The following is a 57,671-nucleotide window of genomic DNA, read 5'->3' as shown; positions in this document are numbered from 1 at the left end:
GGGCAGGCTTGTGGCCGTATCTTGCAAGCACTTAAACACAATCGGGTATCGCTATGAGTTTTACTACCATCTCTGTCATTGGTCTTGGCTACATTGGCCTGCCTACTGCGGCGGCATTCGCCTCCCGTCAAAAGCAGGTTGTTGGTGTGGATATCAACGCACGTGCGGTAGAAACCATTAATCGTGGCGAAATTCATATTGTGGAGCCCGATCTTGACCGCGTGGTGAAAGAGGCGGTTGATGGCGGCTTCCTGCGCGCCAGCACGACGCCAGTGGAAGCGGATGCCTACCTGATTGCCGTTCCAACGCCCTTTAAAGGCGACCACGAGCCCGATATGGTCTACGTCGAGGCGGCGGCAAAATCTATTGCCCCCGTGCTGAAGAAAGGGGCGCTGGTAATTCTGGAGTCGACTTCTCCCGTCGGCGCTACCGAGCAGATGGCGCAGTGGCTGGCCGATGCGCGTCCTGATTTACGCTTCCCGCAGCAGGCCGGTGAGCAGGCGGATATCAACATCGCCTACTGCCCGGAGCGCGTGCTGCCGGGGCAGGTGATGGTCGAACTGATTAAAAACGACCGGGTGATAGGCGGCATGACGCCGGTCTGTTCTGAACGCGCCAGCGCGCTGTACAAGATTTTCCTTGAAGGCGAATGCGTGGTAACCAACTCCCGCACCGCCGAGATGTGCAAGCTGACGGAAAACAGCTTCCGTGACGTTAACATCGCCTTCGCAAACGAACTGTCGCTGATCTGTGCCGATCAGGGGATTAACGTCTGGGAGTTAATCCGCCTGGCGAATCGACATCCGCGCGTCAACATTCTCCAGCCTGGCCCAGGGGTAGGCGGTCACTGTATCGCCGTCGATCCGTGGTTTATTGTGGCGCAGAACCCGGCGCAGGCGCGTCTGATTCGCACCGCGCGTGAAGTGAACGATAGCAAACCTCACTGGGTGCTCAACCAGGTTAAAGCGACGGTAGCGGATTGTCTGGCAGAGAGCGGCAAGCGCGCCAGCGAGCTGAAAATTGCCTGCTTTGGTCTGGCATTTAAACCCAATATTGACGATCTGCGCGAAAGCCCGGCGATGGAAATTGCTGAGATGATTGCCGAATGGCATAAGGGCGAAACGCTGGTGGTCGAGCCAAATATTCATGAACTGCCGGCAAAACTGGCGGGGCACTGCACGCTGACGGCGCTGGATGACGCGCTGGCGACAGCGGATGTGCTGGTGCTGCTGGTGGACCATAAAGAATTTAAAGCGACGTCCGGTGACGCGGTGCGTCAACAGTATGTGGTTGATACCAAAGGCGTCTGGCGTTGAGTAAACTTCACGGCGTGCTGGAATCCCTTGAGTGGGAAAGCGCTTTTTTTGCTCGCCCCTCGGCGATCGTCCGCTGGCGCGAGAATGCGCCAGCTTTGCAGGACGCTGACTTCAGCGCCTGGCAGCGCGTACAGGCTAAGATCCCGGCGGACCGTGCCGACCTGCTTGACGCGCTCCAGCAACATGGTTTTCAACTGGTTGAAGGCGAGGTAGACCTTTCCATCACCCTTACCCGGCACGATGCGTCCGGCGCGGAAATTGCAACGGAACAGGACATTCCTGTGCTGCGCCAGATGGCGGCCCGAGCGTTTGCGCAGAGCCGCTTTCGCACGCCCTGGTATGCGCCTGACGATAGCGGACGTTTCTATGCCCAGTGGGTAGAGAATGCGGTCAAAGGTACCTTTGACCACGTCTGCCTGATTTTCCGTGCAGCGAACGGCCAGATCCAAGGATTTGTCTCGCTGCGCAAGCTTAACGAGCGCGAGGCGCGTATTGGCTTATTAGCCGGGCGCGGCATGGGGGAGAAACTCATGCAGGCGGCGCTGCACTGGGCGCAGCTGCAGCAGGTTGAGACGCTGCGGGTGGCGACCCAGGTGGGCAACACCGCCGCGCTTAAACGTTATATTGCGAGTGGTGCCAACATCGACGCCACCGCCTACTGGTTATACAGGTGACAAGATGATTCCATTTAACGCACCACCCGTCGTGGGAACCGAGCTCGACTATATGCAGTCTGCCATGGGCAGCGGCAAACTCTGCGGTGACGGCGGTTTTACCCGTCGCTGTCAGCAGTGGATGGAGCAGCGTTTTCGCAGTGCTAAAGTGCTGCTGACCCCGTCCTGCACGGCATCGCTGGAAATGGCGGCCCTGCTGCTGGATATCCAGCCCGGTGATGAAGTGATCATGCCGAGCTATACCTTCGTCTCTACCGCGAATGCATTTGTCCTGCGCGGAGCGAAAATCGTCTTTGTGGATATCCGCCCGGACACCATGAACATTGATGAGACGCTGATTGAAGCGGCGATCACCGACAAAACGCGTGCGATTGTGCCGGTTCACTACGCGGGCGTGGCCTGTGAAATGGACACCATCATGGCAATCGCCAAAAAGCACAACCTGTTTGTGGTAGAAGATGCCGCGCAGGGCGTGATGTCCACCTACAAGGGGCGCGCGCTGGGCACTATCGGCCACATCGGCTGCTTCAGCTTCCACGAAACGAAAAACTATACGGCGGGTGGCGAAGGCGGTGCGACGTTGATTAACGATCGTGCCCTGGTTGAGCGTGCGGAAGTGATCCGTGAAAAAGGCACCAACCGCAGCCAATTCTTCCGCGGTCAGGTTGATAAGTACACCTGGCGCGATATCGGCTCAAGCTATCTGATGGCCGACCTGCAGGCAGCGTACCTGTGGGCACAGCTGGAAGCGGCAGAGCGAATTAATCTCCAGCGCCTGTCCCTGTGGCAAACCTATTACGATGCGCTTGAGCCGCTGGCAAAAGCCGGACGTATTGAGCTGCCAACCATTCCGGCCGATTGCGTTCACAACGCCCACATGTTTTACATCAAGCTGCGCGATAACGACGATCGCAGCCAGCTCATCGCCTGGCTTAAAGAAGCCGAAATTATGGCGGTCTTTCACTATATTCCGCTGCACTCCAGCCCGGCGGGCGAAGCGTTTGGGATGTTCGCAGGTGAAGACCGTTACACCACGAAAGAAAGTGAGCGTTTGCTTCGCCTGCCACTGTTCTTCAACCTCGCGCCAGTTAACCAGCGTACGGTGATCAATACCCTTCTGAGCTATTTCGGCTGATATGTCTCTGGCAAAAGCATCGGTGTGGACCGCCGCGTCCACGCTTGTAAAAATTGGTGCCGGACTGCTGGTCGTCAAGCTGCTGGCCGTCTCATTCGGCCCCTCAGGCGTCGGGCTGGCGGGCAACTTCCGCCAGCTTGTTACCGTCCTTGGGGTGCTGGCCGGTGCCGGAATCTTCAACGGCGTGACCAAATACGTTGCCCAGTATCATGATGATGCGGCTCAGCTTCGCAGGGTAGTGGGCACCGCGTCGGCAATGGTCACGGGCTTTTCGACCCTGCTGGCGATTGTGTTTCTGCTGGCCGCGGCGTCCATTAGCCAGGGATTGTTCGGGCACACCCATTATCAGGGGCTCGTGCGTCTGGTCGCGCTGGTCCAGATGGGCATTGCCTGGGCCAACCTGCTGCTGGCGCTGATGAAAGGTTTTCGCGATGCTGCCGGAAACGCGCTTGCGCTCATCCTGGGTAGCGTCATCGGCGTGATTGCCTATTATTTCTGCTACCGCCTGGGTGGCTATGAAGGCGCACTGCTTGGGCTGGCGCTGGTTCCCGCACTGGTTGTTGTGCCTGCGGCGTTCATGCTGATGCGCCAGGGCGTTATCCCTCTGAGCTACCTGAAACCGCAATGGGATAAGGTGCTTGCCAGCCAGCTGGGTAAGTTTACCCTGATGGCGCTCATTACTTCCGTCACGCTGCCGGTGGCCTACGTGATGATGCGAAACCTGCTGGCGGCGCATTACAGCTGGGATGAGGTAGGGATCTGGCAGGGCGTAAGCAGTATTTCCGATGCTTACCTCCAGTTTATAACGGCTTCCTTTAGCGTTTATTTGCTGCCAACCTTATCGCGTCTGACGTCCAGGCAGGATATTACCCGCGAAATTTTCCGCTCCCTGCGTTTTGTATTACCCGCAGTGGCGGCGGCCAGTTTGACCGTCTGGTTATTGCGTGATGTCGCCATCTGGCTGCTGTTCTCGGCGAAGTTTACCGCCATGCGCGATCTTTTTGCCTGGCAACTGGTGGGTGATGTGCTGAAAGTGGGTGCTTACGTTTTCGGCTATCTGGTGATTGCGAAAGCCTCGCTGCGGCTGTATATCCTCGCGGAGGTTAGCCAGTTTGCATTGCTGACAGCATTTTCGCACTGGCTGATACCCGCGCACGGTGCGCTGGGGGCGGCTCAGGCCTACATGGCAACCTATATCGTTTATTTCGCTGCCTGCTGCGGCGTATTTTTATTGTGGCGTAAACGCGCATGACTGCACTGATTCACATCCTGGGATCGGATATCCCACACCATAACCAGACCGTTTTGCGGTTCTTCAACGACGAGCTGGCATCGGGCAATCCTGATGCGCGCGAGTTTATGGTTGCAGGTCAGGATAATGGCCTGAGCGCGGCGTTTCCGGCGCTGACAATCACCTTCTGGCCGGATAAAGCTACCCTGGCGAAGGCGGTTATTGCCAAAGCCAAAGCGGATCGTGAGCAACGTTTCTTTTTCCACGGGCAGTTCAATACCGGCCTGTGGCTGGCTCTGCTCAGCGGGGGAATTAAACCCTCCCAGTGCAGCTGGCATATCTGGGGAGCCGATCTCTACGAAGTCTCGCGCGGCTGGAAATTCCGTCTTTTCTATCCGCTGCGTCGCATGGCGCAGGGAAGGGTGGGCCGCGTTTTTGCCACCCGTGGCGATCTGAATTATTTTGCGAAGCAGCACCCTAACGTGCGCGGTGAGCTACTCTATTTCCCAACCCGTATGGATCCGGCGCTGAACACCATGGCGAATGACGCGGTTCGCGAAGGCAAGCTGACGGTGCTGGTGGGGAATTCCGGCGACCGCAGTAACGAACATGTCGCCGCGCTCCGGGCGGTACACCAGCAGTTTGGCGACACGGTGAACGTGGTGGTGCCGATGGGTTATCCGGCCAACAACGACGCCTACATTGATGAGGTTCGCCAGCAGGGGCGTGCGTTATTCAGCGAAGAAAATCTGCACATTCTCAGCGAAAAGCTGGAGTTTGATGACTATCTTGCGCTGCTGCGAAAATGCGATCTGGGCTATTTCATCTTTGCTCGCCAGCAGGGGATTGGTACGCTGTGTCTGCTGATTCAGGCGGGTGTACCGTGCGTGCTTAATCGTGAAAACCCGTTCTGGCAGGACATGGCCGAGCAGCATATTCCGGTGTTGTTCACCTCAGACGCGCTGAATGTCGAAGTGGTACGTGAAGCACAACGCCAGCTCACGCTGGTGGATAAAAATAGCATCGACTTTTTCAGCCCGAATTACCTCACGCCGTGGCACCGCGCGCTGCGTATCGCTTCAGGAGACAACGCATGAGTCAGTTGCAGTTTAGCGGCTTACTGGTTGTCTGGCTTCTGAGCACGCTATTTATCGCCACGCTCACCTGGTTTGAGTTCCGCCGGGTGCGCTTCAACTTTAACGTGTTCTTCTCGTTGCTGTTTCTGCTGACCTTCTTTTTCGGCTTCCCGCTGACCAGCATTCTGGTCTTCCGTTTTGACGTGAGCGTCGCGCCGCCGGAAATTCTTCTCCAGGCCCTGCTGGCGGCGACCTGCTTCTATGGTGTTTACTACGTCACCTATAAAACGCGTCTGCGACCAGCGCAGGCCGCTGCCCCGCGTCGGGCGTTCTTTACCATGAACCGGGTGGAGACCCATCTGACGTGGGTGATGCTCATGACCATCGCCCTGGTCAGCGTCGGCATCTTCTTCATGCATAACGGCTTCCTGCTGTTTAAGCTCCACTCCTACAGCCAGATTTTTTCGGCTGAAGTCTCAGGCGTGGCGCTTAAGCGATTCTTCTATTTCTTCATCCCGGCGATGCTGGTGATCTTCTTCCTTCGCCAGGACAGCAAGGCATGGCTGTTCTTCCTGGTCAGTACGGTTGCGTTCGGTATCCTGACCTACATGATCGTGGGCGGTACGCGTGCCAACATTATCATCGCTTTCGCTATCTTCCTCTTCATCGGCATCATCCGCGGCTGGATCTCGCTGTGGATGCTGGTTGCGGCAGGGGTATTTGGCATTGTGGGGATGTTCTGGCTGGCGCTGAAGCGCTACGGGATGAACGTGGCGGGCGACGAGGCGTTTTACACGTTCCTCTACCTGACGCGCGACACCTTCTCGCCGTGGGAAAACCTGGCATTGTTGCTGCAAAACTACGACAAGATTGATTTCCAGGGGCTGGCGCCGATTGTGCGCGATTTCTACGTCTTTATCCCGAGCTGGCTGTGGCCGGACCGCCCTGGCGTAGTACTCAATACCGCGAACTATTTTACCTGGGAAGTGCTGAACAACCATTCGGGCCTGGCGATCTCGCCAACCTTGATTGGTTCCCTGGTGGTGATGGGGGGAGGCTGGTTTATCCTGCCGGGCGCGTTTGTCGTAGGGTTGATTATTAAGTGGTTTGACTGGCTTTACGTGCGCGGTAACGAAGAGACCAACCGCTATAAAGCGGCCATTTTGCACAGTTTCTGCTTTGGTGCCATTTTCAATATGATCGTTCTGGCGCGCGAGGGGCTGGACTCGTTCGTTTCGCGCGTGGTGTTCTTCATGGTCGTTTTTGGCATCTGCCTGTTACTGGCCAAACTGTTGTACTGGCTGTTCGACAGCGCAGGGCTTGTGCACAAGCGTGAGCCACAGGGCAGCACAACGCTGTCGCAAGTCTGAGTAGGGAAAGTAATGACTGATAAAACTTCTGCACCGCGCTATGCGCTTCGTGGTTTGCAGCTGATTGGCTGGCGCGACATGCAGCACGCGCTGGATTTTCTATTCGCCGACGGGCAGATGAAATCCGGTACGCTGGTCGCTATCAATGCGGAAAAGATGCTGGCGGTGGAAGATAACGCCGAAGTCAAAAGCCTGATAGAAGCGGCTGAATTTAAATACGCGGACGGTATCAGCGTGGTCCGCTCTATCCGTAAAAAATATCCTGACGCTAATGTATCTCGCGTGGCGGGTGCCGATCTCTGGGAGCAGCTTATGGCCCGCGCTGGCGCGGAGGGTACGCCGGTGTTCCTGATTGGCGGTAAGCCTGAGGTGCTGGCCGAGACCGAAGAGAAACTGCGTCGTCAATGGAATGTTAATATCGTTGGCAGCCAGAATGGTTACTTCAAGCCTGAAGACCAGCAGGCTTTGTTTGCCCGCGTGCGCGACAGCGGGGCAAAAATCGTCACCGTGGCGATGGGGTCCCCGCGCCAGGAGATCCTGATGCGCGACTGCCGTCTGGTCTGCCCGGATGCGCTTTATATGGGCGTCGGCGGCACCTACGATGTCTTTACCGGCCACGTGAAGCGCGCGCCGAAGATTTGGCAAAATATGGGGCTGGAGTGGCTCTACCGCCTGCTCTCCCAACCCACCCGCATTAAACGACAGATTCGACTGCTTCGCTACCTCACCTGGCACTATACCGGTAAAATGTAATCAAAATGTAGCGCGATATGCTGTTCGCGCTGCAACTCACCTGCAAAGCTGCTGATAATTTGTGCAATGCATTCATTTTTTTAATGCATCGTTTGCCATTTGGCCGATTTTAAGAAACCATTCGCACCGTATTTTAGTACCCCTAAAAAACAATAACCGGTATTAAGCCGGGAAACAGCAAACACAATCGAGGATCTATGGCAGAGAAACAACCGGAGCTACAGCGTGGGCTGGAAGCTCGTCATATCGAACTGATAGCGCTGGGCGGCACTATCGGCGTTGGCCTGTTTATGGGCTCCGCAAGCACCCTCAAATGGGCAGGCCCTTCCGTATTACTGGCGTATATCATCGCCGGGCTGTTTGTTTTCTTCATCATGCGCTCAATGGGCGAAATGCTCTTTCTGGAGCCGGTGACCGGTTCCTTCGCCGTTTACGCACACCGTTATATGAGCCCGTTCTTCGGCTACCTGACGGCCTGGTCATACTGGTTTATGTGGATGGCGGTGGGCATCTCTGAAATCACCGCCATAGGGGTTTATGTCCAGTTCTGGTTCCCGGACATGGTCCAGTGGATACCGGCACTCATTGCCGTGGGGCTGGTGGCGCTGGCAAACCTGGCCGCCGTGCGCCTTTACGGTGAAATCGAGTTCTGGTTTGCGATGATCAAAGTAACCACCATCATCGTGATGATTGTTATTGGCCTGGGCGTGATTTTCTATGGCTTTGGCAACGGCGGACACGCCATCGGCTTTGGCAACCTGACTGAACACGGCGGCTTCTTCGCCGGCGGCTGGAAGGGCTTCCTGACGGCGCTGTGTATTGTTGTGGCCTCGTATCAGGGCGTGGAGCTGATCGGGATTACCGCCGGGGAAGCGAAAAACCCGCAGGTTACGCTGCGTAGCGCGGTGGGCAAAGTGCTGTGGCGCATCCTGATTTTCTACGTGGGCGCAATCTTCGTTATTGTGACCATCTTCCCGTGGAACGAAATCGGCACGACGGGGAGCCCGTTCGTATTAACCTTTGCGAAGATTGGGATTACAGCAGCAGCGGGTATCATCAACTTTGTGGTCCTGACGGCAGCGCTTTCAGGCTGTAACAGCGGGATGTACAGCTGTGGCCGTATGCTCTACGCGCTCTCGAAAAATAACCAGCTGCCTGCGGCAATGAGTAAAGTATCGCGTGCTGGCGTGCCGGTAGCGGGCGTCGCGGTCTCCATTGTCATCCTGCTGATTGGCTCCTGCCTGAATTACATCATCCCTAATCCGCAGCGCGTGTTTGTTTACGTCTACAGCGCCAGCGTGCTGCCGGGCATGGTGCCGTGGTTTGTTATCCTCATCAGCCAGCTGCGTTTTCGCCATGCGCATAAAAAAGCGATCGCCAGCCATCCGTTCCGCTCGATCCTTTTCCCGTATGCGAACTATTTGACGATGGCGTTCCTGATTTGCGTATTAATTGGAATGTACTTTAATGAAGATACCCGCATGTCGCTGTTTGTCGGGCTGATCTTCCTGGCGGCAGTGACGGCCGCGTATAAGCTTTTTGGCCTGGGTCGCCGTGCCACTACGCAGAAAGTGGAGGAATAAGCGGCAAAATGTGCAAACCATAACCAAACGCGCATTTTTTTCAAAAAAGCACTAGACAGCGGGGACGGAGGTACGTAATATCCAGCCCCGCAACGGCGCTAAGCGCCCGTAGCTCAGCTGGATAGAGCGCTGCCCTCCGGAGGCAGAGGTCTCAGGTTCGAATCCTGTCGGGCGCGCCATTTTAGTTCCCGGCGCTAGAGCTGCGGTGGTCTGAGAAGTAGTCAGTACCGCGTGAAAGAATACAGTGGTGGCTATAGCTCAGTTGGTAGAGCCCTGGATTGTGATTCCAGTTGTCGTGGGTTCGAATCCCATTAGCCACCCCATTATTGAAAGAGTTGTGAATTGCGAAGGTGGCGGAATTGGTAGACGCGCTAGCTTCAGGTGTTAGTGTCCTTACGGATGTGGGGGTTCGAGTCCCCCCCCTCGCACCACGACTTTTTAAATGAATTGAACTAAAAATTCAAAAAAGCAGTACATCGGCGAGTAGCGCAGCTTGGTAGCGCAACTGGTTTGGGACCAGTGGGTCGGAGGTTCGAATCCTCTCTCGCCGACCAATTTTGAACCCCGCTTCGGCGGGGTTTTTTGTTTTCTGTAAGTTTTCTCCCCTGTCGTTATCTCCAGAGAATACCCTTTATCATTGTCGCGATTCAGTGACATGCAAGTCATTGAAAATAAGTTAAATAATTATTTATGGGATTTACTGTCTCTTCCTGGCGACATATTTCTGCTTTTGTCGATACGCTATGAAGCTTCAGAGGCTACTTAACAGCAGAATTTCCTTTTATCTTAAAATGTTGCGCCATGTAAAAGTTCTGCGTGTAAATCTGGCACGTTACGTGCAATAATATACGCGTAGATGCTCATTCCATCTCTTATGTTCGCCTTAGTGCCTCATAAACTCAGGAATGACGCAGAGCCATTTACGGTGCTTATCGTCCACTGACAGATGTCGCTTCGGCCTCATCAGACACCATGGACATAACGTTGAGTGAAGCACCAAATATGTTGTCTTACAGACCTGTTTTAACGCCTGCTTTTATAGCAGGCGTTTTTTTATGTCTTATTCCCGATACCCACGCATGATCAGGGCGACCAATAGCAGGGCGGCTGACGAGACCGTATAGAGCGCCAGCACTGAGCCAAGCCCAACAGCCACTATCGCTGTAATGCCGGTGAAAAGCGAGGCGCTGAGCGTTTGCCAGCGCCAGGCTTTACCGCTGGCTGACGCGGTTTGCGTGATATGAAAACTGCTGAGTACGCTAAACGTGCCGGCTGCGAAGAGAACGTTTGAGGCCAGATGCGCGATAAAGATCATCCCCAGCGCACATGCCATCCACCCGGACAACAACGGCAGCATTCCATAAGCGGCAAGAAAAATACCGAGACAAACGATGATTCGCGGCGTGTGGACGGCAAAGCGCGTCAGGCTCTCTTTTTTTAGCAGCATGGGGCCGCAAAGTTGCCCCATGCTCCTTGCGAAAAGCAGAGGCAGAGCAAGGCCCGCCGCATCCTGAGGATGGAGCTGCTGCGCCAGGGCCGGAAGTAGCGCCATAGCCGGTGAGCCGACGGCCGCCAGCGCCGGCAAAATGAGCAGGCTGCGCTTTTGCCGAACGGTCAACGTCCGCCAGCGCAGTGGCGCGGGGGCTGCCTCTTCACCGGCGAGAGGTAGCAATGGCGCAGAAAACCGCCGCCCAGCCAGCCACAGCAGCAGCAGCGACCCGAGAAAACTGGCGGCATCAATAGCCAGTAAGGTAAACACGGAGGTCTGCTTGAATAGCACTACGCCGAGTCCAGTACCTAATAACACCTGAGAAGCAAAAATCACATTTTCCAGACAGGTTGCAGCAGGCAGCTCTGTTTCGCTAAGTCCGCGTTTAAAGAGCAATGTCAGCGCGGGCCAGCTCATCCCGCTGAGCAGCGCTTCGGTGGATTGCACGGCGAGTAGCGAGGCAATGCTGTGATAACCCGCACCGAGCAGGGGGAAGAGTAGGGCGAGCAATCCCAGCCCCTCGGTCAGTATCAGCAGGAATACTGGAGAATAGCGCGAGCACAGCTTTTCGCCGATCGCGCTGCCGATGAATCCCGGAACCGTTGCGAAAAGAAAAGCGAGGGTGAGCAGGGCGGGCGGGGCCGACCACGCTAACAGTAAACCAAAGACCACGACCTGGGTTAAACCATTTCCCAGCGAAGAAAAGATAAAAGCACAGGCAAGCAGGCGCAGCCAGCGGTGGCAGCGCAGCGCTTCAATAAGCGCATACAAAAGCGAGTTCATGAAGATTTCCTTTCAAAAACGATTTAATCCACGCTGCAGAAAGTGCGCGTGTGTGAAAAAAGGTTAATGAAAAGACATCGTTACATTGGCGGGTTCGTTTGCAGATGTGGGTGTAAAGAATGTAGCAGGAGAAAGGCGATAAAAAAAGGAGGCCGTCTGGCCTCCTTTTTTATTTATTGCGGGTTACCGTTATTTTGCAGCGTCAGCAACAGCCCATCGCGCCGCATAGCGGCCGCCTCTTCTGGCTTATGCTGTTTGTCCAGCGTATCGGCAAGCCACGCGTAGTCAAACGCGTCCGGACGCTGTTTCAGTGCCGCACGGAAGGCCAGGCTCGCCTCTTGCCATTCGCCGTGCTTCATCAGCGACTGGCCCAGGGTACTCCACAGCAGCGGACGGTCACCGACGGTTTTGATCTGCTGGCGCAGCACTTTTTCGACCTGCTCAGGGTTATTGGTTTTCAGGCGCGGGATCACCATGACCAGGCGATCGTCGTACTGGCGCTTCAGGCCGTCGAGAAGGATCTCCTGGGCGGTGTCATGATCGTCACATTCAATAAGATGTTCCGCCATGGCCACCTGCAGGGGGACCTGCTGGCGCGTTTTCCGGCTCTGATTCTTCCACCAGGTTTTCAGGCCTTCGCTGCCCAGGTCGGCGCGCGCCTGATCCATCAGGCCAATCCATGCCAGACGCTGAAGTTCATCACGATGTTCATCATCACCCACCTCGGCCTTCGCCATCGACGGAATGATGTCCAGCAACGAGCCCCACGCTCCGGTACGAATATAGGCCTGCTCCGCAAGGCGCAGGACTTCCGGATGACGCGGTGCGATTTCCAGCAGACGGTCAATGCCGTGGCGCGCCGCGTGGTTCTCATTGCGCGCGAGCTGCAGGCGGACGCGGGTAATTTCCACTGGGATCGGGTCGCCAGACGCCAGTTCTGACGCGCGTTCCAGATGCTGGTTAGCGCGGGCTTCATCACCGCGCTGCTGCGCCGCTTCGGCGGCCAGAAGATAGTTCACCACCGGCTGTTCCGCGTGATCGGCGTTTTTCGACATCAGCTTTTCAACCTGCTGGTAATCGCCTTCGGCCAGCTTTAGCAGTGCCTGTTCCGTTTGCTTACGGGCGCGGCGGCGCTTACGGCCAACGAACCAGCCGCGGGTATGGGCACCGGTGCGGAAAATACGGCGCAGGATCCATTCAACGGCAAGCAGGACCACGACGCCGAGGATCAGAACGATCGCCAGACCCGTTACGCTGGTTTCAATGTTGTAGTTATCGGTCTGGATCAGGACGTATCCCTGATGACCCGCAAGCATCGGGCCCAGGACGATCCCGGCGATCAGCAGGATGAAGAGTAAAAGGACTTTTAGCATCATTACTCTCCCTGTGGCGCGCTTTCAGGCGCTGGTGCCGCCGCTGTGCCGGTCTGCCCGGCCGGAACGCCCGGCTGCGCCAGCAGGTTACGCACGCGCGTCTGCATCAGCTTCTCCAGAATCGGCTGGCTGGCCAGTTTATCCGGCACGTTCATGGTGATGTTCTGCTGGCTCAGCTTGTCGATATCTTCGAGGAAGGCGGTGGTCGTTGCATCATCGGTGTTGTAGTAGGCGCGTACCCACGTCGAGACGTTATCCAGCGCCTGTTTGTACGTTTCTTCCTGATGGCGCGGCACGGCCTGCGCCGCGACCAGCAGGCGGGAACGGATGTTTTCGCGCAGATAGATATCCTGATTCGGCGCTAACAGCGGTACGGCGGTTTCATCGCGACGGCGGATGGTGATGAAGCTGTCCATAAAGTTCTGCCAGCTTTTCTGCAGGTTTATGCGCCATTCGCTCAGGGAGCTGGACAGCTCGGTACCGTCAGAGTCCATCGGGGAGTCGTCGTCATTGTTATCCGCCAACTGCAGGTTATCTATTTGATTCGAAAGCTGGTTCACCTTGAGGATAATGCCGTCGTAATCCACCTGTGAAACGGCGGAGAGGCTGGCGATATCTTCGGTAATCGCACGGCGCGCGGTAATGAGGCTCGGGTCGTTCATGTCGGCCAGGCTCGCATCGGCGCTTTTCAGCAGCGCGGCGGCGGTGGTCACGTCCTGATCGCTCCACAGCTTACGCCCGGCGAGTTTGACGAGGAAATCGGCCTGCGAGAGCAGCCAGGTTTTGGCATCGGTGCCGGAGATCGTGGCGACTTTCTGCTGTACTTCGCCCAGCTGTTTGGTCAGCTCTTCCTGTTTGCTGTTCGCCTCGGCAAGCGCGGCGGCCTGCTGCTTAATCACCGCTTCCAGCTCGGTTTTCTGCGTTTCCTGCGCTTTTTGCAGGGAGGTAAGCTGATTGACCAGCGTATCGCTGGTGGCCGTCTGGTTAGCACTCTGTTGCTTTACCAGACCATACAGGCCGACGCCTGCTGCCAGCGCAATGGCGATGGCAATCGCGCTCAGCGCGAGGCTGGTTTTATTGCTGCCGTTTTTCTTCTCAGCGGTTTTCTCAGTCGTCTCTGGCTGTGGCGTTGTCTCCACAGTCTCCCTGGTCTCTTCAACCACGGCGGAGGATTTTTCGTGTTCCGTCATTATGGCTTCCCATTTGAGAGTTATTGTAATGCGCGCAGCAGCGCATCGTTGTCGGCGTTATCAGCGATCCGAATATCCTGCCAGCCCAGTTCCCGGGCGAGGTTCGCCAGACGCTCACTGACGACCAGAAGCCGACAGCGGAGTAACCAGTTTTCGCGATACCAACGCGGTATCAGCGACCAAAGCTGTTGTAACATTTCACCGCTGGTGACCACCAGCGTATTAATACCGCGCGCGTGCCAGCGCATCGCCTCTTCAGCACCGTCGTAGTGTTTCGCACAGCGCTGGTAGCACTCAACAAACGTGACGTCAGCCCCGCGTTCCCGCAGCGTTTCACCCAGTAGTTCGCGGCCACCGTTGCCGCGCAAAATGAGCGCGCGCTTTCCGGCAATAGTTTGTAATTCAGGTAATTGTAGCAAGACTTCGCTGATTTCCCGATCCAACGGGTAGCGAACGTCTGTTCCACTCACGGTATGTAAGGCCAGCGCGGTGGTTCTGCCGATAGCGAAATAGCGCGGAGCGGTCGGCCAGCGTGTCCCCGCCTGTTGCAGCTGCGCATGGGCAAATTCCACGGCATGCTGCGATAGCGCAAACAGCAGGTCGCCTTCCTGCAGGGTATTCATCTGGTCGGCGAGCGCAGAAAGCTCCCGACCGGGGGAGAATTCAATGAGCGGAAAACTCCAGGCCACCTGCCCCAGTGCGCGCAGACGGCTCACTAACTGCTCTCCTGCGGGAGAAGGGCGGGTGACAAGAATACTCATGCAGGGGGTTCTCCGTTATAGACCTCGGCCAGAATTTCACGCGCGCCGTTATTCAGCAGCTCTTCCGCCAGCGACACGCCAAGCGCTTCGGCATCCTGCGGCTTGCCGCGACGTTCGCCGCGCACCATCTGTGAACCGTCCGGCGCGCCCACCAGCGCACGCAGCCACAGTTCACCGTCTGTTAATTCAGCATAGCTGCCAATCGGCACCTGACACCCGCCTTCGAGGCGAGTATTCATCGCCCGCTCGGCTTTTACGCGGGTTGCGGTCTCGTCATGGTTCAGCGGAGCGAGCAGCTCGCGGGTGCGCGCATCGTCCAGACGGCACTCAATGCCGACGGCGCCCTGGCCGACGGCCGGCAGCGACAGCTCTGGCGGCAACGCCACGCGAATGCGTTCCTCCAGCCCCAGGCGCTTCAGGCCTGCAACGGCAAGAATAATGGCATCGTAATCGCCGTTATCCAGCTTGCCCAGACGCGTGCCAACGTTACCGCGCAGCGAGCGGATGATAAGGTCAGGACGACGCTCCGCCAGCTGACACTGACGGCGTAAACTGGACGTGCCAACCACGCTACCCGCCGGCAGCGCGTCGAGCGAGTCATAGTGGTTCGAGACAAACGCGTCACGCGGATCTTCGCGCTCGCAGATGGTCACCAGCCCCAGCCCTTCCGGGAACTCGACGGGCACGTCTTTCATCGAATGTACGGCGATATCGGCGCGGTTCTCAAGCAATGCCAGTTCCAGCTCTTTGACAAACAGGCCCTTGCCGCCCACTTTCGCCAGCGGCGTATCCAGAATCACGTCACCGCGCGTGACCATCGGCACCAGCTCGACGCGCAATCCACTGTGGCAGGCTTCAAGGCGCTGCTTAACATAATGTGCCTGCCAGAGCGCGAGAGGGCTTTGGCGTGTGGCAATTCTCAAAACATTGTCTAACATGCTTGTTACCGTCATTATCAATCGCTAACCATCCTAACATTGTTGACTCTGGGATGGCAGTTTTACGGTTGATGAAGCGTGAGAGGGACAAGGCGGCGTATTCGTCAGCCATAGCCGTATTCAGGAATTTACACGTACAGAACGGTGCTACACTTGTATGTAGCGCATCTTTCTTTACGGTCAACCGGCAAGGTGTTAAATTGATCACGTTTTAGACCATTTTTTCGTCGGTACCACCATAATGACAAGGGCGAAAAAAGGGTAACGGTTATCTTTTTGAAATACTGCGGGCTCGCTGTTATTCGTGTTTTGAATAGCTTACGACACCCGGAAACATCAGGCGATACGTCTTGTACCTCTATATTGAGACTCTGAAACAGAGACTGGATGCCATAAATCAACTGCGTGTGGATCGCGCGCTTGCTGCCATGGGCCCTGCTTTCCAGCAGGTATACAGTCTGCTGCCGACATTATTGCACTATCACCACCCGCTGATGCCTGGCTACCTTGATGGTAACGTTCCCCAGGGCATTTGCCTCTTCACGCCTGATGAAACCCAACAGCATTATTTGAACGAGCTGGAACTCTACCGCGGCATGCCGCCTCAGGTTTCTCCGAAAGGTGAACTGCCGATTACCGGCGTTTACTCGATGGGGAGCACCTCATCGGTAGGGCAGAGCTGTTCTTCGGACCTGGATATCTGGGTCTGCCATCAATCCTGGCTCGATAACGAAGAGCGCCAGCTGCTGCAGCGTAAATGCAGCCTGCTGGAAAGCTGGGCGGCCTCGCTTGGCGTGGAAGTGAGCTTCTTCCTGATTGATGAAAACCGTTTCCGCCATAATGAAAGCGGCAGTCTGGGTGGTGAGGACTGCGGCTCGACTCAGCACATCCTGTTGCTGGATGAATTTTACCGTACTGCCGTTCGCCTGGCCGGGAAGCGTATTCTGTGGAATATGGTCCCGTGCGAAGAAGAAGAGCATTACGACGACTACGTCATGTCGCTTTACGCGCAGGGCGTACTGACGCCAAACGAATGGCTGGATCTGGGCGGCCTCAGCTCCCTGTCCGCCGAAGAGTACTTTGGCGCAAGCCTCTGGCAGCTCTACAAGAGCATTGATTCACCGTACAAAGCGGTGCTGAAAACGCTGCTGCTGGAAGCCTACTCGTGGGAATACCCTACGCCGCGCCTGCTGGCGAAAGATATCAAGCAGCGCCTGCACGATGGCGAGATTGTCTCCTACGGGCTCGACGCCTACTGCATGATGCTGGAGCGCGTAACCGAATACCTGAAAGCCATTGATGACACCACGCGTCTTGACCTGGTGCGTCGATGTTTCTATCTCAAAGTCTGTGAGAAGTTGAGCCGCGAGCGCGCCTGCGTGGGCTGGCGTCGTGAAGTGGTCAGTCAGTTAGTAAAAGAGTGGGGATGGGACGAAGCGCGTCTGTCCATGCTTGATAACCGCGCCAACTGGAAGATCGATCAGGTGCGTGAAGCGCACAACGAACTGCTCGACGCGATGATGCAAAGCTACCGTAACCTGATCCGCTTTGCGCGCCGCAATAACCTTAGCGTCTCCGCCAGCCCGCAGGATATCGGGGTGTTGACCCGCAAGCTGTACGCCGCGTTTGAAGCGCTGCCGGGTAAAGTGACGCTGGTTAACCCGCAGATTTCGCCTGACCTGTCAGAACCGAACCTGACCTTTATCTATGTGCCGCCGGGCCGCGCAAACCGCACCGGGTGGTATCTGTACAACCGTGCGCCAAGCATGGATTCGATTATCAGCCATCAGCCGCTGGAATATAACCGCTATCTGAACAAGCTGGTGGCGTGGGCCTGGTTTAACGGCCTGCTGACCTCGCGCACGCGCCTGTTTATCAAGGGCAATGAGGTTGTCGATTTAGCCAAGCTGCAGGAGATGGTGGCGGATGTCTCGCACCACTTCCCGCTGCGTCTGCCTGCCCCCACACCAAAAGCGCTCTACAGCCCGTGCGAGATCCGTCACCTGGCGATCATCGTCAACCTGGAGTACGACCCGACGGCGGCCTTCCGCAATCAGGTGGTCCATTTTGACTTCCGCAAGCTGGACGTCTTCAGCTTTGGCGAGCAGCAAAACTGCCTGGTGGGCAGCGTAGACCTGCTGTACCGCAACTCGTGGAACGAAGTGCGTACCCTGCACTTCAACGGCGAGCAGGCGATGATTGAAGCGCTGAAAACCATTCTCGGCAAGATGCACCAGGATGCCGCACCGCCGGACAGCGTCGAAGTGTTCTGCTACAGCCAGCACCTTCGCGGTTTAATTCGTACCCGCGTGCAGCAGCTGGTGTCTGAATGCATCGAACTGCGTCTCTCCAGCACCCGCCAGGAAACCGGGCGCTTTAAAGCGCTGCGCGTCTCCGGGCAGACGTGGGGCCTGTTCTTCGAGCGTCTGAACGTGTCGGTGCAGAAGCTGGAAAACGCTATCGAGTTCTACGGCGCGATTTCACACAACAAGCTGCACGGCCTGTCGGTTCAGGTGGAAACCAACCACGTCAAGCTGCCGCAGGTGGTGGATGGCTTTGCCAGTGAAGGGATTATTCAGTTCTTCTTTGAAGAGTCGGGCGACGATGCCGGGTTCAACATCTACATTCTGGATGAGACCAACCGCGCCGAGGTGTATCACCACTGTGAAGGCAGCAAAGAGGAGCTGGTGCGCGACGTCAGCCGCTTCTACTCTTCCTCGCATGACCGTTTCACCTACGGTTCCAGCTTTATCAACTTCAACCTACCGCAGTTCTACCAGATTGTGAACGTGGATGGCCGAGCGCAGGTGATCCCGTTCCGTACGCAGGCAATTACCCCTGCGGCGCCTGCGAATCAGGATACCGCACCGCTGTTGCAGCAGTATTTTTCCTGAGGCTTTTCGCCCGGTAAGGCGTAGCCGCCACCGGGCAACAAAACTACCTGAAACTCACGTCCTCGCCCGCCTGCGCGGTCGCCGCCTGTTCCAGCAGATCCCAGAACGTTTCGCCGCTGCGATCGCAAACCCACTCGTCACCCTTCAAATCAAAGTGATAGCCGCCCTGTTTGGCCGCCAGCCACACCTGGTGAAGCGGCTCCTGACGGTTAATAATAATTTTGCTGCCGTTTTCGAAGCTCAGGGTCAGAATGCCGCCGTTGATTTCACAATCGATATCGCTGTCGCCGTCCCAGTCGTCGATACGTTCTTCGATGGTCATCCACAGGGTGTCGGCAAGGCGATGGAATTCACTGTCGTTCATGGTTTTGTTCCTGTTTTTCGTGATGGCGGCAGTATAACGCTAAATAATTCCCGTTGCAGGAAAGCGGCAAACTCTTGCTTTTGTGTCTTCTCCTGCGATGATAGAAACAGATTTGAACTTACGGGCAACTTTATAATGAAAAACGCTTTCCGAACGCTTGCCGTTCTCATCACGCTGTTTAGCCTGACCGGCTGCGGACTGAAGGGACCACTCTACTTCCCGCCTGCGGATAAAACCGCGCCGCCGCCGACAAAACCGGTTAACAGCGGCATCGAGTCTTCCACGCCAAAGACTAACGATCGTGGCGATAACGGCGGTCCGACTCAGGTTAACCTCTGACGACAACGTTCTGTACCCGCGCAATGGAGCAAATGATGCAGTTCTCTAAAATGCATGGCCTTGGCAACGATTTTATGGTCGTCGACGCGGTAACGCAGAATGTGTTTTTCTCCCCGGAACTGATCCGCCGCCTGGCGGATCGGCACGTGGGCGTGGGGTTCGATCAGCTGCTGGTGGTTGAGCCGCCCTACGATCCTGACCTCGATTTCCACTACCGTATTTTCAACGCTGACGGCAGTGAGGTTAACCAGTGCGGCAATGGCGCGCGCTGTTTCGCCCGCTTTGTCCGCCTGAAAGGGCTCACCAATAAGCGCGATATCCGCGTCAGTACCGCCAACGGTCGTATGGTGCTCAGCGTTACCGACGATGAGCTGGTGCGCGTCAATATGGGCGAGCCTAACTTCGAGCCTTCCGCCGTGCCGTTTCGCGCAAACAAAGCGGAAAAGACCTATATTATGCGGGCGGCCGAGCAGACAGTATTGTGCGGCGTTGTCTCGATGGGTAACCCGCACTGCGTGATTCAGGTGGATGACGTGGAAACCGCGGCGGTCGAAACGCTCGGTCCGGTGCTGGAGAGCCACGAGCGGTTCCCGGAGCGGGCGAACATCGGCTTTATGCAGGTGGTGAAGCGTGAACACATCCGTCTGCGGGTTTACGAGCGCGGCGCGGGCGAAACCCAGGCCTGCGGAAGCGGCGCCTGTGCGGCGGTGGCCGTCGGTATCTCCCAGGGGTTACTGGCAGAAGAGGTTCGCGTGGAATTACCGGGCGGGCGTCTTGATATCGCCTGGAAAGGAGCGGGTCATCCACTGTACATGACTGGCCCGGCGACACATGTTTATGACGGGTTTATCCATCTATGAAACAACCAGGGGAAGAACTGCAGGAAACAGTGACGGAACTGGACGATAGCGCTGTTGTTGATTATCTGCTGAACAATCCTGAGTTTTTTATTCGCAATGCACGCGTCGTCGAACGAATGCGCGTGCCGCATCCGGTTCGCGGGACCGTGTCGCTGGTCGAATGGCACATGGCGCGCGCGCGTAACCACATCAACCAGCTTGAAGAGAACATGACGCTGCTGATGGAGCAGGCCAGCACCAACGAAAGCCTGTTCTATCGCCTTCTGCACCTGCAGGCGCGTCTGGCCTCGGCGCACAGCCTTGAAGAGTTTCTCAGCCGCTTCCACCGCTGGGCGCGTGAGCTGGGGCTGGCGGGCGCAACGATTCGTCTGTTTCCTGACCGCTGGCGCATCGGCGCGCCGTCCGGCTTTACCCATCTGGCGCTCAGCCGTCAGGCGTTTGAGCCGCTGCGCATTCAGCGCCTGGGTCATGAGCATCACTATCTGGGGCCGCTGAACGGACCCGAACTGCTGGTGGTGTTACCGGAAGCCAAAGCGATTGGCTCGGTGGCGATGTCGCTGATGGGGCGCGATGGCGACCTGGGGGTCATATTATTTACCAGCCGCGACGCGCACCACTATGAGCAGGGGCAAGCCACGCACCTGCTGCAGGAGATCGCCCTGATGCTGCCCGAGCTGCTGGAGCGCTGGATTGAGCGCGTATGACGGACGGACTGCTCGCCACTGACGTCTCGCGGTTTCTGCGCTATCTGGGCGTTGAGCGTCAGCTCAGCCCCATTACGCTGCTTAACTATCAGCGTCAGCTTGATGCCATCATGCAGATTGCCGAAGAAATCGGCCTGAAAAGCTGGCAACAATGTGACGCCGCCACGGTACGCGGGTTCGTCGTGCGTAGCCGTAAAAAAAATCTTAGCCCGGCGAGCCTTGCGCTCCGGCTCTCTGCCCTGCGCAGCTTTTTCGACTGGCTGGTCAGCCAGGGCGGCCTGAAAGCCAACCCGGCAAAAGGGATCGCCACGCCGAAAGCCCCGCGCCATCTGCCGAAAAATATTGGCGTCGACGACGTAAACCGCCTGCTGGATATCGATCTAAACGATCCGCTGGCCGTGCGCGACCGCGCGATGCTTGAGGTGATGTACGGCGCGGGCCTGCGTCTCTCCGAACTGGTGAACCTCGACTTAAAGCATCTCGATCTGGAATCCGGCGAAGTGTGGGTGATGGGCAAGGGCAGCAAAGAGCGCCGCCTGCCGATTGGCCGCAACGCCGTCTCCTGGATTGAGCACTGGCTGGATCTGCGCGGCCTGTTTGGCGCGGAAGAGGATGCGCTGTTTTTATCAAAGCTCGGCAAGCGGATCTCCGCGCGTAACGTGCAGAAGCGCTTTGCGGAGTGGGGCATCAAGCAGGGGCTGAACAGCCACGTGCATCCCCACAAGCTGCGCCACTCCTTTGCGACACACATGCTGGAATCGAGCGGCGATCTGCGTGGCGTACAGGAACTGCTTGGCCACGCGAATCTGTCGACCACTCAAATCTATACCCACTTAGACTTCCAACACCTTGCCTCGGTGTATGACGCGGCGCATCCACGCGCCAAACGGGGGAAATAATGCGTTTTTACCGCCCACTCGGTCAGATCTCAGCCCTGACGTTTGACCTTGATGACACCCTTTATGACAACCGCGAGGTGATCCTGCGTACCGAGCAAGAGTCACTGGCGTTTGTGCAGAACTACCATCCTGCGCTGAAAGCGATGCAAAACAAGGATTTCCAGAAGCTGCGCCAGTCGCTGCGGGAGACCGAGCCGGACATTTACCACGACGTGACCGAATGGCGTCGCCGTGCGGTTGAGCAGGCGATGCTGAACGCGGGTCTGAGCGCACAGGATGCCGCCGTCGGTGCCGAAGCGGCAATGGAAAACTTCGCCAAATGGCGCAGCCGTATCGACGTGCCGCAGGAAACCCACGACACGCTGGCGAAGCTTGCCGAAAAGTGGCCGCTGGTGGCCATCACCAACGGCAATGCCCAGCCGGAGCTGTTTGGCCTCAGCGATTATTTTGAATTCGTGCTGCGCGCGGGTCCGCACGGGCGCGCGAAGCCGTTCAGCGACATGTACCATCTGGCAGCGGAGAAGCTTAACCTGCCGCTGGGTGAGATCCTGCACGTGGGCGATGACCTGACCACAGACGTGGCCGGTGCCATCCGCTGCGGCATGCAGGCCTGCTGGATCAAGCCAGAAAATGCGGAGCTGATGACCGCAACAGACAGCCGTCTTCTGCCGCACGTGGAAATTTCGCGGTTGGCATCCCTCACGACGCTGATATAATCATCAATTGTTCTGTATAAATTAACAGGGTTTTGGCGAGTGGAAACATTTGCCTGCCCGACATGACGTGACGGTGCCAATGGACGTTTCTTACCTGCTCGACAGCCTTAATGACAAACAGCGTGACGCGGTTGCCGCCTCGCGCACCAACCTGCTGGTTCTGGCTGGGGCGGGGAGTGGTAAGACACGCGTGCTGGTTCACCGTATCGCCTGGCTGCAGAGCGTGGAAAACTGCTCACCGTACTCGATTATGGCCGTGACGTTTACCAACAAGGCGGCGGCGGAGATGCGTCACCGTATCGCCCAGCTGATGGGCACCAGCCAGGGCGGCATGTGGGTTGGCACCTTCCACGGCCTGGCGCACCGTCTGCTGCGCGCGCACCATATGGACGCTAACCTGCCGCAGGATTTCCAGATCCTCGACAGCGAAGATCAGCTCCGCCTGCTGAAGCGCCTGATCAAGGCGATGAATCTCGACGAGAAGCAGTGGCCACCGCGTCAGGCGATGTGGTACATCAACGGTCAGAAAGATGAAGGGCTGCGTCCGCACCACATTCAGAGCTTCGGTAATCCGGTCGAGCAGACCTGGCAGAACGTCTATAAGGCCTATCAGGAAGCGTGCGACCGCGCCGGCCTGGTGGATTTCGCCGAGCTGCTGCTGCGCGCCCACGAGCTGTGGCTCAACAAACCGCATATCCTGCAACACTACCGCGAACGCTTCACCAACATCCTGGTGGACGAATTCCAGGATACCAACAACATCCAGTACGCGTGGATCCGCCTGCTGGCCGGAGATACCGGCAAGGTGATGATCGTGGGCGATGACGACCAGTCGATCTACGGCTGGCGCGGCGCGCAGGTGGAGAACATCCAGCGCTTCCTCAACGATTTTCCCGGCGCGGAAACCATCCGTCTGGAGCAGAACTATCGCTCAACCAGCAACATCCTGAGCGCGGCCAACGCCCTGATTGAGAACAACAACGGGCGTCTGGGCAAAAAGCTGTGGACCGACGGCGTCGACGGCGAACCGATCTCGATTTACTGCGCCTTCAACGAGCTCGACGAAGCCCGCTTCGTGGTGAACCGCATCAAAACCTGGCAGGACAACGGCGGCGCGCTGGAGCAGTGCGCCATTCTCTACCGCAGCAACGCCCAGTCGCGCGTGCTGGAAGAGGCGCTGCTGCAGGTGAGCATGCCGTACCGCATTTACGGCGGCATGCGATTCTTCGAACGTCAGGAGATCAAAGATGCGCTTTCGTATCTGCGCCTGATCGCCAACCGCAACGACGACGCGGCGTTTGAGCGCGTGGTGAACACGCCGACCCGCGGGATTGGCGACCGTACGCTGGACGTGGTGCGTCAGGCCTCGCGCGATCGCCAGCTGACGCTGTGGCAGGCGTGCCGCGAGCTGCTGCAGGAAAAGGCCCTCGCCGGACGCGCCGCCAGCGCGCTCCAGCGCTTCCTGGAATTAATTGATGCCCTGGCGCAGGAAACCGCCGACATGCCGCTGCACGTGCAGACCGACCGGGTGATTAAAGACTCCGGGCTGCGTACCATGTACGAGCAGGAAAAAGGCGAAAAGGGGCAGACCCGTATAGAGAACTTAGAGGAACTGGTCACGGCAACGCGCCAGTTCAGCTACAACGAAGAAGACGAAGACCTGATGCCGCTGCAGGCGTTCCTCTCTCACGCCGCACTGGAGGCGGGTGAAGGGCAGGCGGACACCTGGCAGGACGCGGTTCAGCTGATGACCCTGCACTCCGCCAAAGGTCTGGAATTCCCGCAGGTGTTTATCGTCGGCATGGAAGAGGGCATGTTCCCAAGCCAGATGTCGCTCGATGAAGGCGGGCGTCTGGAAGAAGAACGTCGTCTGGCCTACGTGGGCGTGACGCGAGCGATGCAGAAGCTGACGCTAACCTACGCTGAAACCCGCCGCCTGTACGGTAAAGAGGTCTATCACCGTCCGTCGCGCTTTATCGGTGAACTGCCGGAAGAGTGCGTGGAAGAGGTGCGTCTGCGCGCCAGCATCAGCCGTCCGGTTAGCCATCCGCGCATGGGCTCGCCGATCTCTGAAACCGACACCGGCTACAAGCTGGGCCAGCGCGTGCGCCATTCGAAGTTTGGCGAAGGCACCATTGTGAATCTGGAAGGCAGCGGCGAGCACAGCCGCCTGCAGGTCGCGTTCCAGGGGCAGGGGATCAAATGGCTGGTGGCGGCCTACGCGAAGCTGGAAACAGTCTAACATTCAGAAAAATATCATTATTTTGTAATAATCTGCTAGCCTTATACAGTGAAGGTCAATTAATGCCCTTCAGCGTTCCGTTGCGTGTTGACGCCACAGTTATTGCTGGCGTAACATGCGCGCACGATTACGCTAAGAGGACATTCGCCTTGGACACACCCAGTAGATACTGGCTCAATTCCCTGTCATCCAGGAACAACTCCTAAGGCTATCTCCTCATGCTGATGGCCTTAGTGGTTGTCAGCGACTGCATTATTCCCGTCGCGCTGAGTCAGGCTGTTTAATGGTCTGAAACCCAATTTGTTTCTGTGTGCCCACCGAACTGTCCGATATTTTTTGCATTGGGAGTCCCGGTCATGTTGAGCGCATTTCAACTCGAAAATAACCGACTGACTCGGCTTGAAGCCGAAGAGTCACAGCCCCTCATTGATGCCGTATGGGTGGATCTGGTCGAGCCGGACGACGATGAACGCCTTCGCGTACAATCTGAGCTGGGGCAAAGCCTGGCAACCCGCCCGGAACTGGAAGACATCGAAGCCTCCGCGCGTTTCTTTGAAGATGAAGACGGCCTGCACATTCACTCCTTCTTCTTCTTTGAAGATGCGGAAGATCACGCGGGCAACTCCACCGTGGCGTTTACCATTCGCGACGGTCGTCTGTTTACTCTGCGTGAACGCGAACTGCCGGCGTTTCGTCTCTACCGCATGCGCGCCCGCAGCCAGGCGATGGTGGACGGCAACGCTTACGAGCTGCTGCTCGATCTGTTCGAGACTAAAATTGAACAGCTGGCGGACGAAATTGAAAACATCTACAGCGATCTGGAAAAGCTGAGCCGCGTGATCATGGAAGGCCATCAGGGGGATGAGTACGACGAAGCGCTTTCGACGCTGGCAGAGCTGGAAGATATCGGCTGGAAGGTGCGTTTGTGTCTGATGGATACCCAGCGCGCGCTGAACTTCCTGGTGCGCAAGGCGCGTCTGCCGGGCGGTCAGCTGGAGCAGGCGCGTGAGATCTTACGCGATATCGAATCTCTGCTGCCGCACAACGAATCTCTGTTCCAGAAGGTGAACTTCCTGATGCAGGCGGCGATGGGCTTTATCAACATCGAGCAGAACCGCATCATCAAGATCTTCTCGGTAGTGTCCGTGGTGTTCCTGCCGCCAACGCTGGTGGCGTCCAGCTACGGGATGAACTTCGAGTTTATGCCGGAGCTGAAGTGGAGCTTTGGCTACCCGGGGGCGATTATCTTTATGATCCTCGCCGGGCTGGCGCCGTATCTGTACTTTAAGCGCCGGAACTGGCTGTAAAATCTGGCGGGTGGCGCTGCGCTTACCCGCCCTACAAAACACCTACATTCCTCTGCGGGTTCTGCGCTGGGTATAAATCGCATCGGCGACGAAAATTGCCAGCGCCACCCAGATAAAGGCGAAGGTCACCATCTTATCCGCACCCGGCACTTCGCCGTAAAACACCACCGCCAGCAGGAACATCAGCGTCGGGCCAATGTACTGGAAGAAGCCCAGCGTGGAGAGGCGCAGGCGCGTTGCCGCACCGGTGAAGCACAGCAGCGGAATGGTGGTCACTACGCCCGCCGCCATCAGCATCAGGTTCAGCGACCACGGGTTGCTGCCCATATGGCTGGTGGCGCTGTCGGCGATACCGAACAGATAGATCGCCGCCACCGGCAGCAGCCACAGGGTTTCAAACAGCATCCCGGTTTGCGCTTCCACCGCAATTTTCTTACGTACCAGGCCGTAAAAAGCAAAGCTGAACGCCAGACCGAGGGCGATAACCGGCAGCGAGCCAAACGTCCACAGCTGCACCAGCACGCCGCAGAAGGCGAGAATCACCGCCACCCACTGCATCCGGCGGAAGCGTTCGCCGAGGAAAATCATCCCCAGCACGATATTCACCAGCGGGTTAATGAAGTACCCCAGGCTCGCTTCGAGCATGTGGTGGTTATTCACCGCCCAGATAAACAGCAGCCAGTTGCCGCCAATCAGCACCGCAGAAAGCGCCAGCAGGAAGACCTTTTTAGGGGTTTGCAGCAGCGTTTTGACGCCGGACCACTGACGGCTGAGGCTCATCAGCGCGATCATAAAGAAGAACGACCAGATGACGCGGTGAGTGAGGATCTCGTCGGCCGGAACATAGGCGATAAATTTGAAGTACGCCGGGGCGATACCCCAAATAAAATAAGCGGCAAGGGCGAGTAAAACGCCCTGCCGCGTCTGTTTAGCATCCATCGGGAAAATCCGTGACAAAAAAGTGAATCAATTTTACCCGAATTTGCCGCCTCAACCCACCATATAAGTGGCGGTTGCGCTGGCGATATAAACCTGCTCCTCGTTATGCAGCTCAACGCGGGCAACGGCAACTTTGTTCCCGGCACGCAGCAGGCTGCTGGTGCAAGTAAAGCGGTTTCCGCGCCCCGGGCGAAGATAGTCGACGCGTAAATCAATGGTGCCCATGCGCGCCAGACGCTGGCGGAGTTCATCTTCGTTGATGGTGTCATGGCGCGTCAGCGTACTGCCCACGCAGACCAGGCCTGCCGCCACGTCCAGCGCGGAGGCAATCACCCCGCCGTGCAGAATACTTTGCGCCCAGTTACCCACCATCATCGGCTGGTTGTTGAAACTCAGCTGGGCAAACTCTTTCTCGTAACGCTCCAGCTCAAGACCCAGTGCACGGTTAAACGGCATATGGTAAACAAAAATCTCGCCCACGAGTTTTAACACTTCTTCGGCGGTAAGCATGGCTGACATGAGACATTACATCCTTATTGTTAATGAAATGTTGATTTTATGCTTCAGCAATAAGGAATTCCACTTTCAGAAACGAGGATGCAGCAGTTATCGCAGAAGTCTGTAGAATGTTCGCCTCATAACTATTCAGGTAATTTTACTCTTTGCAGGAGAACACCACCGATGCGGACGTATCTGGCCTGGTTACTGGCGGCGGTTGCGCTGCCCCTCACAGCATATGCGCAGGAAGCGACGATTAAAGAAGTCCATGATAAACCTGCCGTTAAGGGCAGCATTATCGCCAATATGCTGCAGGAGCATGACAATCCGTTCACGCTCTACCCGTATGACACGAACTACGTGATTTATACCCAAACCAGCGATCTCAACAAAGAAGCGATAAGCTCCTATAACTGGTCTGATAATGCGCGTAAGGATGAGGTGAAGTTCCAGCTTAGCCTCGCGTTCCCGTTCTGGCGCGGTATTCTGGGGCCAAACTCAGTGCTCGGCGCGTCTTATACGCAGAAATCCTGGTGGCAGCTCTCCAACAGCGGGGAATCTTCACCGTTCCGTGAAACCAACTATGAGCCGCAGCTTTTCCTCGGCTTCGCAACGGATTATGAATTTGCTGGCTGGACGCTGCGCGACGTCGAAGTGGGCTTTAACCATGATTCTAACGGACGTTCCGATCCAACCTCCCGTAGCTGGAACCGCGCCTATACGCGCCTGATGGCGCAGAACGGTAACTGGATGGTGGAAGTGAAGCCGTGGTATGTGCTCGGCAGCACCGATGACAACCCGGATATCACCAAATATATGGGCTACTACCAGCTCAAAGTTGGCTACCAGTTAGGTGAAGCCGTGCTGAGCGCGAAGGGGCAGTACAACTGGAACACCGGCTACGGCGGTGCGGAGCTCGGTCTGAGCTACCCGGTGACGAAGCACGTGCGTCTCTATACCCAGGTGTATAGCGGCTACGGCGAGTCGCTGATCGACTACAACTTCAATCAGACTCGTGTTGGCGTGGGCGTAATGCTGAACGATATTCTCTAAGCTGCTCGAATGTTTTTGCGTTAAACGTTGAAGTTTCTCTCTCAGGCGCTGAAAATAGCGCCTGTTTTATTTTTCGCAAATGGGGTTAACGTGGCGCAGGCGGAAGTATTGAATCAGGAGTCGCTGGCTAAACAGGTTTTGCATGAAACCTTTGGCTACCAGCAGTTCCGCCCTGGCCAGGAAACCATCATTGAAACGGTGCTGGAAGGCCGAGACTGCCTGGTGGTGATGCCGACCGGCGGCGGTAAATCCCTCTGTTATCAGGTGCCCGCGCTGGTGCTTAACGGCCTTACGGTCGTGGTATCGCCTCTCATTTCCCTGATGAAAGACCAGGTTGACCAGCTGCTCGCCAACGGCGTGGCGGCGGCCTGCCTGAACTCAACGCAAACCCGCGAGCAGCAGCAAGAGGTGATGGCTGGATGCCGCACCGGGCAGATCCGCCTGCTGTATATCGCGCCAGAGCGCCTGATGCTCGATAACTTCCTCGACCATCTCGCGCACTGGAACCCGGTCCTGCTGGCGGTGGATGAAGCGCACTGTATCTCCCAGTGGGGACACGATTTCCGTCCGGAATACGCTGCCCTCGGCCAGCTGCGTCAGCGCTTCCCCGAGCTGCCGTTTATGGCTCTGACCGCCACGGCGGATGACACCACGCGTCTGGACATTGTTCGCCTGCTGGGGCTGAACGACCCGTATATTCAGGTCAGCAGCTTCGACCGCCCGAACATCCGCTACATGCTGATGGAAAAATTCAAGCCGTTGGACCAGCTCCTGCGCTACGTTCAGGAGCAGCGCGGCAAGTCCGGCATCATCTACTGCAACAGCCGCGCGAAGGTGGAAGACACCGCCGCGCGTCTGCAAAACCGTGGCTTTAGCGCCGCCGCATATCACGCCGGGCTGGAGAACCACATCCGCGCCGACGTGCAGGAGAAATTCCAGCGCGACGACCTGCAAATCGTCGTCGCGACGGTGGCGTTCGGGATGGGCATCAACAAGCCCAACGTGCGCTTTGTGGTGCATTTCGACATTCCGCGCAATATCGAATCCTACTATCAGGAGACCGGCCGCGCCGGCCGTGACGGCCTGCCTGCGGAAGCGATGCTGTTTTACGATCCGGCCGATATGGCGTGGCTGCGCCGCTGTCTGGAAGAGAAGCCGCAGGGACAACTCCAGGACATTGAGCGCCACAAGCTCAACGCGATGGGTGCCTTCGCTGAAGCGCAAACCTGCCGCCGTCTGGTGCTGCTCAACTACTTTGGTGAAAGGCGACAGGAGCCGTGCGGCAACTGCGATATCTGCCTGGATCCGCCAAAGCAGTACGATGGCCTGATGGACGCGCGCAAAGCGCTCTCGACCATTTACCGCGTGAATCAACGCTTCGGGATGGGCTACGTGGTGGAAGTACTGCGCGGTGCCAATAACCAGCGTATCCGCGACATGGGGCACGACAAGCTGCCGGTTTACGGCATCGGTAAAGACCAGAGCCACGAGCACTGGGTCAGCATTATTCGTCAGCTGATCCACCTCGGCTTTGCCACACAGAACATTGCCCAGCACTCCGCGCTACAGCTGACCGAAGCAGCGCGTCCGGTGCTGCGCGGTGATGTTGAGCTCAAGCTCGCCGTGCCGCGCGTGGTTGCCCTCAAGCCGCGCGTGATGCAGAAATCCTACGGCGGTAACTATGACCGCAAGCTGTTTGCCAAGCTTCGCAAGCTGCGTAAAGCTATCGCTGACGAAGAGAACATCCCGCCATACGTGGTGTTCAACGACGCGACGCTGATTGAGATGGCGGAACAGATGCCGCTCAGCGCCAGCGAGATGCTCAGCGTCAACGGCGTGGGGACGCGCAAGCTGGAGCGCTTTGGTAAAGAGTTTATGGCGCTTATCCGCTCTCACGCCGATGGTGATGATGAGGAGTAGTCAGACGGGCGAAAAAGTGCCAGGATGATGACTCACTGAATTATTTCCCCGCGAGCTAATTATGTTAATGCTATTTCTCACCGTGGCGTTAGTGCACATCGTTGCGCTGATGAGCCCTGGACCAGACTTTTTCTTCGTGTCGCAAACTGCCGTCAGCCGCTCCCGCAAAGAAGCGATGATGGGCGTGCTCGGTATTACCATGGGCGTTATGGTCTGGGCGGCGGTCGCGCTGCTCGGTCTGAACCTGATCCTGGCGAAGATGGCGTGGCTGCATAACATCATTATGGTTGGCGGCGGGCTGTACCTGTGCTGGATGGGCTACCAGATGCTGCGCGGGGCGCTGAAGAAAGAAGAGAAAAAACCGGAAGAGCCAAAGGTAGAGCTGGCAACGGGCGGCCGCAGCTTTGTAAAAGGGCTCCTGACTAACCTGGCAAACCCGAAAGCGATTATCTATTTCGGATCCGTGTTCTCGCTGTTTGTGGGTGACAGCGTCGGCGCAGGCGCGCGCTGGGGGATCTTCCTGCTGATCGTTGTTGAGACGTTCGCCTGGTTCACTATTGTTGCCAGCCTGTTCGCCTTACCGGCGATGCGCCGCGGCTATCAGCGCATCGCGAAGTGGATCGACGGCTTTGCCGGCGCGCTGTTCGCCGGCTTCGGCATTCATCTCATCATTTCTCGCTAAGCATGACGCGCTGACGCAAGCAGCGCGCCAACCAGCATAAACAGCGAACCAAAGACTTTATTCAGGGCCTTCATCTGCTTAGGCCCTTTGATCCACGCCGCTATCCGCTGCGCCAGCGTCGCGTAACCAATCATGACGATGATATCGACGATGATGGTTGTCGCGCCCAGCACCACATACTGCATCACCTGGGGCTGATGTGGCACGATAAACTGTGGGAACAGGGCGGCGAGGAACACGATGCTTTTCGGGTTCGTCAGGTTCACGAACACCGCGCGCTTAAACAGATGGCCGCGCGTTTGCGTCCTGGAGAGCGTATTCAGGTCAATCGAGCCTGCCGCGCGCCACTGCTGGATACCGAGCCAAATCAGATACGCCGCACCGGCCCACTTCAGCACTTCAAACGCCAGCACCGAACGAGAGAACAACGTCCCCAGACCAATCCCCACCAGCACAATATGAATGCCGAGCCCGGTCTGTAAACCGGCAATGGACGCCGCCGCACCGCGATAGCCGTGGTTGATGGAGGTGGTCATAGTGTTAATGGCACCAGAGCCGGGCGAAAGGCTAAGGATAATGGATGTCAGCAGGTAGGCGAACCACCACTCGAAGGTCATTTGAAGCTCCCGAACCGTCTATTTTTATGCCACAATACGCTATTGTTGAGTCATTTTGTGACCAGTGACGAAAAAAAACGATATTCCCTGGATTACGTGAGTGGAAACCCAATGTTTCAGCAGAAAAAGGACTGGGAAACACGAGAAAACGCGTTTGCTGCTTTCTCAATGGGGCCGCTGACAGATTTCTGGCGGCAGCGTGAGGAAGACGAGTTTACGGGCGTCGGTGGCATCCCGGTGCGCTTCGTTCGCTTCCGCAATGAAAAAAATGACCGGGTGATCGTGGTCTGCCCCGGGCGTATCGAAAGCTACGTTAAATATGCCGAACTGGCCTACGATCTGGTCAACATGGGGTTTGACGTGCTGATCATCGACCACCGTGGACAGGGGCTGTCCGGGCGCATGCTGCCGGATACGCACCGCGGGCATGTGGATCACTTCAGCGATTATGTCGACGATTTTGCCGCGTTCTGGCAGCAGGAAGTTCAGCCCGGCCCCTGGCGCAAGCGGTACATCCTTGCGCACTCCATGGGCGGCGCCATTTCGACGCTGTTTTTGCAGCGGTATGAGCACCAGTGCGACGCCATTGCGCTCACCGCGCCGATGTACGGTATTGTCATTCGTTTTCCCGACTGGATGGTGCGCCATCTTCTCGACTGGGCTGAGGGCCATCAGCGCATTCGTGAAGGCTATGCCATCGGAACCGGACGCTGGCGCGCATTGCCGTTCGCCATCAACGTCTTAACCCACAGTCGGCAGCGCTATCGCCGCAACCTGCGCTTTTATGCCGATGAACCGCGCTTGCGCGTCGGCGGCCCGACCTGGCACTGGGTGCGTGAGGGTATTCTGGCCGGTGAGCAGGTGCTGGCAGGCGTAGGCGATGATGACACGCCGACGCTTCTGATTCAGGCGGAAGAAGAGCGTGTGGTGGATAACCGCATGCATGACCGCTATTGTGAACTGCGCGCTGCCGCCGGTCACCCTTGTGAAGGGGGTAAACCGCTGGTCATCAACGGCGCGTACCATGAGATCCTTTTTGAAAAGGACGCTATGCGCTCAGTCGCGCTTAACGCCATCGTCGAGTTTTTCGACCGGCATAACTGATTTTCTATTGAGGTTAAATTTTCCTATGTACCAGGTTGTTGCATCTGATTTAGATGGCACGCTGCTTTCCCCCGACCACACCCTGTCGCCTTATGCGAAAGAGACCTTAAAGCTTCTGACCGCCCGTGGCGTGAACTTTGTGTTCGCTACCGGCCGCCACCACGTGGACGTGGGGCAGATCCGCGATAATCTGGAGATCAAGTCGTACATGATCACCTCCAACGGTGCGCGCGTGCATGATACCGACGGCAACCTGATCTTCACCCATAACCTGGATCGCGATATTGCTGCCGATCTCTTCGGCGTGGTGCATAACAATCCGGCTATCGTCACCAACGTATACCGTGACGACGAATGGTTCATGAACCGCCACCGCCCGGATGAAATGCGTTTCTTCAAGGAAGCGGTATTCAACTACTCCCTGTATGAGCCGGGCCTGCTGGATCCAGAGGGGATCAGCAAGGTGTTCTTCACCTGCGACAGCCACGAAGAGCTGCTGCCGCTTGAGCAGGCGATCAACGCCCGCTGGGGCGATCGCGTCAACGTGAGCTTCTCCACCCTGACCTGTCTGGAAGTGATGGCGGGTGGCGTTTCTAAAGGTCACGCGCTCGAAGCGGTTGCGAAACGTCTGGGCTTCGCGCTTAAAGACTGTATCGCCTTTGGCGACGGCATGAACGACGCTGAGATGCTCTCTATGGCGGGCAAAGGCTGCATCATGGAAAACGCGCACCAGCGCCTGAAGGATCTGCATCCGGAGCTGGAAGTCATCGGCACCAACGCAGACAACGCGGTACCGAAATACCTGCGCAAACTGTTCCTTGAATAATCTTCATTTGGTTGTTTATTGTTCAGTTGTCAACTAAAGAGTTCGCTACAATGCCTGTCCTTCTTTCTGAGAGACAAGCATTGTGGCGCTACTCATTATCACCACTATCCTGTGGGCCTTCTCCTTTAGCCTGATTGGCGAATACCTTGCCGGTTCGGTCGACAGTTACTTCTCGGTGCTGATGCGCGTCGGGCTGGCGGCGCTGGTGTTCCTGCCGTTCCTGCGCACGCGCGGGCAATCGCTGAAAACCATTCTGCTGTACATGCTGGTGGGGGCGATGCAGCTTGGCATCATGTATCTGTTCAGCTTCCGGGCTTACGTCTACCTGTCCGTCTCCGAATTCCTGCTTTTTACCGTGCTGACGCCGCTCTATATCACCCTGATCTACGACCTACTCAGCAGGCGCCGTCTGCGCTGGGGATATCTGCTAAGCGCCGCGCTGGCGGTTATTGGCGCGGCGATCATTCGCTACGATAAAGTGAGCGATCACTTCTGGACAGGGCTGATGTTCGTCCAGCTTGCCAACATCAGCTTTGCCATTGGTATGGTGGGATACAAGCGCCTGATGGAAACCCGCCCGATGCCGCAGCACAACGCGTTTGCGTGGTTCTATATGGGCGCGGCGATCGTCGCGGTGGCGGCGTGGTTTATGCTCGGCAACCCGCAAAAGCTGCCGACCACCACTGTGCAGTGGAGCGTTCTGGTCTGGCTGGGCGTGGTGGCATCGGGGCTGGGGTACTTTATGTGGAACTACGGCGCTACGCAGGTAGACGCCGGTACGCTGGGGATCATGAACAACGTGCACGTCCCGGCGGGGCTGCTGGTGAACCTTGCCATCTGGCAGGAACAGCCGCACTGGCCGAGCTTCCTTATTGGGGGGGCGGTGATCCTGGCTTCACTGTGGGTCCATCGCCGCTGGGTCGCTCCGCGCTCCGCACAAACGGAAGATGGTCGCACGCGTGGTTCCGCGCTGAGCGAATAAACGCCTCCGTAACCGGCTGACGCTGCTCGCCATCGCGCACGGCGGCGTACAGCCGGCTCCACAGTCCTTCCCCCAGGGTTTTGGTGACCACCAGACCCTGGCGTTCAAAGCTCTCCACCACCCAGTGCGGCAGCGCCGCGATACCCATGCTGGCCGCCACCATCTGGATCAGCAGCAGGGTGTTATCCACGCTTTTCAGCTGCGGGCTGATGCCTGCCGGCTGCAGGAAATGACGCCAGATATCCAGGCGGCTGCGCTGAACCGGGTAAATCAGCAGCGTTTCTGTCGCCAGATCTTCCGGCGTAATGCGCGTTTTGGCCGCCAGCGGATGGTCCGGCGCCAGCACCAGACGCACCTCAAAATCAAACATCGGCGAATAGTGCAGGCCGCTCCGCGGCAGGATGTCGGACGTCATCACCAGATCCAGCTCGCCCTGCTGGAGCGAGGGCTGCGGGTCGAACGTCACGCCGGATTTAAAGTCCATCTCCACCTGCGGCCACTTCTGGCGAAAGTTCTCAAGCGCGGGGGTCAGCCACTGAATACAGCTGTGGCACTCAATGGCGATCCGCAGTTTGGTCTGCTGCGGCTCGTTACACGCCTGCAGCGCGCTGGCGATCTGCGGCAGTACCTGATTCGCCAGTTGAAGAAGAATTTCACCCTGCGGCGTAAAGCGCAAAGGCTGGCTCTTACGCACAAAAAGACGAAATCCGAGGCGTTGTTCCAGATCGCTGAACTGGTGAGAAAGGGCGGACTGGGTCTGGTGCAGCGTGGCCGCCGCCGCCGCGAGCGAACCGCAGTTCCGCAACGCTTGTAGCGTTTTCAGGTGTTTAATCTCGATCATGAAAGTCCTTCACTCCGCCATGAACATTTTGCGCTTGAGGAATATACAGTACCTGCCAATTATAGATGTGTAAACATCTGGACGTCTAAATAACAAATTTCACAAGGGGCATACCATGACAATCCGCACTCACACTCTCGGTTTTCCTCGCGTTGGCCTGCGTCGCGAGCTGAAAAAAGCGCAAGAAAGCTACTGGGCGGGCAACGCCACCCGTGAAGAACTCCTGGCGGTGGGGCGGGAGCTGCGCGCCCGTCACTGGGATCAGCAAAAACAGGCGGGTATTGACCTGCTGCCGGTGGGCGATTTCGCCTGGTACGACCATGTTCTGACGACCAGCCTGCTGCTGGGCAACGTGCCGGCTCGTCATCAGAACAAAGATGGATCGGTGGATATCGACACCCTGTTCCGCATCGGCCGTGGCCGCGCGCCAACGGGTGAGCCAGCGGCAGCGGCGGAAATGACCAAGTGGTTTAACACCAACTATCACTATATGGTGCCGGAGTTCGTCAAAGGTCAGCAGTTTACGCTGGCCTGGACGCAGCTTCTGGACGAAGTGGATGAAGCACTGGCGCTGGGCCACCAGGTGAAGCCCGTATTGCTGGGGCCGGTAACCTACCTGTGGCTGGGTAAAGTGAAGGGCGAACAATTTGACCGCCTCAGCCTGCTGAACGATATTCTGCCGGTCTATAAGCAGGTGCTGATTGAGCTGGGCAAGCGCGGCATTCAGTGGGTGCAAATCGACGAACCCGCGTTGGTGCTGGAGCTGCCGCAGGAGTGGCTCGATGCCTTCAAACCGGCGTATGACGCGCTCGCCGGACAGGTGAAGCTGCTGCTGACCACCTATTTCGAGGGCGTGACGCCGAACCTCGGCACTATCACCGCGCTGCCGGTTCAGGGCCTGCACGTTGACCTGGTTCACGGTAAGGACGATGTCGCAGAGCTGCACGAGCGCGTGCCTGAGGAGTGGTTACTCTCCGCCGGTCTGGTCAACGGCCGTAACGTCTGGCGCGCCGATCTGACCGAAAAATACGCCCAAATTAAAGACATCGTCGGCAAACGTGAGCTATGGGTGGCTTCATCTTGCTCGCTGCTGCACAGTCCGATCGATCTGAGCGTGGAGACCCGTCTCGACCCTGAAGTGAAAAGCTGGTTTGCCTTCGCCCTGCAAAAATGTGAAGAGCTGGCACTGCTGCGCGACGCGCTCAACAGCGGCGACACGGCGGCGATTACCGACTGGAGCGCACCGATTCAGGCGCGTCGTCACTCGGCTCGCGTGCACAACCCGGCGGTAGAAAAACGTCTGGCGGCCATCACCGCCCGGGACAGCCAGCGTCAGAGCCCGTACGAGGTACGTGCCGAAGCCCAGCGCGCCCGCTTCAATCTTCCCGCGTGGCCGACCACGACCATCGGTTCATTCCCGCAAACTACCGAGATCCGCGGCCTGCGTCTGGACTTCAAAAAGGGCAATCTGGACGCGAATCATTACCGCACCGGCATTGCGGAACACATCAAGCAGGCGATTATCGAGCAGGAACGCCTCGGGCTGGACGTGCTGGTACACGGCGAAGCCGAGCGTAACGACATGGTGGAATACTTCGGTGAACACCTGGACGGCTTCGTCTTTACCCAGAACGGCTGGGTGCAGAGCTACGGCTCCCGCTGCGTGAAGCCGCCGGTGGTCATTGGCGACGTCAGCCGTCCGGAACCGATCACGGTGGAGTGGGCGAAGTACGCCCAGTCCCTGACCGACAAGCCGGTAAAAGGCATGCTGACCGGCCCGGTGACCATTCTCTGCTGGTCGTTCCCGCGCGAAGACGTGACCCGTGAAACCATCGCCAAACAGATCGCCCTGGCGCTGCGTGATGAAGTGGCGGATCTGGAGGCGGCGGGGATTGGCATCATCCAGATTGACGAACCGGCGCTGCGCGAAGGTTTGCCGCTGCGCCGCAGCGACTGGGATGCTTACCTGCAGTGGGGCGTGGAAGCATTCCGCATCAACGCCGCAGTGGCGAAGGACGACACCCAGATCCACACCCATATGTGTTACTGCGAATTTAATGACATCATGGATTCGATTGCCGCGCTGGATGCAGACGTGATCACCATCGAGACCTCGCGTTCAGACATGGAGCTGCTGGAGTCGTTTGAAGAGTTCGACTACCCGAACGAAATTGGGCCGGGCGTATATGACATTCACTCCCCGAACGTGCCGAGCGTGGAGTGGATTGAAGCGCTGCTGAGGAAAGCTGCCCAGCGTATCCCGGCAGAACGCCTGTGGGTAAACCCGGACTGCGGCCTGAAAACCCGCGGCTGGCCGGAGACACGTGCGGCGCTCGCCAACATGGTGAAGGCGGCGCAGAATTTGCGTCAGGCTTGATGACACGCAGGCCCGGTAAGGCGCAGTCGCCACCGGGCTTTTTTTATGCTTTCTTCCCACCGTACTGGCTAAACCATGCCAGCATTCTCTGCCAGCCATCTTTCGCGGATTCCGCGTGATAGCTCGGACGATAATCGGCATTAAACGCGTGTCCGGCATCGGGATACACCACGATTTCGGCCTTCGCGTTCGCCGCCCGCAGCGCGTGGCGCATCGTCTCGACGGTATCAAGCGGAATGCCGGTATCCTGGCCACCATATAGCCCTAACACCGGGGCATTGAGATCGGTAGCGATATCAACCGGATGCTTCGGTGAGTTCAGCGTCTTTTCGCCCACCAGTTTGCCGTACCAGGCAACGGCGGCTTTCAGCTGCGGGTTATGCGCGGCATACAGCCAGCTAATGCGTCCACCCCAGCAGAAACCGGTGACCATTAAGCGGTGCGGGTCGCCGCCGTTGCGCGCCGCCCAGCTGGCGACGTGGTCTAGGTCTGCCAGCACCTGCGCGTCCGGCACTTTGCTGACCAGGTTGCTGAAGAGCGTCGGGATATCACTGTAGTCATTCGGATCGCCCTGACGGAAGTAGAGCTCTGGCGCAACGGCCAGATAACCCTCCAGCGCCAGGCGGCGGCAGAGGTCGCGAATATGTTCGTGAACGCCGAAAATCTCCTGAACCACAATCACGATGGGCAGCGGGCCGTCTGCTGACTTTGGCCGCGCGTGATATGCAGGCATATTTTCCCCCTGAGAGGGGATGGAGGTCTCGCCCGCCGTAATGGCCTCTTCTGAGGTTGAGACGATGGTTGAAGCATGCGGAGCCGCAGCAGGTGCAAATCCGGTTTTTTCAGTCATGGCATTCTCCGTACCAATGAGTTAGCGCAAAGGTAAATATAGACACCAGGTTAACAACTCACAGTGCCTTAAACGGTCTATCTTTTGTGCAGCACCCGACGATATAACTTGTTAATGTGATGTGAATCACTTTTTGATGGAAATTCAATGCAATCATTTTCATTCATGGTGAGATGTGTCACGAAATTATGCTTACCGCTTCTGTAAAGTACCGTTTTACTTCTTCTGACTAACCGACCCACAGAGGAGTCACCTATGTCTAAGTCTGATGTTTTTCATCTCGGCCTCACTAAAAATGATTTACAAGGGGCTACGCTCGCTATCGTCCCTGGCGACCCAGAGCGTGTGGAAAAGATCGCCGCGCTGATGGATAAGCCGGTCAAGCTGGCTGCCCATCGTGAATTCACCACCTGGCGCGCAGAGCTGGATGGCAAAGCGGTGATTGTGTGCTCTACCGGTATCGGTGGCCCGTCTACCTCTATTGCCGTGGAAGAGCTGGCGCAGCTGGGCATTCGTACTTTCCTGCGTATCGGCACCACCGGCGCGATTCAGCCGCACATTAACGTCGGCGACGTGCTGGTGACGACCGCATCCGTGCGTCTGGACGGCGCAAGCCTGCACTTTGCACCGATGGAATTCCCGGCAGTGGCTGACTTCGAGTGCACCACCGCGCTGGTTGAAGCGGCGAAATCCGTGGGCGCAACCACTCATGTGGGCGTAACTGCCTCTTCTGATACCTTCTATCCGGGCCAGGAGCGTTACGACACCTTCTCAGGCCGCGTAGTGAGCCGCTTCAAAGGCTCAATGGAAGAGTGGCAATCCATGGGCGTGATGAACTACGAGATGGAATCCGCAACGTTGCTGACCATGTGCGCAAGCCAGGGTCTGCGTGCCGGTATGGTGGCGGGCGTTATCGTCAACCGTACCCAGCAGGAGATCCCGAACGCCGAAACCATGAAGCAGACAGAAAGTCACGCGGTGAAAATCGTGGTTGAAGCGGCTCGCCGCCTGATCTAGTCCTCCTCTCTGAGATAAAAGGCCGACGCGTTCGGCCTTTATTTTTTGCGTAGCGCCTCGCAGGAAAACCCTTTCAAACTGGACGTTTATACAGCACAATCTTATTTTGTGCGGGTAATACGTTGATGCAGGGGGCATTGTGGATATCTCAATCCTGATTTATGCGGTAATTGCGCTGGCGGGCGTGGCGATAGGCTGGCTGATATCCAGCTATCAGCATGTACAGCAGAAGGCCGAGCAGTTGGCTGAACGCGAAGAGATCGTCGCCGATTTAAGCGCCGCAAAACAGCAGCTTGCCCTAAGCGACCACTGGCGCGACGAGTGTGAACTGCTCAATAACGAACTGCGTAACCTGCGTGATATCAACACCTCGCTGGAGGCCGATCTCCGCGAAGTGACTACCCGCCTTGAATCCACCCAGCTGCATGCCGAAGACAAAATCCGCCAGATGATCAACAGCGAGCAGCGCCTCAGCGAGCAGTTCGAGAACCTCGCCAACCGCATTTTCGAGCACAGCAACCGCCGCGTTGATGAGCAAAATCGCCAGAGCCTGAACAGCCTGCTGACGCCGCTGCGCGAACAGCTGGACGGCTTTCGCCGTCAGGTACAGGACAGCTTTGGTCAGGAAGCCCGCGAACGCCACACGCTGGCGCATGAGATCCGCAATCTTCAACAGCTGAATGCCCAGATGGCGCAGGAAGCGGTCAACCTGACGCGGGCGCTGAAAGGCGATAACAAAACCCAGGGTAACTGGGGGGAAGTGGTGCTCACCCGCGTGCTGGAGGCCTCTGGCCTGCGGGAAGGGTATGAATACGAAACGCAGGTGAGTATCGAAAACGATGCCCGCTCGCGAATGCAGCCGGATGTGATTGTGCGTCTGCCGCAGGGCAAAGATGTGGTCATTGACGCCAAAATGACGCTGGTGGCCTATGAGCGCTACTTCAACGCTGAAGATGACTATACGCGCGAATCGGCGCTGCAGGAGCACATTGCCTCCGTGCGTAACCATATTCGCCTGCTGGGTAGAAAGGATTATCAGCAACTGCCGGGGCTGCGCTCGCTGGACTACGTGCTGATGTTTATCCCGGTCGAACCCGCGTTTTTGCTGGCGCTCGACAGACAGCCCGAACTGATCACCGAAGCGCTGAAAAATAACATTATGCTGGTCAGCCCCACCACGCTGCTGGTGGCCTTACGCACCATTGCGAACCTGTGGCGCTATGAGCACCAGAGCCGTAACGCGCAGCAGATTGCCGACCGCGCCAGCAAGCTGTACGACAAAATGCGCCTCTTCGTGGACGACATGTCCTCCGTCGGGCAAAGCCTGGATCGTGCGCAGGATAACTACCGCCAGGCGATGAAAAAGCTCTCCTCCGGGCGTGGCAACCTGCTTGCGCAGGCTGAAGCATTCCGCAGCCTGGGAGTGGAGGTTAAACGCGAGATTAATCCGGAATTGGTCGAACAGGCCACAGCGCAGGACGAAGAGTTCCGACTGCGTGAGGGCGGGGATGAACAAAATTCACCCAGCCAGGACAACGATTTAGCGGCGGATTTATCGCCAGACGAGCAGCCAGCGCGTTTCTTTCGCGGTGGTTGAATCGTAGGGCAATTGCGCCCAATCTGTTACACTTCACGAACATTTGACTGATTAGCAGGCTCTGAGATGGTTGACGATTCACAAGACACGACGCACTTTGGCTTTCAGACTGTAGCCAAAGCGCAGAAAGCTGACATGGTGGCCCACGTATTTCATTCCGTGGCGGCGAAGTACGATGTGATGAATGACTTGATGTCGTTCGGCATTCATCGCTTGTGGAAGCGCTTCACCATCGACTGCAGCGGTGTGCGTCGTGGACAAACGGTTCTCGATCTGGCTGGCGGTACGGGCGATCTGACGGCGAAATTCTCCCGTCTGGTGGGCGAAACCGGTCGCGTTGTACTGGCTGATATTAATGACTCCATGCTTAAAATGGGACGCGAAAAGCTGCGTAACATCGGCGTGGTGGGTAACGTGGAATACGTGCAGGCCAACGCCGAAGCGCTGCCGTTCCCGGACAATACTTTTGACTGCATCACGATTTCCTTCGGTCTGCGTAACGTCACCGATAAAGAAAAAGCACTGCGTTCCATGTACCGCGTGCTGAAGCCGGGTGGACGCCTGCTGGTGCTCGAGTTCTCTAAACCGATTATCGACCCGCTGAGCAAAGCCTACGACGCATATTCCTTCCACGTGCTGCCGCGTATTGGCGAACTGGTGGCAAACGACGCGGAAAGCTATCGCTATCTGGCGGAATCAATTCGCATGCATCCGGATCAGGACACCTTAAAAGCCATGATGCAGGATGCGGAATTTGAGAACGTTGAGTACTTCAACATGACGGCGGGTGTCGTCGCGCTGCATCGCGGTTACAAATTCTGAGTGGAGGTGTCCCGTGCCCTTTAAACCCTTAGTCACCGCAGGCATCGAGAATGTGCTGAATGCCTTCCTGTATCGCGCTCCGGCGCTGAAAGCCGCACGTCAGCGGCTAAACGGGAAGGTACTGCGCATTGTGTTAAAAGAGTTCTCGACGCCGCTCGTGCTGGTGTTCAGCGAACGTCAGCTTGACGTTCTGGGTGAGTGGGAAGGTGAAGCTGATTGCTCGGTCATTACCCATATGAGCGTGCTGCCAAAACTGCGCGATCGCCAGCAATTAACGGCGCTTATCCGCAGCGGTGAGCTGGAAGTGGAAGGCGACATCCAGGTCGTGCAGAACTTCGTTGCGCTCAGCGATCTGGCTGAGTTTGACCCGGCAGAGCTGCTGGCGCCTTTTATTGGCGACATCGCCGCTGAAGGGATCGGGAAAGTTATTCATGGCGGCACGGCGTTCCTGCGCAAAAATCTGCAACGCCAACAGCGTTATGCCGCAGAAGTGCTGACCGAAGAGTGGCGCATGGCGCCCGGGCCGCTGGAAGTTGCGTGGTTCGCAGAAGAGACGGCCGCGGTTGAACGTGCGGTTGATGCCCTAAGCAAACGGCTGGAAAAACTGGAGGGCAAATGACGCCTGGTGAAATTCGGCGCCTCTATTTTATCATCCACACCTTTTTGAGTTACGGGCTCGACGAGCTCATCCCCAAAATGCGTATCACGCTGCCGCTCAGGATCTGGCGGCGGACGCTGTTCTGGATGCCAAATCGCCATAAAGGTCAGCCGCTGGGTGAACGCCTGCGTCTGGCGCTGCAGGAGCTCGGCCCGGTATGGATTAAGTTCGGACAGATGCTCTCAACTCGCCGCGATCTCTTCCCGCCGCACATTGCCGATGAACTGGCGATGCTGCAGGACCGTGTCGCCCCGTTTGACGGGGTGAGAGCGAAGAAACAGATCGAGGAGGCGATGGGTAACCTTCCCGTTGAAACCTGGTTTGACGATTTCGAAATAGAACCGCTGGCGTCGGCTTCTATCGCTCAGGTGCACACTGCGCGTCTGAAAGAGAACGGCAAAGAGGTGGTGATCAAGGTGATCCGCCCGGATATCCTGCCGATCATCAAAGCCGACATGAAGCTAATTTATCGTCTGGCGCGCTGGGTTCCGCGTCTGCTGCCGGACGGCCGTCGACTGCGCCCGATGGAAGTGGTGCGGGAATATGAAAAAACGCTGATTGATGAGCTTAATCTGCTGCGTGAATCGGCAAACGCCATTCAGCTGCGCCGCAATTTTGAAAACAGCCCGATGCTCTACGTGCCTGAAGTCTATTCAGACTATTGCAGCCAGAACATGATGGTCATGGAGCGCATCTACGGTATTCCGGTTTCGGATGTGGTGGCCCTGGAGAAGCAGGGAACGAACATGAAGCTGCTGGCCGAACGTGGCGTGCAGGTCTTCTTTACCCAGGTATTCCGCGACAGTTTTTTCCATGCGGACATGCATCCGGGCAATATCTTCGTGAGCTATGAGCATCCTGAGGATCCGAAATACATCGGTATCGACTGCGGAATTGTGGGCTCGCTGAATAAAGAAGATAAACGTTATCTGGCTGAGAACTTCATCGCCTTCTTCAACCGCGACTACCGTAAGGTGGCCGAGCTGCATGTGGATTCCGGCTGGGTTCCGCCAGACACCAACGTCGAAGAGTTCGAGTTTGCTATCCGTACCGTTTGCGAACCGATTTTTGAAAAACCGCTGGCAGAGATCTCTTTTGGACACGTGCTGTTAAACCTGTTCAATACGGCCCGCCGCTTTAATATGGAAGTTCAGCCACAGTTAGTTTTACTTCAGAAAACATTACTTTACGTTGAGGGTGTAGGTCGACAACTCTATCCTCAGTTAGACTTGTGGAAGACGGCTAAACCTTTCCTGGAATCCTGGATTAAGGATCAGGTTGGCCTTCCAGCGCTGGTGCGTTCGCTGAAAGAGAAAGGACCGTTCTGGATCGAAAAAATGCCTGAAATTCCTGAACTGGTTTACGACAGTTTGCGTCAGAGCAAGAATCTTCAGCACAGCATGGATAAAATCGCCCGCGAGCTTCAGTCCAGCCGTGTGCGCCAGGGACAGTCACGCTACCTCTTTGGCATTGGCGCAACGCTGCTGCTGAGCGGTACGTTGCTGCTGATCAACCGTCCTGACTGGCAGATGATGCCCGCCTGGCTGATGGCTGGCGGGGTTGTTGTCTGGCTTGCAGGATGGAGAAAAACGCGCTGAGTTTGCATCGCCATCGACAGGTCGCATACGTATAATGCGACCTGACCAATTAATCATCTATCCCTGAGGAATATGTATGGGTGGTATCAGTATCTGGCAATTAGTCATTATTGCCGTCATCGTTGTGCTGCTGTTTGGCACCAAAAAGCTCGGTTCTATTGGTTCCGATCTGGGCGCGTCTATCAAAGGCTTCAAGAAAGCAATGAGCGATGATGAGAGCAAGCAGGATAAAACCAGCCAGGACGCTGACTTTACTGCTAAATCCATCTCCGATAAGCAAGAAGATGCCAAAAAGGAAGACGCTAAACGCCACGATAAAGAGCAGGTGTAAGTCGTGTTCGACATTGGTTTTAGTGAGCTGCTGCTGGTCTTTGTGATTGGTCTGATCGTGCTGGGGCCGCAGCGTCTGCCGGTAGCGGTGAAAACCGTCGTGGGCTGGGTTCGAGCGCTAAGATCGCTGGCTTCGACCGTTCAGAACGAGCTGGCGCAGGAACTTAAGCTGCAGGAATTTCAGGAAAGCCTGAAAAAGGTTGAGAAGGCGAGCATGGATAACCTGACGCCGGAACTGAAAGCCTCAATGGATGAGTTGCGCGAAGCGGCGGAATCCATGAAGCGCTCTTACAGCGTTAACGATCCTGAAAAAGCGAGCGATGAAGCGAACACTATTCATAACCCGGTGGTGAAGGACAGCGAAGCGCAGCGTGAGGGCGTGACGCCAGCGAGTGCGGAGCACCAGGCCGCAGCGCCTGAACAAACGCCGCAGGAAACTGAACTGAAAAAACAGGCGCAGCCGGAAGAGCCGGTGGTAAAAGCGGCTGAAGCGAAACCCGCCGCGCCCGTTTCCGAATCATCCCCCTCGTCGAGTGATAAAGCGTAACTATGGCAGTAGATGATACTCAACCGCTTATTACGCACCTTATTGAGCTGCGTAAGCGCCTGTTAAACTGCATTATTGCGGTATTCCTCATATTCCTGTGCCTGGTCTATTTCGCCAACGATATTTATCAGGTGGTTTCTGCGCCGCTGATCAAGCAGATGCCGCTGGGGGCAACGATGATTGCAACAGACGTTGCATCACCGTTTTTCACCCCTATTAAGCTCACCTTCTGGGTGTCGTTGATTGCGTCTGCACCCGTCATCCTTTATCAGGTATGGGCATTTGTGGCGCCAGCACTGTACAGGCACGAACGTAAACTGGTGATCCCGCTGCTGGTCTCCAGTTCGCTGCTGTTCTATATCGGCATGGCGTTTGCCTACTTCGTTGTCTTCCCGCTGGCCTTTGGCTTCCTGACGCATACCGCGCCGGAAGGGGTTCAGGTATCGACGGATATCGCCAGCTACCTCAGCTTTGTGATGGCGCTGTTTATGGCGTTCGGTGTGGCGTTTGAAGTGCCGGTGGCCATTGTGCTGCTCTGCTGGGTTGGGGTAACCACCCCTGATGACCTGCGTAAGAAGCGTCCCTATATTCTGGTGGGCGCCTTCGTAGTCGGCATGCTGCTGACGCCGCCGGACGTCTTCTCACAAACGCTGCTGGCAATACCGATGTACTGCCTGTTTGAGGTTGGCGTATTCTTCTCGCGTTTCTACGTGGGAAAAGGACGCCGGTCGGACGATGAAGACGATGCGTCCGAAAAGACCACTGAAGAGTAAAACCAGCCGCCCGTCAGGGCGGTTGTTCTATGGGGAATCGCATGTTTGATATCGGACTCAACCTGACCAGCTCGCAGTTTGCGAAAGATCGTGACGAGGTGGTTGCGCGTGCTTTTGAGGCTGGCGTAAAAGGGCTGCTCCTGACCGGGACCAACCTGCATGAGAGCGAGCAGGCGCTGCTGCTGGCGCAACGCTATCAACACTGCTGGTCAACCGCCGGCGTCCACCCTCATGACAGCAGCCAGTGGACGGCGGAGAGCGCAGAAACCCTGCGCACGCTGGCAAAAACGGCAGAGGTGGTGGCTATTGGCGAGTGCGGGCTCGATTTTAACCGCAACTTCTCCACGCCTAAAGAACAGGAAAAGGCGTTCACTGCCCAGCTTGCGCTGGCGGCAGAGCTTGAAATGCCCGTCTTTATGCACTGTCGCGACGCGCATGAACGTTTTCTCGCACTGCTGGACCCGTGGCTGGATAAACTGCCCGGCGCAGTGCTCCACTGCTTCACCGGGTCTCGCCAGGAAGCGCTGGATTGCCTGAACCGCGGTTTGTATCTGGGGATCACCGGTTGGGTGTGTGATGAGCGCCGCGGGCTTGAGCTTCGCGAGCTGCTGCCGATAATCCCGGCAGACCGTTTGCTTCTTGAAACCGATGCGCCATACCTGCTGCCGCGAGATATGAAGCCCAAACCGGCATCGCGGCGAAACGAGCCCGCCTTGCTGGGGCACATTGTTGAGCGCGTAGCGCACTGGCGCGGAGAGGATCCGCACTGGCTTTCCGCGCAGACGGATGACAACGTGCGTCGCCTGTTCGGGATAAACGTTTAAACTTTGCGGAAGTCGGTGTTTTTCACGCTCTGCAGCACCTGCTTGTTCAGCAGATTGAGCAACAGCATGGAGCGCGCCTCACCGTCCGGCTCGGCGAAAATCGCCTGCAGGCCTTCGAATGCGCCTTCGGTAATGACGACGCTATCACCCGCGTAAGGGGTTTCCGGGTCGGTGATCCCTTCAGGCTGTTGATAAACAGACAGCTGATGAATGACGGTCGACGGAACGATTGCCGGGTGGGCACCAAAACGAACGAAGTGGCTGACGCCGCGCGTTGCGCTGATGGTAGTGGTGTGGATCACCTCAGGGTCGAACTCCACGAACAGATAGTTCGGGAATAAAGGCTCACTGACGGTTGTGCGCTTCCCGCGCTGCATTTTTTCAAGCGTGATCACGGGTGTCAGACAATTTACAGACTGACGTTCAAGATGTTCCTGCGCGCGCTGAAGTTGCCCGCGTTTGCAATACAGTAAATACCAGGCCTGCATAATCACTCTTTCCCTTAGTTCGGGGCGCAAGCATATCAAAACCCTGGAGGGATCGCTAAGTTGATTATAATGGGGGAAATTCGAACACAGCGGATAAGTTCACGCTAATTTAACAAAATTACAGCATCAAGCAGGCTTACGCCGTATAATGAAGCGCTTACAGAGAGGCCATGACTAACTGCATGAAATACCACGATCTCCGCGACTTCCTGACGCTGCTGGAAAAGCAGGGTGAACTGAAACGCATTACACTTCCTGTTGATCCTTATCTGGAAATGACAGAAATTGCTGACCGCACCCTGCGTGCCGGTGGCCCTGCATTACTGTTTGAAAATCCAAAAGGTTACTCAATGCCGGTGCTGTGCAACCTGTTTGGCACCCCGCGTCGTGTCGCGCTGGGAATGGGGCAGGAAGACGTTACCGCGCTGCGTGAAGTGGGGAAACTGCTGGCATTTCTGAAAGAGCCTGAGCCACCGAAAGGTTTCCGCGATCTGTTCGATAAGCTGCCGCAGTTTAAGCAGGTGTTGAACATGCCCACCAAACGCCTGCGCGGCGCGCCGTGTCAGCAGAAAGTGCTGGAAGGCGATGCGGTGGATCTCACCAAAATCCCTATCATGCAGTGCTGGCCTGAAGATGCTGCGCCGCTGATAACCTGGGGCCTGACCGTGACGCGCGGACCGCATAAAGAGCGGCAAAACCTCGGTATTTATCGCCAGCAGCTAATTGGCAAGAATAAGCTCATCATGCGCTGGCTGTCGCACCGCGGCGGCGCGCTGGATTTCCAGGAGTGGTGTGCTGCACATCCGGGTGAACGGTTCCCGGTGTCTGTCGCGTTAGGTGCCGATCCGGCCACCATTCTGGGGGCGGTCACGCCCGTACCGGATACGCTCTCTGAATATGCGTTTGCTGGCCTGCTGCGCGGGACTAAAACCGAGGTCGTGAAGTGTATCTCCAACGATCTCGAAGTGCCGGCCAGCGCCGAAATTGTGCTGGAAGGTTACATTGAGCAGGGTGAAATGGCGCCAGAAGGCCCATACGGCGACCATACCGGCTATTACAACGAAGTGGATAACTTCCCGGTGTTTACCGTCACGCATGTTACTCAGCGTGAAGATGCGATTTATCACTCCACCTATACTGGCCGCCCACCGGATGAACCGGCGGTGCTCGGCGTGGCGCTGAACGAAGTATTTGTGCCGATCCTGCAAAAGCAGTTCCCGGAAATCGTTGATTTTTATCTGCCGCCTGAAGGATGCTCGTATCGCATGGCGGTGGTCACGATGAAGAAGCAGTATCCCGGACATGCTAAACGCGTGATGATGGGCGTATGGTCTTTCCTGCGCCAGTTTATGTATACCAAATTTGTTATTGTCTGCGATGATGACGTTAACGCCCGTGACTGGAACGACGTTATCTGGGCGATAACCACGCGAATGGATCCTGCGCGTGATACGGTGTTAGTCGAAAATACGCCGATAGATTATCTGGATTTTGCCTCGCCGGTTTCCGGTCTTGGCTCCAAGATGGGACTGGATGCCACAAATAAATGGCCTGGCGAAACCGACCGTGAATGGGGTCGCCCGATCAAAAAAGATCCTGCTGTGACCGCGCGAATTGACGCGATCTGGGACGAACTGGCCATAATGAATAACGGTAAACCCTGAGCTGACCGTTAAGCCCTATAGACTTCCCGACAGAGAGAGCGAATGACAACCTTAAGCTGTAAAGTGACGTCGGTAGATGCTATTACCGACACCGTATATCGCGTCCGTTTGGTTCCTGAAGCGGCATTCTCATTCCGTGCCGGCCAGTACCTGATGGTGGTGATGGATGAGCGTGATAAGCGTCCTTTCTCTATGGCCTCTACGCCAGCAGAGCAGGAATTTATTGAGCTGCATATTGGTGCGTCTGAGCTTAACCTGTACGCGATGGCCGTGATGGACCGCATCCTGAAAGAGCGTGAGATTGTGGTCGACATTCCTCACGGCGACGCGTGGTTGCGTGATGACGAAGACCGTCCGCTGATTCTGATCGCGGGCGGTACGGGCTTCTCCTATGTGCGCTCTATTCTGTTGACCGCGCTGGCGCGTAATCCAGACCGTGACATCACCATCTACTGGGGCGGCCGTGAAGAGAAGCACCTGTACGACCTGTCTGAACTGGAAGCGCTGAGCGTTAACCATCCTAACCTGCGCATTGAGCCAGTGGTCGAGCAGCCGGAAGAGGGCTGGCGTGGACGTAGCGGGACGGTGCTGACGGCGGTACTGCAGGATCACGGCACGCTGGCGGGACATGATATCTACATTGCAGGCCGTTTCGAGATGGCGAAAATTGCCCGCGACCTGTTCTGTAACGAACGCGATGCGCGTGAAGATCGCCTGTTTGGCGATGCGTTTGCCTTCATTTAAATAAAAAACCCGCCCCTGACAGGCGGGAAGAACGGCAACTAAACTGTCTCTCTTCGCCAATGACGCCATAACTGCGTTGGCTGCGCTCGTTCACCCGAATCACTTACTAATGTAAGCTCATCGGGATTCGCTCGCTTGCCGCCTTGTTCTGACGTCATTGGCTTTGAGATACTTTTCCTTACTTACACTCTCTCAAACACCGTCGCGATACCCTGACCCAGGCCGATACACATCGTTGCCAGACCAAACTGGGCATCTTTGCGTTCCATCAGGTTAATCAGCGTCGTGCTGATACGCGCCCCGGAACAGCCCAGCGGGTGACCGAGGGCGATCGCGCCGCCGTTGAGGTTAATCTTCTCGTCGATCTGCTCCATCAGCCCCAGATCTTTAATGCACGGCAGGATCTGCGCGGCAAACGCTTCGTTCATCTCGAACAGATCGATATCGCTGGCAGTTAAGCCCGCTTTTTTCAGCGCCAGCTTCGAGGCCGGAACCGGGCCGTAACCCATGATTGAAGGATCGCAGCCCACCACCGCCATCGAACGCACGCGAGCGCGTGGCGTCAGGCCCAGCTCGCGGGCGCGGCTTTCGCTCATCACCAGCATCGCGGCGGCACCGTCGGACAGCGCCGACGACGTCCCTGCCGTTACCGTACCGGTGACCGGATCAAATGCCGGACGCAGGGTAGAAAGCGCTTCGACCGTCGTTTCCGGACGAATGACTTCGTCGTAGCTGAACTGCTTCAGTACGCCGTCTGCATCGTGGCCCCCGGTCGGGATGATCTCATTCTTGAAGGCACCGGACTGCGTGGCGGCCCAGGCGCGGGCGTGAGAGCGCGCGGCAAAAGCATCCTGCATTTCACGACTGATGCCGTGCAGGCGGGAGAGCATCTCGGCGGTCAGGCCCATCATGCCTGCGGCTTTCGCCACGTTGCGGCTCATGCCCGGATGGAAATCGACCCCGTGGCTCATCGGCACGTGGCCCATGTGTTCAACGCCGCCGACCAGACAGGCCTGCGCATCGCCGGTCATGATCATGCGCGCCGCGTCGTGCAGGGCCTGCATCGACGAACCGCACAGGCGGTTGACGGTAACGGCCGGAACCGAATGCGGGATCTCCGCCAGCAGCGACGCGTTGCGGGCGATGTTGAAGCCCTGCTCCAGCGTTTGCTGCACGCAGCCCCAGTAGATATCGTCGAGCGCTGCTGGGTCCAGCGCCGGGTTACGCGCCAGCAGGCTACGCATCAGGTGCGCGGAGAGGTCTTCCGCGCGCACGTTACGGAACGCACCGCCTTTTGAACGGCCCATCGGGGTGCGAATCGCATCAACAATGACAACCTTTTCCATTGTGACTCCTTAAGCCGTTTTCAGCGCACCAACCGGACGGGCTGGTTCAACTGCTGGATAGTAGGGTTCGTTATGGCGCGCTTTGTTACGCAGCCCTTCCGGCACTTCATAAAGCGGGCCGAGGTGCTGATACTGCTGCGCCATATCGAGATAGCGGGCGCTGCCGAGCGTATCCAGCCAGCGGAACGCGCCGCCGTGGAACGGAGGGAAGCCCAGGCCATATACCAACGCCATATCCGCTTCTGCCGGGCTGGCGATAATGCCTTCTTCCAGGCAACGGACCACTTCGTTGATCATCGGAATCATCATGCGGGCAATAATTTCGTCGTCGGTGAAGTCGCGTTTCGGCTGGCATACGTCGGCCAGCAGGCCATCCACCGCCGCATCTTCTTCTTTCTTCGGTTTGCCTTTGCTGTCTTCTTTATAACGCCAGAAGCCCAGGCCGTTTTTCTGTCCGAAGCGGTTGGCGTCAAAGAGGGCGTCAATGGCATCGCGATAATCTTTCTGCATGCGCTGCGGGAAGCCCGCCGCCATGACGGCCTGCGCGTGGTGGGCGGTATCAATGCCGACGACGTCCAGCAGATACGCCGGGCCCATCGGCCAGCCGAACTGTTTTTCCATTACTTTGTCGATTTTGCGGAAGTCCGCGCCGTCGCGCAGCAGCTGGCTGAAGCCGGCGAAGTACGGGAACAGCACGCGGTTGACGAAGAAGCCAGGGCAGTCATTAACGACGATCGGCGTTTTACCCATCTTGCTTGCCCACGCCACGACTTTAGCGATGGTTTCGTCAGAGGTTTTTTCTCCACGGATCACTTCGACCAGTGGCATACGGTGTACCGGGTTGAAGAAGTGCATTCCGCAGAAGTTTTCCGGACGCTTCAGCACGCTCGCCAGTTCGCTGATGGGGATGGTGGAGGTGTTTGAGGCCAGGACGGCGTCCGGGCGAACCTTGTCTTCCGTTTCCGCCAGCACCGCTTTTTTGACTTTCGGGTTCTCAACGACCGCTTCAACCACCACGTCCACACGGTCGAAACCGCTGTATTCCAGCACAGGCTGGATGGTTGAGATCACGCCTGCGAGCTTCAGCCCGTCAATTTTTCCGCGCTCAAGCTGTTTATTCAGCAGCTTGGCGGCTTCGGTCATGCCCAGCGTCAGAGATTTCTCGTTGATGTCTTTCATCACTACCGGCACGCCTTTCCAGGCCGACTGGTAAGCGATGCCGCCGCCCATAATACCGGCGCCGAGTACCGCCGCGTGTTTTGGCGTCTCAACGTTTTTGGTCAGCTGTTTGGCTTTGCCCTTCACGAACTGATCGTTGAGGAAGATGCCAACCAGCGCGCGGGCTTCATTGGTGTGCGCCAGTGGAACAAAGCTCTGGTTTTCCAGCTTCAGGGCTTCGTCGCGGCCAAAGCGGGCTGCCGCTTCAATGGTTTTCACCGCCGTGATTGGCGCCGGGTAGTGTTTACCCGCCGTCTGCATCACCATGCCTTTGGCGATGGTGAAGCTCATGGTGGCTTCAATCTTGCTAAGCTTTAACGGCTCCAGCTTCGGCTGGCGTTTGGCTTTCCAGTCGAGGTCGCCGTTAATCGCCTGACGCAGAATAGCGAGTGCACCTTCAACCAGCTTCTCTGGTTTCACGACGCCGTCGACCAGGCCGATTTTCTGCGCCTGTTCTGCACCCACGTCTTTACCGGCGGCAATGATTTCCAGGGCGCTGTCGGCGCCCAGCATGCGCGGCATACGCACGGAACCGCCAAAGCCCGGCATGATGCCCAGCTTGGTTTCCGGCAGGCCGATACGCAGGTCCGGCGTCGCCAGACGGTAGTCGGTCGCCAGCACGCACTCGCAGCCGCCGCCCAGCGCGTAGCCGTTCACGGCAGAGATCGTTGGAACAGGCAGATCTTCCAGACGATTAAAGACGCTGTTGGCAAAGTGCAGCCACTGGCTCAGCTGTTCTTCCGGAACCTGGAACAGCGAGAGGAATTCGGTGATATCGGCACCGACAATAAAGGCCGCTTTGTTAGAACGCAGCAGCAGCCCTTTTAATTCAGATTGCTTTTCAAGTACTTCCAGCGCCTGGCCAAGACTGGCCACCGTCGCGGTATCAAGCTTATTCACTGAGCCGGGGGCATCGAACACCAGTTCGGCAATGCCATCTTCCAGCCAGTTGAGGTACAGGGTGTCGCCTTTGTAAAGCATGTCAGTCTCCTGAATCCAGCAAGTGGATCTGGTCATACCAGATGAGACGGAGTGTGGAATTTATGTTAATAAAATGCAAATTACTCATTAAGAAATTGCTGCGTTGATCACGGTCGGTGGAAATCACGCAGCCGGAGTGAGGTGTGCTAAGATGCGATGACTTGAGGTCAAAAAAACGAAAGGAAGAATGATGGACTCACTGGCTTCGCTTTATAAAAATCATATCGTTACCCTACAGGAACGTACCCGCGATGTACTGGCCCGCTTCAAGCTGGATGCTCTTCTGATCCACTCCGGCGAGCTGATGAATACTTTTCTTGATGACCACGCCTATCCGTTTAAGGTTAACCCGCAGTTTAAAGCCTGGGTGCCGGTGACACAGGTTCCGAATTGCTGGCTTCTGGTGGACGGCGTGAACAAGCCGAAACTGTGGTTCTACCTGCCGGTTGATTACTGGCACAACGTTGAACCGCTGCCGACCTCTTTCTGGACCGAAGAAATTGAGGTGATCGCCCTGCCAAAAGCGGACGGCATTGGCAGCCAGCTGCCAGCGGCGCGCGGCAACATCGGCTACATTGGCCCTGTACCTGAACGTGCGCTCGGTCTGGATATTCCGGCAGACAAACTCAATCCGAAAGGCGTGCTGGATTACCTGCACTATTACCGCGCGTATAAAACCGACTATGAACTCTACTGCATGCGTGAAGCGCAAAAAACGGCGGTGAATGGTCACCGCGCCGCGCACGAAGCGTTCCAGTCAGGCATGAGCGAGTTCGACATCAACCTGGCCTACCTGACCGCAACCGGTCATCGTGACACCGACGTACCGTACAGCAACATCGTCGCGCTGAATGAGCATGCGTCTGTTCTCCACTACACCAAACTGGATCATCAGGTTCCGTCTGAGATGCGCAGCTTCCTGCTGGACGCAGGCGCAGAGTACAACGGCTATGCGGCCGATCTGACCCGCACCTGGGCGGCGAATGCGGATACCGATTTTGCGCAGCTTATTAAGGACGTAAACGACGAACAGCTGGCGTTGATTGGCACCATGAAGGCCGGAACCAGCTACGTGGATTACCACATCCAGTTCCATCAGCGCATTGCTAAACTGCTGCGTAAGCATCAGATTGTGAAAGACATGAGCGAAGAGGCGATGGTCGAAAACGACCTGACTGGACCATTCATGCCGCACGGTATCGGCCACCCGCTGGGCCTGCAGGTTCACGACGTTGCGGGCTTCATGCAGGATGATACCGGTACGCACCTGGCGGCACCGTCTAAATATCCTTACCTGCGCTGCACCCGTATTCTTGAGCCGCGCATGGTATTGACCATCGAGCCGGGGATCTACTTTATTGAATCCCTGCTGGCGCCGTGGCGTGAAGGGCAGTTCAGCAAGCACTTCAACTGGGAAAAAATCGACGCGCTGAAACCGTTTGGCGGCATTCGTATTGAAGATAACGTGGTGGTTCACGAGAACGGTATCGAGAATATGACGCGAGACCTGAAGCTGGCCTGATGGAAAGCTGGCTGATACCGGCTGAACCGGTCACCTTTGTTGAGGAAATCAAGAAAAGCCGCTTTATTACGCTGCTGGCGCACACCGACGGCGTAGAGGCGGCGAAAGCGTTTGTTGAGTCCGTTCGCGCGGAGCACCCTGACGCACGTCACCACTGCGTGGCGTGGGTGGCAGGGCCGCCGGACGATTCGCAACAGCTCGGTTTTTCCGACGACGGTGAACCGGCGGGCACAGCCGGTAAACCCATGCTCTCCCAGCTGATGGGCAGCGGCGTGGGTGAAATTACCGCCGTGGTGGTGCGCTACTACGGCGGCATCCTGTTAGGTACGGGTGGGCTGGTAAAAGCGTATGGCGGCGGCGTTCAGCAGGCACTGAATATCCTGACGACCACCCGCAAAACGCCGCTCACCGAATATACTTTATTGTGCGATTACGCTCAGCTATCGGGCATTGAAACACTGCTCAAACAATTTAACGGCGTGATTGCGCACAGTGATTACCAGGCAATGGTGCAATTACGCGTGGCGCTTCCTCAGGCAGAACTGGCTGCTTTTTCAGCAAAGCTGGCTGATTTCAGTCGCGGTTCGTTGCAATTGCTGCCGATTGAAGAATAATCCCCACCTCACTTTTTGAATACCAAAGGAAGCGGCAGAGATGCATTTTCGTGCCATAACCCGAATCGTTGGACTGCTGGTCATACTCTTTTCGGGGACGATGATTCTCCCTGGACTGGTGGCGCTTATCTACCGGGACGGCGCGGGGCGGGCTTTTACCCAGACCTTCTTTGTCGCGCTGGCGATCGGCTCGCTGCTGTGGTGGCCGAACCGTCGTCAGAAAGGTGAGCTGAAATCTCGCGAAGGCTTTCTGATTGTGGTCCTGTTCTGGACGGTGCTGGGAAGCGTCGGTTCGCTGCCCTTTATCTTCTCTGAGCAGCCTAACCTCAGCATCACGGATGCCTTTTTTGAATCGTTTTCCGGTTTAACGACCACCGGTGCGACGACGCTGGTGGGGCTGGATTCGTTACCCCACGCTATTCTCTTTTATCGCCAGATGCTGCAGTGGTTCGGGGGGATGGGGATCATCGTCCTGGCGGTGGCCATCCTGCCGATTCTGGGCGTCGGGGGGATGCAGCTGTACAGGGCTGAAATGCCGGGGCCGCTGAAAGACAACAAGATGCGTCCACGTATTGCCGAGACGGCGAAAACCCTGTGGCTGATTTATGTTTTGCTGACGGTAGCCTGCGCGCTGGCGCTGTGGTTTGCCGGGATGCCTGCCTTCGATGCTATCGGGCACAGCTTTGCGACAATTGCTATCGGCGGGTTCTCCACCCACGATGCCAGCGTGGGGTACTTCGACAGCCCAACGATTAACACCATCATTGCGATTTTCCTGCTGATCTCCGGCTGTAACTACGGCCTGCACTTCTCTTTACTGAGCGGACGTAGTCTGAAGGTGTACTGGCGCGATCCTGAGTTCCGCATGTTCATTGGCGTCCAGCTTACCCTGGTCGTCATCTGCACCCTGGTGCTGTGGTTCCATGATGTTTACAACTCGGCGCTGACCACGCTCAATCAGGCGTTTTTCCAGGTGGTGTCGATGGCGACGACCGCCGGGTTTACCACGGACAGCATCGCGCGCTGGCCGCTGTTCCTGCCGGTACTTCTGCTGTGCTCCGCGTTTATCGGCGGCTGCGCCGGGTCGACGGGCGGTGGCCTGAAGGTAATTCGTATTCTGCTGCTGTTTAAGCAGGGAAACCGTGAGCTGAAGCGTCTGGTCCACCCGAATGCGGTTTACAGCATTAAGCTGGGGAACCGCGCGCTGCCGGAACGTATCCTCGAAGCGGTGTGGGGGTTCTTCTCGGCGTATGCGCTGGTCTTTATCGTCAGCATGCTGGCTATCATCGCGACGGGAGTGGATGATTTCTCCGCCTTTGCGTCCGTCGTCGCAACACTGAACAACCTCGGGCCTGGCCTGGGGGTTGTGGCGGATAACTTTGCCAGCATGAACCCGGTTGCGAAATGGATCCTTATTGCCAATATGCTGTTTGGTCGTCTTGAGGTCTTTACGCTGCTGGTGCTGTTCACCCCAACATTCTGGCGCGAATAAGGAGCCGTTGATGAAAACACTGATTCTTTTCTCTACGCGAGACGGACAAACGCGTGAGATTGCCGCGTATCTGGCGTCGGAATTAAAAGAGCTGGGCATTTACTCGGATGTGGTGAACCTGAATCGCGCGGAGGAGATTGCCTGGCAGGAGTACGATCGCGTGGTGATTGGCGCCTCCATTCGTTACGGACACTTCCATCCGGCGCTGGATCGCTTTGTGAAGAAGCATACGGCGGTACTCAACACATTGCCGGGCGCGTTTTACTCGGTCAATCTGGTTGCCCGTAAAGCTGAGAAACGTACGCCACAGACCAACAGCTACACGCGCAAGTTTTTGCTCGGCTCGCCGTGGCAGCCAGACCTGTGCGCCGTCTTTGCCGGTGCGCTGCGCTATCCTCGCTACCGCTGGTATGACCGCTTCATGATCCGCCTGATAATGAAGATGACGGGTGGCGAAACCGATACGCGTAAAGAAGTGGTTTATACCGACTGGTCGCAGGTGGCCAGTTTTGCGCGGGAAATTGCCCATTTAGCGGGCGATTCGCGACTTAAATAAGCGTTAAGTTTGAAAAGTGAGCGAACGAAAAGTTTTTTGTATTTTGTGCTTGTCACTTCAGAATAACTCCCTATAATGCGCCTCCACTGACACGGAACAACGGCACACACGCCGCCGGGTCAGCAGAGAAAAGCAAAATAAACGCTTGACTCTGAAGCGGGAAAGCGTAATATGCACACCCCGCGTCGCAGCGA

54 protein-coding genes and 4 tRNA genes (1 of these 58 running past the window's edge) are annotated in these 57,671 nt (G+C 56.9%); 44 read left to right on the top strand and 14 right to left on the bottom strand.

Annotated features, from left to right (window positions below):
* From wecB to IM284_RS19055, 13 genes are all read left to right on the top strand, one after another.
* A protein-coding gene (gene wecB / locus IM284_RS19115; RefSeq protein WP_065365838.1) for a non-hydrolyzing UDP-N-acetylglucosamine 2-epimerase crosses the window boundary here: on the top strand, positions 1-57 show its 3' portion. The gene continues 1,074 nt to the left of window position 1, outside the view; 57 of the gene's 1,131 nt are visible here — the last part of the coding sequence; the start codon falls outside the window, past its left edge; its stop codon occupies positions 55-57.
* Complete coding sequence (wecC, locus tag IM284_RS19110; protein WP_047366697.1) at positions 54-1,316, top strand: UDP-N-acetyl-D-mannosamine dehydrogenase; 1,263 nt, start codon at positions 54-56, stop codon at positions 1,314-1,316. Before wecB ends, wecC begins: the two co-directional genes overlap by 4 nt.
* Entirely contained in the window at positions 1,313-1,990 is a 678-nt protein-coding gene (gene rffC / locus IM284_RS19105) for a dTDP-4-amino-4,6-dideoxy-D-galactose acyltransferase (RefSeq protein ID WP_047366698.1), read from the top strand. The genes wecC and rffC overlap by 4 nt, the downstream gene beginning before the upstream one ends.
* A gap of 4 nt (positions 1,991-1,994) precedes the next feature.
* On the top strand, positions 1,995-3,125 hold the full coding sequence (rffA, locus tag IM284_RS19100) for a dTDP-4-amino-4,6-dideoxygalactose transaminase (protein WP_041911819.1): 1,131 nt from the start codon (positions 1,995-1,997) through the stop codon (positions 3,123-3,125).
* A gap of 1 nt (position 3,126) precedes the next feature.
* Entirely contained in the window at positions 3,127-4,377 is a 1,251-nt protein-coding gene (wzxE, locus tag IM284_RS19095; protein WP_047366699.1) for a lipid III flippase WzxE, read from the top strand.
* Entirely contained in the window at positions 4,374-5,453 is a 1,080-nt protein-coding gene (locus tag IM284_RS19090) for a TDP-N-acetylfucosamine:lipid II N-acetylfucosaminyltransferase (protein WP_047366700.1), read from the top strand. Before wzxE ends, IM284_RS19090 begins: the two co-directional genes overlap by 4 nt.
* Positions 5,450-6,802 carry an ECA oligosaccharide polymerase gene (gene wzyE, locus IM284_RS19085; RefSeq protein WP_047366701.1) on the top strand — a complete coding sequence of 451 codons (1,353 nt, stop codon included), beginning with the start codon at positions 5,450-5,452 and terminating at the stop codon, positions 6,800-6,802. Before IM284_RS19090 ends, wzyE begins: the two co-directional genes overlap by 4 nt.
* Positions 6,803-6,814: 12 nt before the next feature.
* Complete coding sequence (wecG, locus tag IM284_RS19080; RefSeq protein ID WP_045631338.1) at positions 6,815-7,555, top strand: lipopolysaccharide N-acetylmannosaminouronosyltransferase; 741 nt, start codon at positions 6,815-6,817, stop codon at positions 7,553-7,555.
* Between the two features lie 197 nt (positions 7,556-7,752).
* A complete protein-coding gene (locus IM284_RS19075; RefSeq protein WP_041911824.1) occupies positions 7,753-9,138 on the top strand; it encodes an amino acid permease in 1,386 nt (461 codons plus the stop codon).
* 102 nt (positions 9,139-9,240) lie between these two features.
* Positions 9,241-9,317, top strand: a tRNA-Arg gene (locus tag IM284_RS19070).
* A 68-nt stretch (positions 9,318-9,385) separates the two neighbouring features.
* Positions 9,386-9,461: transfer RNA gene (locus tag IM284_RS19065), tRNA-His, on the top strand.
* Between the two features lie 21 nt (positions 9,462-9,482).
* Positions 9,483-9,569, top strand: a tRNA-Leu gene (locus IM284_RS19060).
* A gap of 46 nt (positions 9,570-9,615) precedes the next feature.
* Positions 9,616-9,692 (top strand) — tRNA-Pro (locus tag IM284_RS19055).
* A 506-nt stretch (positions 9,693-10,198) separates the two neighbouring features.
* Here IM284_RS19055 and IM284_RS19050 read toward each other — a convergent pair.
* The 5 genes from IM284_RS19050 to hemC all read right to left on the bottom strand — a co-directional run bounded on the left by IM284_RS19050 (position 10,199) and on the right by hemC (position 15,672).
* On the bottom strand, positions 10,199-11,410 hold the full coding sequence (locus tag IM284_RS19050) for an MFS transporter (RefSeq protein ID WP_193055868.1): 1,212 nt from the start codon (positions 11,408-11,410) through the stop codon (positions 10,199-10,201).
* A gap of 173 nt (positions 11,411-11,583) precedes the next feature.
* A complete protein-coding gene (gene hemY, locus IM284_RS19045) occupies positions 11,584-12,783 on the bottom strand; it encodes a protoheme IX biogenesis protein HemY (RefSeq protein ID WP_028014802.1) in 1,200 nt (399 codons plus the stop codon).
* Positions 12,784-12,785: 2 nt separating this feature from the next.
* Entirely contained in the window at positions 12,786-13,973 is a 1,188-nt protein-coding gene (hemX, locus tag IM284_RS19040; protein ID WP_041911826.1) for a uroporphyrinogen-III C-methyltransferase, read from the bottom strand.
* Positions 13,974-13,993: 20 nt separating this feature from the next.
* The gene (hemD, locus tag IM284_RS19035; RefSeq protein WP_045631336.1) at positions 13,994-14,734 is read right to left on the bottom strand and encodes a uroporphyrinogen-III synthase; all 741 of its coding nucleotides are present in this window, start codon (positions 14,732-14,734) and stop codon (positions 13,994-13,996) included.
* A complete protein-coding gene (gene hemC, locus IM284_RS19030) occupies positions 14,731-15,672 on the bottom strand; it encodes a hydroxymethylbilane synthase (RefSeq protein WP_032644935.1) in 942 nt (313 codons plus the stop codon). Before hemC ends, hemD begins: the two co-directional genes overlap by 4 nt.
* Positions 15,673-16,022: 350 nt before the next feature.
* Between hemC and cyaA the strand changes: the two genes are divergently transcribed.
* Entirely contained in the window at positions 16,023-18,566 is a 2,544-nt protein-coding gene (cyaA, locus tag IM284_RS19025) for a class I adenylate cyclase (protein ID WP_028014798.1), read from the top strand.
* Positions 18,567-18,609: 43 nt separating this feature from the next.
* Here cyaA and cyaY read toward each other — a convergent pair whose 3' ends face one another.
* Complete coding sequence (gene cyaY / locus IM284_RS19020; protein ID WP_003860816.1) at positions 18,610-18,930, bottom strand: iron donor protein CyaY; 321 nt, start codon at positions 18,928-18,930, stop codon at positions 18,610-18,612.
* 135 nt (positions 18,931-19,065) lie between these two features.
* Between cyaY and IM284_RS19015 the strand changes: the two genes are divergently transcribed.
* From IM284_RS19015 to corA, 8 genes are all read left to right on the top strand, one after another.
* Positions 19,066-19,269, top strand: coding sequence for a lipoprotein (locus IM284_RS19015; RefSeq protein ID WP_041911830.1), 204 nt, complete (start codon positions 19,066-19,068; stop codon positions 19,267-19,269).
* Between the two features lie 35 nt (positions 19,270-19,304).
* Entirely contained in the window at positions 19,305-20,129 is an 825-nt protein-coding gene (gene dapF, locus IM284_RS19010) for a diaminopimelate epimerase (RefSeq protein ID WP_041911831.1), read from the top strand.
* On the top strand, positions 20,126-20,833 hold the full coding sequence (locus IM284_RS19005) for a DUF484 domain-containing protein (RefSeq protein ID WP_045260992.1): 708 nt from the start codon (positions 20,126-20,128) through the stop codon (positions 20,831-20,833). Before dapF ends, IM284_RS19005 begins: the two co-directional genes overlap by 4 nt.
* Positions 20,830-21,732 carry a tyrosine recombinase XerC gene (gene xerC, locus IM284_RS19000; RefSeq protein ID WP_047366703.1) on the top strand — a complete coding sequence of 301 codons (903 nt, stop codon included), beginning with the start codon at positions 20,830-20,832 and terminating at the stop codon, positions 21,730-21,732. The genes IM284_RS19005 and xerC overlap by 4 nt, the downstream gene beginning before the upstream one ends.
* Positions 21,732-22,448 (top strand): 5-amino-6-(5-phospho-D-ribitylamino)uracil phosphatase YigB, encoded by a 717-nt coding sequence (gene yigB, locus IM284_RS18995; RefSeq protein WP_028014792.1) that lies wholly within the window; start codon positions 21,732-21,734, stop codon positions 22,446-22,448. The genes xerC and yigB overlap by 1 nt, the downstream gene beginning before the upstream one ends.
* A gap of 79 nt (positions 22,449-22,527) precedes the next feature.
* Positions 22,528-24,690, top strand: a complete 2,163-nt coding sequence (gene uvrD / locus IM284_RS18990) for a DNA helicase II (protein WP_045631335.1) — start codon at positions 22,528-22,530, stop codon at positions 24,688-24,690.
* Positions 24,691-24,839: 149 nt separating this feature from the next.
* Positions 24,840-24,896, top strand: a complete 57-nt coding sequence (gene ysgD / locus IM284_RS23420; protein WP_212743980.1) for a YsgD/CorL family protein — start codon at positions 24,840-24,842, stop codon at positions 24,894-24,896.
* Positions 24,897-25,046: 150 nt separating this feature from the next.
* Complete coding sequence (corA, locus tag IM284_RS18985) at positions 25,047-25,997, top strand: magnesium/cobalt transporter CorA (protein ID WP_008501540.1); 951 nt, start codon at positions 25,047-25,049, stop codon at positions 25,995-25,997.
* Positions 25,998-26,039: 42 nt separating this feature from the next.
* On the opposite strand, the gene rarD is transcribed toward corA, so the two are convergent.
* Together rarD and yigI are read right to left on the bottom strand one after the other, a co-directional pair.
* Entirely contained in the window at positions 26,040-26,936 is an 897-nt protein-coding gene (rarD, locus tag IM284_RS18980; RefSeq protein ID WP_041911834.1) for an EamA family transporter RarD, read from the bottom strand.
* A 51-nt stretch (positions 26,937-26,987) separates the two neighbouring features.
* On the bottom strand, positions 26,988-27,455 hold the full coding sequence (gene yigI / locus IM284_RS18975; protein ID WP_028014789.1) for an acyl-CoA thioesterase YigI: 468 nt from the start codon (positions 27,453-27,455) through the stop codon (positions 26,988-26,990).
* Between the two features lie 162 nt (positions 27,456-27,617).
* On the opposite strand from yigI, the gene pldA reads away from it, so the two are divergent.
* From pldA to rhtC, 3 genes are all read left to right on the top strand, one after another.
* Complete coding sequence (pldA, locus tag IM284_RS18970) at positions 27,618-28,487, top strand: phospholipase A (protein WP_047362648.1); 870 nt, start codon at positions 27,618-27,620, stop codon at positions 28,485-28,487.
* Between the two features lie 90 nt (positions 28,488-28,577).
* Complete coding sequence (gene recQ, locus IM284_RS18965) at positions 28,578-30,407, top strand: ATP-dependent DNA helicase RecQ (protein WP_047366704.1); 1,830 nt, start codon at positions 28,578-28,580, stop codon at positions 30,405-30,407.
* A 61-nt stretch (positions 30,408-30,468) separates the two neighbouring features.
* Positions 30,469-31,089 (top strand): threonine export protein RhtC, encoded by a 621-nt coding sequence (gene rhtC / locus IM284_RS18960; protein ID WP_010426287.1) that lies wholly within the window; start codon positions 30,469-30,471, stop codon positions 31,087-31,089.
* On the opposite strand, the gene rhtB is transcribed toward rhtC, so the two are convergent.
* On the bottom strand, positions 31,086-31,706 hold the full coding sequence (gene rhtB / locus IM284_RS18955) for a homoserine/homoserine lactone efflux protein (RefSeq protein ID WP_028014786.1): 621 nt from the start codon (positions 31,704-31,706) through the stop codon (positions 31,086-31,088). The two genes, rhtC and rhtB, sit on opposite strands and share 4 nt — an antisense overlap.
* A 111-nt stretch (positions 31,707-31,817) precedes the next feature.
* Here rhtB and pldB point away from each other — a divergent pair, with 111 nt between their 5' ends.
* From pldB to IM284_RS18940, 3 genes are all read left to right on the top strand, one after another.
* Positions 31,818-32,810: a lysophospholipase L2 gene (gene pldB / locus IM284_RS18950; RefSeq protein ID WP_041911835.1), complete on the top strand. Its 993-nt coding sequence runs from the start codon at positions 31,818-31,820 to the stop codon at positions 32,808-32,810.
* Between the two features lie 25 nt (positions 32,811-32,835).
* Positions 32,836-33,636, top strand: a complete 801-nt coding sequence (gene yigL / locus IM284_RS18945; RefSeq protein ID WP_028014784.1) for a sugar/pyridoxal phosphate phosphatase YigL — start codon at positions 32,836-32,838, stop codon at positions 33,634-33,636.
* 82 nt (positions 33,637-33,718) lie between these two features.
* On the top strand, positions 33,719-34,618 hold the full coding sequence (locus IM284_RS18940; protein ID WP_032644934.1) for a carboxylate/amino acid/amine transporter: 900 nt from the start codon (positions 33,719-33,721) through the stop codon (positions 34,616-34,618).
* Here IM284_RS18940 and metR read toward each other — a convergent pair.
* A complete protein-coding gene (metR, locus tag IM284_RS18935) occupies positions 34,506-35,459 on the bottom strand; it encodes an HTH-type transcriptional regulator MetR (RefSeq protein ID WP_028014783.1) in 954 nt (317 codons plus the stop codon). The genes IM284_RS18940 and metR overlap by 113 nt on opposite strands.
* Positions 35,460-35,574: 115 nt before the next feature.
* Here metR and metE point away from each other — a divergent pair, with 115 nt between their 5' ends.
* A complete protein-coding gene (gene metE / locus IM284_RS18930; protein ID WP_047366705.1) occupies positions 35,575-37,836 on the top strand; it encodes a 5-methyltetrahydropteroyltriglutamate--homocysteine S-methyltransferase in 2,262 nt (753 codons plus the stop codon).
* Between the two features lie 43 nt (positions 37,837-37,879).
* Here metE and IM284_RS18925 read toward each other — a convergent pair whose 3' ends face one another.
* Positions 37,880-38,686, bottom strand: coding sequence for a dienelactone hydrolase family protein (locus IM284_RS18925; protein WP_047366706.1), 807 nt, complete (start codon positions 38,684-38,686; stop codon positions 37,880-37,882).
* A 255-nt stretch (positions 38,687-38,941) separates the two neighbouring features.
* Here IM284_RS18925 and udp point away from each other — a divergent pair, with 255 nt between their 5' ends.
* The 9 genes from udp (at position 38,942) to tatD (ending at position 46,852) form a co-directional block, all read left to right on the top strand.
* Positions 38,942-39,703: a uridine phosphorylase gene (gene udp, locus IM284_RS18920; protein ID WP_003860792.1), complete on the top strand. Its 762-nt coding sequence runs from the start codon at positions 38,942-38,944 to the stop codon at positions 39,701-39,703.
* Positions 39,704-39,842: 139 nt separating this feature from the next.
* Positions 39,843-41,300, top strand: a complete 1,458-nt coding sequence (gene rmuC, locus IM284_RS18915; protein WP_047366707.1) for a DNA recombination protein RmuC — start codon at positions 39,843-39,845, stop codon at positions 41,298-41,300.
* Positions 41,301-41,366: 66 nt separating this feature from the next.
* A complete protein-coding gene (gene ubiE, locus IM284_RS18910; protein WP_028014779.1) occupies positions 41,367-42,122 on the top strand; it encodes a bifunctional demethylmenaquinone methyltransferase/2-methoxy-6-polyprenyl-1,4-benzoquinol methylase UbiE in 756 nt (251 codons plus the stop codon).
* A gap of 13 nt (positions 42,123-42,135) precedes the next feature.
* Positions 42,136-42,741 (top strand): ubiquinone biosynthesis protein UbiJ, encoded by a 606-nt coding sequence (ubiJ, locus tag IM284_RS18905; RefSeq protein WP_028014778.1) that lies wholly within the window; start codon positions 42,136-42,138, stop codon positions 42,739-42,741.
* The gene (gene ubiB, locus IM284_RS18900; RefSeq protein ID WP_028014777.1) at positions 42,738-44,378 is read left to right on the top strand and encodes a ubiquinone biosynthesis regulatory protein kinase UbiB; all 1,641 of its coding nucleotides are present in this window, start codon (positions 42,738-42,740) and stop codon (positions 44,376-44,378) included. Before ubiJ ends, ubiB begins: the two co-directional genes overlap by 4 nt.
* Before the next feature lie 76 nt (positions 44,379-44,454).
* A complete protein-coding gene (gene tatA / locus IM284_RS18895; RefSeq protein WP_013099238.1) occupies positions 44,455-44,709 on the top strand; it encodes a Sec-independent protein translocase subunit TatA in 255 nt (84 codons plus the stop codon).
* A 3-nt stretch (positions 44,710-44,712) separates the two neighbouring features.
* Positions 44,713-45,255, top strand: a complete 543-nt coding sequence (tatB, locus tag IM284_RS18890; RefSeq protein WP_028014776.1) for a Sec-independent protein translocase protein TatB — start codon at positions 44,713-44,715, stop codon at positions 45,253-45,255.
* Positions 45,256-45,257: 2 nt separating this feature from the next.
* Positions 45,258-46,028, top strand: a complete 771-nt coding sequence (tatC, locus tag IM284_RS18885; protein WP_028014775.1) for a Sec-independent protein translocase subunit TatC — start codon at positions 45,258-45,260, stop codon at positions 46,026-46,028.
* Between the two features lie 41 nt (positions 46,029-46,069).
* Entirely contained in the window at positions 46,070-46,852 is a 783-nt protein-coding gene (tatD, locus tag IM284_RS18880; protein WP_047366708.1) for a 3'-5' ssDNA/RNA exonuclease TatD, read from the top strand.
* Here the strand turns inward: tatD and rfaH are convergent.
* Positions 46,849-47,340 carry a transcription/translation regulatory transformer protein RfaH gene (gene rfaH, locus IM284_RS18875; RefSeq protein ID WP_047366709.1) on the bottom strand — a complete coding sequence of 164 codons (492 nt, stop codon included), beginning with the start codon at positions 47,338-47,340 and terminating at the stop codon, positions 46,849-46,851. The two genes, tatD and rfaH, sit on opposite strands and share 4 nt — an antisense overlap.
* 170 nt (positions 47,341-47,510) lie before the next feature.
* Between rfaH and ubiD the strand changes: the two genes are divergently transcribed.
* Both ubiD and fre read left to right on the top strand, forming a co-directional pair.
* Positions 47,511-49,004 carry a 4-hydroxy-3-polyprenylbenzoate decarboxylase gene (ubiD, locus tag IM284_RS18870; protein ID WP_028014773.1) on the top strand — a complete coding sequence of 498 codons (1,494 nt, stop codon included), beginning with the start codon at positions 47,511-47,513 and terminating at the stop codon, positions 49,002-49,004.
* Positions 49,005-49,046: 42 nt separating this feature from the next.
* Entirely contained in the window at positions 49,047-49,748 is a 702-nt protein-coding gene (gene fre, locus IM284_RS18865; protein ID WP_028014772.1) for an NAD(P)H-flavin reductase, read from the top strand.
* 182 nt (positions 49,749-49,930) lie between these two features.
* Here fre and fadA read toward each other — a convergent pair whose 3' ends face one another.
* Both fadA and fadB read right to left on the bottom strand, forming a co-directional pair.
* On the bottom strand, positions 49,931-51,094 hold the full coding sequence (gene fadA / locus IM284_RS18860) for an acetyl-CoA C-acyltransferase FadA (RefSeq protein WP_008501515.1): 1,164 nt from the start codon (positions 51,092-51,094) through the stop codon (positions 49,931-49,933).
* A 9-nt stretch (positions 51,095-51,103) separates the two neighbouring features.
* Positions 51,104-53,293, bottom strand: coding sequence for a fatty acid oxidation complex subunit alpha FadB (gene fadB, locus IM284_RS18855; RefSeq protein ID WP_045260977.1), 2,190 nt, complete (start codon positions 53,291-53,293; stop codon positions 51,104-51,106).
* Positions 53,294-53,483: 190 nt separating this feature from the next.
* On the opposite strand from fadB, the gene pepQ reads away from it, so the two are divergent.
* The 4 genes from pepQ to hemG are packed head-to-tail and all read left to right on the top strand — an operon-like array spanning position 53,484 to position 57,477.
* Entirely contained in the window at positions 53,484-54,815 is a 1,332-nt protein-coding gene (pepQ, locus tag IM284_RS18850) for a Xaa-Pro dipeptidase (protein WP_028014769.1), read from the top strand.
* Positions 54,815-55,429, top strand: coding sequence for an IMPACT family protein (locus IM284_RS18845; RefSeq protein WP_041911843.1), 615 nt, complete (start codon positions 54,815-54,817; stop codon positions 55,427-55,429). Before pepQ ends, IM284_RS18845 begins: the two co-directional genes overlap by 1 nt.
* A 40-nt stretch (positions 55,430-55,469) precedes the next feature.
* Positions 55,470-56,921, top strand: a complete 1,452-nt coding sequence (trkH, locus tag IM284_RS18840; RefSeq protein WP_013099227.1) for a Trk system potassium transporter TrkH — start codon at positions 55,470-55,472, stop codon at positions 56,919-56,921.
* 10 nt (positions 56,922-56,931) lie between these two features.
* Entirely contained in the window at positions 56,932-57,477 is a 546-nt protein-coding gene (hemG, locus tag IM284_RS18835) for a menaquinone-dependent protoporphyrinogen IX dehydrogenase (RefSeq protein WP_028014767.1), read from the top strand.
* The last annotated feature ends 194 nt before the right edge of the window (positions 57,478-57,671 follow it).

It is taken from the genome of Enterobacter cloacae complex sp. P12RS (assembly GCF_014895875.1).
GTDB lineage: Bacteria > Pseudomonadota > Gammaproteobacteria > Enterobacterales > Enterobacteriaceae > Enterobacter > Enterobacter bugandensis.
Note: the sequence above shows the minus strand (reverse complement) of the source record. Positions and strands in the feature narration are given on the sequence as shown.

Excerpts from the sequence above, each read along its gene's own strand:
- yigL (WP_028014784.1), top strand. The coding sequence starts at position 32,836 with ATGTACCAGGTTGTTGCATCTGATTTAGATGGCACGCTGCTTTCCCCC.
- corA (WP_008501540.1), top strand. The coding sequence starts at position 25,047 with ATGTTGAGCGCATTTCAACTCGAAAATAACCGACTGACTCGGCTTGAA.
- metE (WP_047366705.1), top strand. The coding sequence starts at position 35,575 with ATGACAATCCGCACTCACACTCTCGGTTTTCCTCGCGTTGGCCTGCGT.
- yigI (WP_028014789.1), bottom strand. The coding sequence starts at position 27,455 with ATGTCAGCCATGCTTACCGCCGAAGAAGTGTTAAAACTCGTGGGCGAG.
- fre (WP_028014772.1), top strand. The coding sequence starts at position 49,047 with ATGACAACCTTAAGCTGTAAAGTGACGTCGGTAGATGCTATTACCGAC.
- trkH (WP_013099227.1), top strand. The coding sequence starts at position 55,470 with ATGCATTTTCGTGCCATAACCCGAATCGTTGGACTGCTGGTCATACTC.
- hemY (WP_028014802.1), bottom strand. The coding sequence starts at position 12,783 with ATGCTAAAAGTCCTTTTACTCTTCATCCTGCTGATCGCCGGGATCGTC.
- rarD (WP_041911834.1), bottom strand. The coding sequence starts at position 26,936 with ATGGATGCTAAACAGACGCGGCAGGGCGTTTTACTCGCCCTTGCCGCT.
- IM284_RS19075 (WP_041911824.1), top strand. The coding sequence starts at position 7,753 with ATGGCAGAGAAACAACCGGAGCTACAGCGTGGGCTGGAAGCTCGTCAT.
- pepQ (WP_028014769.1), top strand. The coding sequence starts at position 53,484 with ATGGACTCACTGGCTTCGCTTTATAAAAATCATATCGTTACCCTACAG.
- rffA (WP_041911819.1), top strand. The coding sequence starts at position 1,995 with ATGATTCCATTTAACGCACCACCCGTCGTGGGAACCGAGCTCGACTAT.
- wecG (WP_045631338.1), top strand. The coding sequence starts at position 6,815 with ATGACTGATAAAACTTCTGCACCGCGCTATGCGCTTCGTGGTTTGCAG.
- tatD (WP_047366708.1), top strand. The coding sequence starts at position 46,070 with ATGTTTGATATCGGACTCAACCTGACCAGCTCGCAGTTTGCGAAAGAT.
- metR (WP_028014783.1), bottom strand. The coding sequence starts at position 35,459 with ATGATCGAGATTAAACACCTGAAAACGCTACAAGCGTTGCGGAACTGC.
- wecC (WP_047366697.1), top strand. The coding sequence starts at position 54 with ATGAGTTTTACTACCATCTCTGTCATTGGTCTTGGCTACATTGGCCTG.
- yigB (WP_028014792.1), top strand. The coding sequence starts at position 21,732 with ATGCGTTTTTACCGCCCACTCGGTCAGATCTCAGCCCTGACGTTTGAC.
- tatC (WP_028014775.1), top strand. The coding sequence starts at position 45,258 with ATGGCAGTAGATGATACTCAACCGCTTATTACGCACCTTATTGAGCTG.
- rhtC (WP_010426287.1), top strand. The coding sequence starts at position 30,469 with ATGTTAATGCTATTTCTCACCGTGGCGTTAGTGCACATCGTTGCGCTG.
- hemC (WP_032644935.1), bottom strand. The coding sequence starts at position 15,672 with ATGTTAGACAATGTTTTGAGAATTGCCACACGCCAAAGCCCTCTCGCG.
- pldB (WP_041911835.1), top strand. The coding sequence starts at position 31,818 with ATGTTTCAGCAGAAAAAGGACTGGGAAACACGAGAAAACGCGTTTGCT.
- hemG (WP_028014767.1), top strand. The coding sequence starts at position 56,932 with ATGAAAACACTGATTCTTTTCTCTACGCGAGACGGACAAACGCGTGAG.
- IM284_RS18845 (WP_041911843.1), top strand. The coding sequence starts at position 54,815 with ATGGAAAGCTGGCTGATACCGGCTGAACCGGTCACCTTTGTTGAGGAA.
- udp (WP_003860792.1), top strand. The coding sequence starts at position 38,942 with ATGTCTAAGTCTGATGTTTTTCATCTCGGCCTCACTAAAAATGATTTA.
- IM284_RS19050 (WP_193055868.1), bottom strand. The coding sequence starts at position 11,410 with ATGAACTCGCTTTTGTATGCGCTTATTGAAGCGCTGCGCTGCCACCGC.
- IM284_RS19015 (WP_041911830.1), top strand. The coding sequence starts at position 19,066 with ATGAAAAACGCTTTCCGAACGCTTGCCGTTCTCATCACGCTGTTTAGC.
- dapF (WP_041911831.1), top strand. The coding sequence starts at position 19,305 with ATGCAGTTCTCTAAAATGCATGGCCTTGGCAACGATTTTATGGTCGTC.
- pldA (WP_047362648.1), top strand. The coding sequence starts at position 27,618 with ATGCGGACGTATCTGGCCTGGTTACTGGCGGCGGTTGCGCTGCCCCTC.
- ubiE (WP_028014779.1), top strand. The coding sequence starts at position 41,367 with ATGGTTGACGATTCACAAGACACGACGCACTTTGGCTTTCAGACTGTA.
- IM284_RS19005 (WP_045260992.1), top strand. The coding sequence starts at position 20,126 with ATGAAACAACCAGGGGAAGAACTGCAGGAAACAGTGACGGAACTGGAC.
- wzxE (WP_047366699.1), top strand. The coding sequence starts at position 3,127 with ATGTCTCTGGCAAAAGCATCGGTGTGGACCGCCGCGTCCACGCTTGTA.
- fadA (WP_008501515.1), bottom strand. The coding sequence starts at position 51,094 with ATGGAAAAGGTTGTCATTGTTGATGCGATTCGCACCCCGATGGGCCGT.
- hemD (WP_045631336.1), bottom strand. The coding sequence starts at position 14,734 with ATGAGTATTCTTGTCACCCGCCCTTCTCCCGCAGGAGAGCAGTTAGTG.
- ubiD (WP_028014773.1), top strand. The coding sequence starts at position 47,511 with ATGACTAACTGCATGAAATACCACGATCTCCGCGACTTCCTGACGCTG.
- xerC (WP_047366703.1), top strand. The coding sequence starts at position 20,830 with ATGACGGACGGACTGCTCGCCACTGACGTCTCGCGGTTTCTGCGCTAT.
- wzyE (WP_047366701.1), top strand. The coding sequence starts at position 5,450 with ATGAGTCAGTTGCAGTTTAGCGGCTTACTGGTTGTCTGGCTTCTGAGC.
- hemX (WP_041911826.1), bottom strand. The coding sequence starts at position 13,973 with ATGACGGAACACGAAAAATCCTCCGCCGTGGTTGAAGAGACCAGGGAG.
- IM284_RS19090 (WP_047366700.1), top strand. The coding sequence starts at position 4,374 with ATGACTGCACTGATTCACATCCTGGGATCGGATATCCCACACCATAAC.
- uvrD (WP_045631335.1), top strand. The coding sequence starts at position 22,528 with ATGGACGTTTCTTACCTGCTCGACAGCCTTAATGACAAACAGCGTGAC.
- rhtB (WP_028014786.1), bottom strand. The coding sequence starts at position 31,706 with ATGACCTTCGAGTGGTGGTTCGCCTACCTGCTGACATCCATTATCCTT.
- rfaH (WP_047366709.1), bottom strand. The coding sequence starts at position 47,340 with ATGCAGGCCTGGTATTTACTGTATTGCAAACGCGGGCAACTTCAGCGC.
- cyaY (WP_003860816.1), bottom strand. The coding sequence starts at position 18,930 with ATGAACGACAGTGAATTCCATCGCCTTGCCGACACCCTGTGGATGACC.
- fadB (WP_045260977.1), bottom strand. The coding sequence starts at position 53,293 with ATGCTTTACAAAGGCGACACCCTGTACCTCAACTGGCTGGAAGATGGC.
- tatA (WP_013099238.1), top strand. The coding sequence starts at position 44,455 with ATGGGTGGTATCAGTATCTGGCAATTAGTCATTATTGCCGTCATCGTT.
- IM284_RS18925 (WP_047366706.1), bottom strand. The coding sequence starts at position 38,686 with ATGACTGAAAAAACCGGATTTGCACCTGCTGCGGCTCCGCATGCTTCA.
- ubiB (WP_028014777.1), top strand. The coding sequence starts at position 42,738 with ATGACGCCTGGTGAAATTCGGCGCCTCTATTTTATCATCCACACCTTT.